Here is a 57,671-nt window from a genome sequence, read left to right as displayed (position 1 = left end):
TTCGTTTTTACAGCAATTTGTTGGCTATTTATACAGAGCTGAGCTTATGTAATGTGGTTGTCCCACATAAATAAGCGAAACGCACTATAAATTGTCAACAAATACTGTTCTCAGGATTGTTATGCTCTTCGTTAGGCAAGATTTGCTTAGAATCACTAAGCTACACCTTACTAGCCCTGATCAAAACGTGCTAGATTGAACAAAATTCGAACGGCAAAGATCAACAGCCCCTAGCTAAATCAATTAGAAATGCAAACTCTCTCGCAATATCTTCAAAGTGCTTAAAGCGCCCTGACTTACCACCGTGCCCAGCTTCCATATCGGTATATAATAACAATTGATTATCATCAGTCTTTAATTCACGTAATTTAGCAACCCACTTAGCAGGCTCCCAATATTGAACCTGTGAATCATGTAGACCTGTTGTTACTAACATGTTTGGATAAGCTTGTTTTGACACTTGATCATACGGGCTATAGCTGAGTATATAATGATAATATTCTGGATCATTTGGGTTACCCCATTCATCGTATTCACCAGTAGTTAATGGAATAGTGTCATCTAACATAGTCGAGACTACATCTACAAACGGCACAGCCGCGACAACGCCACGATACAGTTCAGGTGCTTGATTAACAATTGCTCCCATTAATAAACCACCAGCACTTCCACCCATTGCAAAAACGTTATCTTTTGCGCCATAGTCTTTTTCGATTAACGCTTTTGAAACATCAACAAAGTCATTAAAGGTATTTTTCTTTTGCAGTAACTTACCTTGTTCATACCAATCTCGTCCAAGTTCTTCACCACCACGAACATGCGCGACGGCATAGACAAAACCACGGTCTAACAAACTTAAGTTAGCAGAACTAAAACCAATATCTAAACTATGTCCGTATGAACCATAGGCATAAACCAGCAATGGATTGTTATGATTAAATAAAGCACGCTTATAAACTAATGAAACAGGCACTTCCACGCCATCTCTAGCAGTTACCCAAACTCGTTCACTTTGGTAATCTTGGCTATCAAAATCGCCCATGACCTTGCTTTGTTTTAATAACGTTGTTTCACCGCTATCAAGGTCTAACTCATAGACACTTGAAGGTGTCGTAAATGAAGTATATTGGTAACGAAACTTAGTGCTATTTGACTGCGGATTATAATGACTAAACACAGTATAAACAGGATCATTAAAAGTCAGCTCTCGTGACTCACCCGTTTTAAAATGAATTTGGCGTAACACAGGTAAGCCTAATGAACGCTCTTCTACCACTAACCAATCATCCATTAGTTCATAACCTTCAAGCAGTACCTTTTCTCTTGCAGGGACTAATGTTTGCCATTCACTTGGTGCAACTACTTTAAACGTTTCGATATTAGATTCGAATGTATGTAACGCAAAGTTTTTACCGCTGTAGTTACTGCGAATAAAGAATTTATCTTGAAAATGATCAACGCTGTATTCGTGATCTCTTTGTCTTGGTAAAAAGCAGGTAAAGTTTTGTTGCGGTTGGTTTGCATCTAAAATCAGACACTCAGAGGTCATCGTACTATCAGCACAAATAACTAAATACTCTTCTGAACGTGTTTTATATAAATTAAGGTAGAAAGTATCATCTAATTCTTCATAAATAAGTTGATCATTACTCGGTGAGTCGCCTAATGTATGGCGATATACTTGGTAAGGTAGTAATGTTTGTTGATCTTGTTTGACATAAAATAGCGTCTTATTATCGTTCGCCCACACCACATCAGTGACATCTTCAATCGTTTCATCGAACAAGGTATTCGTCGCTAAGTCTTTAAAACGTAATGTGTATTGACGACGACTAACGGTATCTTCAGTAAACGCTAATAACATTGAATTGGGTGACAGGCTTAAATCACCTAATTGATAATAGGCAAAGCCTTCCGCTCGTTGATTACAATCAAAAAATATTTCTTCATCAGCTTCTTGAGAACCTTTGCGACGAGAATAAATACTGTAATCTTTACCTTCATCATAACGCGATGTGTACCAAAAACCTTTCTTAAAATAAGGCACAGACTCTAGCTCTGGTTCTTGTCTTGCCACCATTTCATCGTATAACGATTGCTGAAGTTCAGATAAAGGTGCCATCATCTGTTCAGTGTAAGTGTTCTCTTCTTCTAAATAGGCCAATACCTTTGGATCTTTTCTATCATCGTCTCGCAGCCAAAAATAGTTGTCTTCACGTTGGTGACCATGAGTTTCATGTACATGAAGTTGAATATCAGCAGTAGGCTTAACAATATCGACTTTATTGGTCATATTTTCTCTCTTTTAGGAAGTTCAGAACATTTAAATTTTATGCGGATAAGTGGATTGCTTACATTACTCTCAGAGAAGCAAAACGATGAGCAACAATACCGCGGACAAAGTATGAAAGCTACAAGATAAAGTATTAGCAAGATAAGTTAATAGATTTAGTGAAAAAGAATACGTGAAGAAATATGAAAAAACGTTTAATAGTGCAACATTACACTATTAAACGAAACGTTAATGGAAACTAAAAAGTAAAAATAAAGACTAAAATAGCATTTAAAGTAGCCAGCCATTTGCAACAGCAAGGTCTGTTTGTTGCACTACGTATTGCCATAGTTTAGGCGCCATTTTTTCTAAATAGTTATTACGAGTAAGTACTTGAGATTGGCTAATTTTATGTTTAGCCCAACTACCGCCTTGATTATTCATGTTTTGCACTAGCGGCAAAATTCTATCCATACCTTTAGCAAACTGTGCATCATTTGTTTTTGCTTCTTCAAACTCAAACCATAGCGCTTTATAGTATTCATGTTGAGCGGCTGGTAATAGACCAAATAAACGTTGGGCCGCTTTTTCTTCTTTTAAAGCTTGTTGCTCATGATCTTGTGACTCGGCAAAAGCAAATAAATCACCCGCGTCAATTTCAATAATATCGTGAATCAATAACATTTTAACGACGCGACTAATATCAATAGGTTGCTCTGCGTAATCTTGTAATAACTGTGCCGTTAATGTGATGTGCCAGCTATGCTCTGCACTATTCTCATATCTATCTTTATCTTCTTTAACGGTTGTTTGACGATAAACGGCTTTTAGTTTGTCGATTTCAATAATAAAAGCTAATTGTTGTTCTAAATCGGTCATGAATTTATTCCTTATGTTCAATACTTTTTAAAGCTTTATTCAACATTCTACATAATGCTTTTTAATAAACCTATTTTCATACATTCAATAAGTTACAAGGTTTTATTAAGCATAACGCTGTTAAACGAAAAGCGACACCAAAAAGAATCAGCTCATCATAGTGGTGATAGTAGCCATCGATTAATGCCCAGTAGAAGACGATTGTGTTGCTGTCTCTGCACTAGAAGTTTTTATGAAAGGCCCTTTGCTAAACCAAACAATGCCGATCAATACAAAAAATAAAATCCCTAACATATAAAAATAATCATTAAGCGACATCATATAAGATTGGGATGTCACCACGCTATTAACTGAGGCAAGATTTGTCTGCGTGGCCCCTCCCATTTTATCTAAATATTCCACTGCGCCAGGGTTATAAATACTGATATGTTCACTCAAGTTTGCATGGTGAAAATCTGCGCGGCGATTCCATATCCAAGTCGTTAACGAAGAAGCAAAACTAGATCCTAATACGCGTAAGAAAGTAGTTAAACCTGATGCATCAGCCACTTTATCGTGATGTAAATTAGATAAGAAAATAGTGGTCAATGGCATAAACATAAATGCGATACCAATCCCCATGAATAACTGTACTTCAGCAACGGAAGCAAAGTCGACAAAAGTATTAAAATTCGCACGAAGGAAACAAGAAATACCTATTACAACAAAAGAGATACTGGCCAAAATTCGCATATCCATTTTGTGCGCATATTTACCAATTAATGGCGCTAATATTAACGGTAATATCCCCATTGGTGCTGAAGCAAGTCCCGCCCAAATGGCCGTGTAGCCCATGTAGATTTGTAACCACTGCGGCAAAATAACATTGATAGCAAAAAAGGCTGCATAACTAAATACAAGTGCAATCGTGCCAAAAGTGTAATTGCGATCTTTAAACAGATATAGATTCACAATAGGATTTTTTTCAGTTAATTCCCAAATAACAAAGGAAATTAATGCAACCACAGAAATACAAGTCATGATCACTATCTGAGGTGACTCAAACCAATCCGCATTATTACCAAGATCCAATACTATTTGTAACAAACCAACGCCTAATACAAGCAAAGCGATACCAATAAAATCAATTGGCATCTTAGCTATCGTATCAATGCGTCCTTTCAATTGTTGCCATACAGCGACACAACAAAAAATACCAATAGGGATATTAATAAAAAATATCCAAGGCCAAGAATAATTATCAGTGATCCAACCACCCGTTATCGGTCCAACAATGGGCGCGACCACAGTGACCATTGAAATTAACGCTAATGCGGCACCTCGTTTTACAGAAGGAAAAATAGCTAACAACAAAGTCTGACACATTGGAAACATCGGCCCAGCAAAGAAACCTTGTAATGCCCGAAAGAAGATCAACTCAGGCATGCTGGTTGCGATACCGCATAAAAAAGAGGTTAAGGTAAATAATGAAACAGAAATAATAAACAGCCTTAGCTGCCCAATACGGCGGGAAAGCCAGCCTGTTAATGGCAATGCTATTGCATTACATACTGCAAATGACGTAATAATCCACGTACTTTGTTCAGAGCTGACGCCCAAGCTGCCGGCAATCGTTGGTAAAGCGACATTCGCAATCGTACTATCGAGTACTTGCATAAATGTCGCTAACGCTAAAGCAATAACCGCTAATGTTAAACTTGGCGGCTTATAGGTTTGATCCTGCATAACCGCCTCTAGTTTTCATCAGAAAGAGTAACACCGACATTATCGTGTAGGATCTTTGCCACTAACTTATCTGCTTCTTCTAATGATTTTTGATAAACATTAGTATCAAGACGCGCTTCTTGTTGAACATTTTGAGCTAGTACACTACCACTTGTATCTTCAATATCTACTGTAGCAACCATAGAAAGACCAATTCTTAATGGGTATTCTTTTTGATTATCTTCTTCTAGATGAATTTTAACGGGTAAACGTTGAACTATTTTGATCCAGTTGCCACTCGCATTTTGCGCAGGTAACAATGAAAATGCGCTTCCGGTACCAATACCAAGGCTTTCTATCTCACCTTTATACTCTACTTCATCCCCATAAAGGTCTGAAATTAAGATTACCTTTTGCCCGATACGCATATCTTTCATCTGGCTTTCTTTAAAATTCGCATCTACCCAAACATCATGCAACGGCACAATAACCATTAACTGGCTGCTTGGTTGTACTTGAGTCCCTAATTGCACAGCTCTTTTAGCAACATAACCACTCACTGGCGCAACTATGTCTGTTCGCGTATTATCAAGGTAGCTTTTACGCACACCTGCCACAGCCCACTTTATCGCAGGATGATTTTCTATTACCGTATTATCAACCAAGGCAAGCGTCATTTTAAAGGCTTCTTGAGATGCTAAATAAGCACTATTTGTTGTATCCACTAAATCTTGATAATGGGTTAAATCTTCTTTTGAAATGGCACCTGATTTAGCAATATTTTGACGACGTTTATAATCATTAACGGCTTGTCGATATGCAACTTTACTCGATTGCATTTTTGCTTTTGCATTATCTGCTGTCGCATATAAACTACGTACTTGTCGTACTGCAATGCCTAATTTAGCTTCGGCTTCCTGTAACGCTATTTGCGTATCACTTGAATCTAAAGTGACAATGACTTGGCCTTTCTCAACGTAGTCACCTTGATCAGGTAACACAGAGACAACGGTTCCGGAAATTTGTGGAGAGAGAACCACTAAATCACCATTTACATAAGCATCATCAGTTGCTTCTGAGTATTTTGCATAGACTTCATAATAGGCAAACCAGCCGACACCAATAACCACCAGCGTTATAAATAATATAATAAAAGAAGTTTTGCGTTTGCTTTTAGCAGTATTAGAAGCGGTGTTAGTTGTATTAGTAGCTGTATTTCCCATGATCGACTTACTCATCATATTATTTATAGGTTAGGATTAGATTGAACGTGAAGAAAGTTAAGGTAATAAACGCGTTAATAAAGCACTAAGCTGCTCTACTTCTTTAACAGAAAGATCGCCGACCAGCAGGGGCCCAACATCATTGTCCATGGTATCCATACATTGTTTTAATAAAGACTCACCTGTTGATGTTAAGTTTAATAACACACTGCGCTTATCTTCTGGATTAGGTTGTTTTTCTATCAACATTTTTTTAACCAAGCGCTCAACCATCCGCGTCATTGAGCCTGCGTTAATGCTCAGGTAATTACATATTTCAACAGGAGAATTCATATCGTAATAATGAATAGCCGCTAATACTTTAAATTGTGCGGATGACATCCCCAAAGGAGCGAGATATTGATTTAGTAACCGCTCTTTTTGAAGATGAGCTAAACCAATTAATTTTGCTAAGGGGATCCCTAATGACTCTGTATTTAAATTATGCATTATTTATCTCACTTACTTGCCTAGGCAACTAACAACAAAAAAGATATTACTGCCTAGGCAAGTAAGTTGTCAATTGATAAAAAGTTATATTGAAAAAACGACACATTCAACAATGAAGCAACAATGAAAAAATAAGCGTAAATACAATAAGAGGGATTTTTAGAGCATGTTTAAAGAGAGTCTATTCAGTTCACCGTTTGCTAAATTTTACATCTTGAATGGTAACAGGCTGATAATTTACCTTAATTTATCTAAAATAGAAGTAAGGTATCTCCATAATATTTTTGTTTGTAATAAACCTGATATTTGCAATAAGTCGATAAGAAGAGAGTAGTGTTATAAATTTAGAGCACTTACAAAAATACTCCTAAGACTTATAATCAAAGAAGTATTTTTATTTAGCTAATCTCTGTTTCTTAATAAATAAATGGCGCTGGATAAGCAAAGTGATAGGTCACCACAACTCATGCAAGTTCTTAAGATTGAAATGATTGTAAGCAGAAGAACAAGTATTCACTTTGACGTGACTCAATAGAGGTAACATTCATTGAAGGAAATGAGGTTAGATAACATTAACTAAATTTCTAACGCTAATTGCTGTAAGTAACTTTCTATAAATTGAGTGCGTTGCAGTGCAATCTTTTTACCTACTTCGGTATTCATAGAAGCAGCTAGTTTTAATAGCTTTTTATAGAAGTGGTCTATCGTAAACCTCTGATCATCCACTTCTCGATCTACCGCAAAAGCATCTTCAGGCGAGTACAAAGGTCGCTGTAGTTGGCTGCTAACTTGAATACAACGGGCAATACCAATCGCACCTAATGCATCTAACCTATCAGCATCCTGTACAATTTGAGCTTCAAGCGTATCTGCCATTAGCCCACCACTGACACTGTGTGCAGAAATGGCATGATGAATGGGCAATAAATACTGCTCTGGATAGTCAATACTGCGCAAAAAAATAATCGCCTTATCGGCCGCATGTAAAGAGCTTAATGAACGTAATGCATGGTTTTTAGGGTAACTCAAACAATCATGTAACCAAGCAGCAGGTAACACAACATTTAACTCGGCTTGCTCTTCAATAGCAATTTCAAAGGCTAGTTTTACAACTCGTTTAACATGTAATAGATCATGTGCTAAATCGGTTTTCATATTCGCTACAATAAATTCTTCACATTGCTGCTGATATTGACTAAACATTTGAAACCTTAATTTATGAGATTTACCATTATAACAGTAAGCTATTTTATGGATGAAAATAGCCAGAGTGACTTATAACAATCTGGCTTTGTATCACTACCACGTAACATACTCCCAGAGTTTGCACTGATCAAGTCCATCTAAAATAATTAGATATAAAAAAAGCCAGGTACATACCTAGCCAGTTTTTAATTTCACTTCAGCTCTAAAATATTAGCATATTATTTAGAGCTCTATTATGAAGATCTATTACAAAATAACATTGTAAAATACTGTTTTAAATGAAATTTAAAATTCAGCATTAAAGAACAGTAATAACATCTTCAGCAGGTAAACGTGCTTTTTGTAAGCCGTAGTTATAATCTTCGCCATCTTTATGGTAACCAATCGCTAATGCAACATCACAAACATAACCATCTAATTCATTTTTAAAGGTTTCACCGATTAATTCTGAATCGACTCCTTCCATAGGCGTTGAATCAATACCTAAACGAGCGAGAACATGTAAAGCATTACCAAATGCGATATAAGTTTGTAATTTTGTCCAATGACCATTGAAACCATTTTCATCTGTATTTGATTCAGCAAAACCATAAGCTCCATTTAACATGTCGTTATATCTTTCTGCAGGTAAATGACCAGAAGAAACTTCTACATCAACCACTTTTTTATAATCATCTTTAGTAAAATGAGGGTTATGAGCAAATAAAATGACATGTGATGCTTCTGTTGCATGGTGTTGGTTAAATTGATGTTTATTGGCAAAAGTACCACGGAAGCGTTCTTTTGCTTGATCACTTTCAAGTACAATAAATTTCCAAGGCTGAGCGTTAATAGACGAAGCAGATAAACGAATGGCTTCTTTAAGCACATCCATATCTTCTGCTGAAATACGTTTAGATGAATCATATTTTTTAGCGGTGTAACGACTGTTAAGATCTTTGATTATTTGATGAGACATGACTTTTCCAAATTTAAATTAATGATAAAGAATACTGCTTATGGAGAGATCATAAAGATAACAGCGATGAAGAAAAAGGAACACTAAATCCAATCATTATGGTTCAATAAGTCCATAATTATTTCATTAAAAATAAACACATCATTAAGCTTATTGTTTAGATCATCAATTTAGGTTATTAATTTAAGTTATCAATAAGACTATTAGTTATGATCTAAATAAGGAGATAAATTAGTCTGTAAATAAGAGAAGAAATTACACCGTTTTTATTACGGTCCCGTCAAATTATATGAAAGCATCGACATAACCTAACTACATCAATGCTTTTATTCTGAGGCACTTTAATTAATATTTGGAGTACTTTAGTTAATAAAAAATTATTGCGTTCAATGAAGCTATTAATCTAATAACTTATCTTACTTATTAACGGCTTAATCGTGCATTCGCGCCTTTTTGCATTGCATTACGAATTTCTGATTCAGTAACTAAGTTTAAATCACCACTGATAGATAATTTTAAAACACTCGCAGCAATAGCAAATTCTATTGTTTCCTGTGGTTCAAGTTTATTTACAAGCCCGTGTAATAGACCCGCTCCAAAAGCATCACCTGCGGCTACGCCTTCCATTACATTTACATTATGTACAGGTGTGTCATAGAACTTGTCATTTTGGTATAAAATTGCCATCCAATCACTTTGTTCCACAGAGTTAATATCACGTAGAACACTCGCTACTGTTTTACAATTTGGATAACGTTTCGTGATCTCTTTCATCCCTTCTCGGAAATCTTCTATTTGGCAGATTCCATTAGACAGATCACCATCAAAAGCTTTAATCCCTAACATGGCTTCAAAGTCTTCATCATTCGCAACACAGACATCAACAAATGGCATTAACTCATGCATAACGACTTGAGCTTGTGCTGGTTTCCACATTTTGCCACGATAATTCAAATCACAGACCACGGTAATACTGTTCGCTTTACAATAATCCAATGCACTTTTTAATGCTGTTTCTAACTCTTTTGAAATCGCTGGCGTAATACCTGAAAAATAGAAAACCCCTACATCTTTTAATAAAATAGACCAATCAAATTCATCGCTAGTTGCAGTTGCAATAGAACTACCTGCTCGGTCATAAACTACTCCAGTACCTCTAACACCATTACCTTTTTCAAAGAAATACATGCCTAATCTTGGTCCACCACGTAAAGCTAGACTGGTATCAACGCCAAACTTTCTTAATGTGCCAACAGCGGCCTCACCCAATGGGTTTTCAGGAAACTTAGATAAGTAAGCAGCATCGTGACCTAATAACGCCAGAGAAACCGCAACATTAGCTTCAGCTCCGCCATAAGCGGCCTCAAAGGTATTTGTTTGTAAGATGCGTTCGAATGCTAACGGTTTTAGACGTAACATCATTTCGCCAAATGTTAATATTTTCATTAGTTTCTCCTCTAGTGATTAATAAATTCAATAAAATGACTGAGTTCTTTTTCTTATTCGAGCTTTTATTGAAATGTGTTGATTAAGCTTGTTTTCTATTAATTGTATTTACTCGGTGCTACTTTACCTACAACAAACCTAATTTGTAGTATTTTAGCATAATTAGAAAAAGTTAACTTGAGTAAAATCAATACAGCTAATTTTTCACTATTAAAGTTAATCCCATTATTAAATAAGATGAGTCATTAGGTTGTGAACCGAAAATTATATTTTTAACTATTTAATACACAAGGTAAATATAAAATAAAGAGTGCTTAAATAGATTATTTTATCGTTATTTATTGGTAGAAATATATTATATTTTTTCAAAAAAATTAAAAAAAAGAAGCTAAAAACGAATACTTCACAAGCTAACGCATTATAAAAAATAAAATAATAAATCATACAAATTAAAGTATTAAATGTAGTGAGAGATATAGAGGTAGAAGTAGAGGTAGGTATTAAATATAAGAAGTTGTTTGGAATTTAAAGAAAGTATTAAATAAACGGCCATAAAAATCAGTTAAATATTTTACATTCAATGAGAAATCAAAAACTATTTAACAAATTCTGCATAGATTTCTAAATCTATCTGATCGCCAACGATAGGTATATAACTGTCCATGCCAAAATCAGAACGTTTAATTTGTCCCACTGCACTAAACCCAAGAGTGTAGTTACCTGTTAGCCAATTATCTGCACCACCATGAAAAGTTGCTTTAAACGTGACAGGTTTTGTTACCCCTCTTAATGTTAAGTCTCCCGTAAAATTAAAAACGGTATCAGATACCGGTGTCACGGTATGACTTACAAAAAATGCTTGTGGATATTGTGTGCTGCTAAACCAAGTATCACTTTGTAATGTTTCACTTAAAGCATCATTATTAATATCAACGGAGTTAATGTCTACTACTGCTTTCAAAGATGCAGCTACCATGTTCTTGGGGTCAAAATTAAGTTGGGCATCAAATATGTTAAAGCGCCCCACATAAGTTGATAACCCTAAATGCTGAACTTTAAAAAGTAATGCAGCATGTTGAGGATCAAGCTGATACTCACCAGCTTGTAATTCAACTAACTCAGATTTTACATTCGGTGCTAGCCAGCTAACGCAACCAGATACAAATAACATGGTTAAAAGTACTAACAGAGTATGTTTAACAATACGTTTATTTTTCATTAAAATCCTAGAACCTAAATGTTGAATGATATTTATTGGTTACAGTAACAGCTTGGTTTTCTGGGACAAACAGCACCTCTAACACAAATAAGTTGCGCTTCTTGCTCAATACCACGCGCTATCCAGTTAATATTAAGAATACGCGCAACACTATTCAGTATTTTCTTAATTTTGGGAGGGATCTTACTCGATCCACCATTATCGACGCATAATCTTTGTAACTCATCCACTAACGTAACAGAGTCGTGCCCTTGAGCATCAATAGCAGAGTTTAACTCAATACCTGTACACAATACGTGACTGGCATCATTAAGATCTTTTACCTTAATAGATTCACAACAATAAATTTTAGCAACGCCATTTTCCGTTAAAATAGAAAACTGTGCCGCCGTCCCCTCAGCTTGTTTTTCTAACATTCTAAAAACAGACCAATGCTTACAAGGGTCATGCGCAATGGTCATATTTCCCCATGGCAATGGAATACCGTTCCCTCTGTATACTGCTCTTAATTTACCTTGCCCATAAGCATCAAAATAGTGCCAATGTGGGTAAGCAGAAACCGCGGTCATACGTCGCATCACCACGGCTTCTGATACTTCTATTTTTTTACAAATATCAATTTCATAACCATGCTGATCAAGCAATTGGCGAAACGGCACTTTAGGGCAAAGTAAAGCAGCCGCAAAAAAACTACATTCAAAATCACGCCATGCATGCAAAATATCTTGTGCGTCTAATTGGCTAGAAGACGTAGTTTTATTATGTTGGCTATCGTATTGAGCACGCTCTCCTGCCACCATAATGCTTTTTTCACCATCACTATTGTGTAAAACATTATGTCCAATATGTACTGCCAGCTCATATTTAAGTCGTGTGGTATTTTTTTTGAGTATCTTATTTAAGTAAACCGTACGAGGTGGTTTAAAAAAAGAGGTGACCATTTTATTGCTGTTATTACTATCATATTCACTATCAGGTAAACGCGTAAACCAACTTATTTTCAAACCACGGGCTTCAGTAATTTCAATTAAATCTTCAACATGAAGTGGCATTTTTTTTAAACCGACCTCTTCTGCAGCTCGCTCTAAATCAGGAAAATGATTTTGATGGTGTTCTTGATGCGCACGAATGAGTAGATGTGCGAATTGGCGACCTGTTGTCCCAGTTTGCGATAACATTTCTGGAATAGCAATTTGTAAAATTTCATTTGAAAATAAAAAACTAGGTTCGAGCGCCATCCCTCGAATACCACCTCGATTACCTTTAGTAGGAATAATGTCTTGTACTTCAGCGGCGTCATCTAAAAACCATTCGGGTTGCTTTTGAAATACAGTCGCAATCACTTCTAGCATCTCTTCTCTAGGGACTCGCTTACCACGTTCGATCATCGACAAGTAAGAAACAGAAGGTGCATATTCTGCATCTAACTTAATACATCTCGATGATAAATCATCCAAGGTTAAGCCATTACGTTTGCGTAAATTGCGTATTTTTGTGCCTAAGTAATGAGATTGCCTTGCCAAGCTCTTTTTTATTTTCATTTTGTAAAATTTACTCTGTGTAATTTTCTTTGTGAAATTATATGAATTATTTCTTTATAGTAACAACAACTGATTAACAAGTGAGCAACAAAAGTTCAATAAATGTGCGCTCAAAGGTTATTCAATACCTACTTTAAAGTTAATTGATAATATCAAGGAGACGAAATATGAATTTACCTCTAGAGAAGCAATGCCTGACTAATCCTGAATTTTATCAGTTTATTAATGATGAAGTTTTACCGAACACCTCACTTAATAGCGTTCATTTTTGGGCTGATTTAAATTGTTTAATTAATGATTTTTCACATCAAAATACCGCCCTATTAAATACACGTCGTCAGATGCAGCAGAAAATTGACCAATGGCATCGTGAAAATACGTTGGCTAACAATATTAGCCCAGAACACTCTAAAAAAGCTTATCAAGCGTTTTTACAAAGTATCGGTTACCTGACTCCGATGGTCGATGACTTCATTATTGAAACTGAAAATGTCGATGCTGAAATATCAACAATGGCAGGTCCACAACTGGTGGTGCCTGTGAGTAATGCACGCTTTGCATTAAATGCAGCCAATGCTCGTTGGGGAAGTTTATACGATGCTTTTTATGGAACAGATGTTATTGCGAATAACGATGAGTTAGCCCATAAAGAAGGATTTAACCCACAGCGTGGTCAAGCCGTTATTAATAAAGCAAAAGATTTTTTAGATGAGCAATTCCCATTAACAACGGGTTCTCATCATGAAGTAACAAGCTACTTAGTTTATTACCAGCATATACTGGCTTTTTTATCTGATGGGACTGAATCAGGTTTAAAAAATCCATGTCAATTTGTTGCCTTTGATGGCTCTAAAACATCTCCGAATTACTTATTACTCAAAAACAATGGATTACATATTGGGTTGCATATTGACCGCACAGGTAAAATTGGTGCAAACGATAAAGCAGGCCTTGATGATATTCAAATGGAATCTGCACTCACCACTATTATGGATTTTGAAGATTCTGTTTCAACGGTTGATAGTAGCGACAAAGTGGCCGCATACCGCAATTGGTTAGGTCTAATGCAAGGAACGCTTGAGGCGACATTTACCAAAGACAATCAACCAGTAACACGTAAATTAAATTACGATCGTAACTTCACCGCTAAATCTGGTGAAAGCTACCGAGTACCAGGTCGCTCAGTGTTATTAGTTCGCAATGTTGGGCACCTAATGGGTACCGATTTAATACAAGATGAAAGTGGCAATAATGCGCCAGAAGGCATTATTGATGGTGTGATTACGGCATTAATTGCTAGTATCGATCTTCAAAAAGGTGAGAACGATAACTTTAGAAATAGCCGTACAGGCAGTATTTATATTGTTAAACCTAAACTGCATGGCCCTGAAGAAGTGCGGTTCACCTGCGAACTATTTAGTCGCATAGAACTGATGCTTAACCTCCCAGAGAACACTATCAAGCTAGGTATTATGGATGAAGAGCGCCGTACTACGTTAAACCTAAAACAATGTATTCATGAAGCAAAATCGCGCGTGGTATTCATCAATACCGGGTTCTTAGACAGAACGGGCGATGAAATCCACACCAGTATGTTAGCTGGCGCATTTTATGCAAAATCAGCAATTAAACTGGAACCTTGGATTAGTGCTTACGAAAACAACAATGTTGAAATTGGGCTGCGTTGTGGTTTTTCAGGCAAAGCACAAATCGGCAAAGGGATGTGGGCCATGCCAGATGAAATGAATCAAATGATGAAAGATAAAATAGCACACCCTAAATCTGGCGCTAATACCGCTTGGGTGCCTTCGCCGACTGCAGCGACATTACATGCTTTACATTATCACCAAGTTGATGTGTTTGAAGAGCAGAAAACTATCATTAACCGACCACCAGCAAGCATAACAGACATACTTACTCCACCAGTGATGCCTGAAGGTATGACATTAACAGAAGCACAGATTTCAAATGAGCTTAACAATAATGTGCAAGGTATTTTAGGTTACGTTGTGCGCTGGATAGAGATGGGAATTGGCTGTTCGAAAGTACCCGATATTAATGATATTGGTTTAATGGAAGATCGCGCAACCTTGCGTATTTCCAGTCAACATATTAGCAACTGGTTAATGCATAACGTATGTACGACACAACAAGTCACCAGCGTTATGGAAAACATGGCTCAAATTGTTGATAAACAAAACCAAGGTGTATCAGGCTATCGCAACATGAGCCCTAACACCGACGACAGCCTTGCCTTTCAAGCAGCAAAAGCACTTATTTTTGAAGGGGATAAACAGCCAAACGGTTACACCGAACCATTACTACACGAGTACCGTGCTTTAGCAAAACAAGCATTAATTAACTAATTAACTAATTAACTAATAACAAGGCAGCGAGAAACAAAATAAGCATTAGCTACCAACAAGGCTGAAACTAGCAAATCAACGATTTTAATCTAGGCACTTTTATTCACTGTAAATTAACAATTACTTATTGATAACACATGATAATTTGAGAGGTCACTATGATGAATTACAAAGCTGAAATGAATAACGCACACCAATTTATAAACCAACAAGGTTCAACTTGGAATGCGATTAATCCAGAATATATTGCTCGTATGCGCTTACAAAACCGTTTCAAAACGGGGTTAGATATTGCAAACTACACCGCTAAAATTATGCGTGATGATATGCAATCTTATGATCAGAATAGCGATAATTACACACAATCGCTTGGCTGCTGGCATGGTTTTATTGGCCAACAAAAAATGATCTCTATTAAGAAGCACTTCACCACCACCAAAGGGACTTACCTTTACTTATCTGGTTGGATGGTTGCCGCCATGCGCTCTGAGTTTGGCCCCTTACCAGACCAATCAATGCATGAAAAAACCTCAGTGCCAATGTTAATAGAAGAATTGTACACATTCTTAAAACAAGCCGATGCACGCGAATTAAATCATTTATTTAATGATTTAGACGAAGCACAAAGCAGCGGAGATCAAGTTGCAGAAAGAGCAGTACAAAAGCAAATTGACGAATTTGAAACACATGTTGTCCCTATCATTGCCGATATCGATGCAGGCTTTGGTAATGAAGAAGCCACTTACCTATTAGCTAAAAAAATGATTGAAGCTGGCGCTTGTTGTATTCAAATTGAAAACCAAGTGTCTGATGCTAAACAATGTGGCCATCAAGACGGTAAAGTAACCGTGCCGCATGAAGACTTTTTAGCCAAAATAAATGCAGTACGTTACGCCTTTATGGAACTCGGTGTTGAAGAAGGCATTATCGTTGCTCGAACCGATTCATTAGGTGCAGGTTTAACACAAAAAATCCCTGTATCTCAATATCCAGGCGATTTAGCTGAGCAATACAACGCTTACATTGACGGTGAAAAAATCAATTCGTTAGCTGATTTAAAATCGGGCGATATGGTATTAAGCCGCGCAGGTGAATTGATTAAACCAAACCGCCTTCCTAATGGATTAGTACGTTTTAAACCGAATACAGGTGAAGACCGTGTAGTGCTTGATTGTATTACCTCATTGCAACATGGTGCAGATTTACTGTGGATTGAAACAGAAACACCGAATGTACAGCACATTGCTAATATGGTGAATCGTATTCGAGAAGTGGTACCGAATGCCAAATTAGTTTACAACAATAGCCCATCATTTAACTGGACTTTAAATTTCCGTCAACAAGTGTTTGATGCGTGGGAAAAAGAAGGAAAAGACGTTAGTGCTTACCAACGTAGTGGTCTAATGAGTATTAAATACGATATTACCGAACTAGCGATTGCTGCCGATTTGAAAATACAAAATTTCCAAAAAGAAGCCTCTAAACATGCGGGTATTTTCCATCACTTAATAACCTTGCCAACTTACCATACGGCAGCGTTATCAACGGATAATCTCGCTAAAGAATACTTCGGGGAACGTGCTATGTTGGCTTATGTTGAAAATGTGCAACGCCAAGAGATAAGACAATCACTAGATTCTGTAAAACATCAAGATATGTCAGGCTCAAATATTGGTGACGATCACAAAGAGTATTTCTCTGGTGATCAAGCTCTAAAAGCCTCTGGTGAAAATAATACAATGAGCCAGTTCTCTTAGACCTAGGTTTCTTTTTAAAGCGAGTAAGCGTTAGCTTTAATAAAGGAAAAATCAACACATAAAATATAGCAAGCATCGATATAATCAAATTCACTCAAGAAATTGATTATTTCTTTGCTTGTTCTCACTATTAAATACCTTGATAACAATTTCCAATTCTACAATTCTACAATTCTACAATTCTAGAAGGTTAAATTATCTCTGTACCCGACAAGAAAAGTTTGATTTTAGCAAAGTGATACAACAGCACTACTACCACTCATTTCTGAGTTAAATTATCTCTCAATTCCCCTTTAAACTAGGCAAAACTAACGACACTATATAATTAAAAGATATAACGAAAAAGTATGAATTAAAAAATATAATCTTATGACTTTAAATATAATTCCGCTTTTATTAACCAGAATTAAGATTAAATAAAAACTTAAGTGAAACTTAAGGCTTTCTTCAGTCAATCTTAAGAATTTCATCATATTATATCCATCATAAAATACACGTCTATGGTGAAAAGAACGATGATGAATATAATTTCTAACCAAAAAATACAGACAATAACATTATCTATCGTTGTCCCTGTGCATAATGAGGAAGATGGACTCCAGACATTACATAAAAAGTTATCGCATGTCTTAGGAAAAATAAACTGCGAATGTGAAATTATTTATGTGGATGATGGTAGCGTTGATCAAAGTGTAATGACCATTAAAAGCCTTCCTATGTTAGGCACTCCCCACTCATTAATAAAGCTAAGTAGAAATTTTGGTAAAGAAGCTGCGATGACTGCCGGACTTAAAGCAACTAAAGGACGTGCAGCTATTATTATTGATGCTGATTTACAAGATCCCCCTGAGCTTATTGTAGATATGGTTAAAAAATGGGAAGAAGGATTTGATGTTGTGAACCTTCAGAGAAGATCGCGTAATGGTGAGACTTGGTTTAAAGAAAAGTCCGCAGCTGTATTTTATAAACTACTTAATAAACTATCTGAAAATCCTATACCCGAAAATGTAGGTGATTTTAGGCTTATTAGTCGAAGAGTCATTGATGAGATAAACCAATTAACAGAAAAAAATATTTATATGAAAGGCTTATTCGTATGGCCAGGCTTTAAACAAACTATTATTCAGTTTGATAGAGAAGCGAGGTTCATTGGAGACTCAAAATGGCCATACAGTAAATTATTTGGCCTAGCGGTTGATGGGATAACATCATTTAGTACAAAACCATTACAAATAGCGACTTACCTAGGTGCTTTGATTGCTTCATCAGCCTTCATTTATGGTCTATTAATCATTGCAAAAACACTTATATTTGGAGAAACCGTTGATGGCTTTCCTACCATCATGCTAGCAATTCTTGCTTTAGGGGGCTTTCAATTAATGAGCATAGGTTTAATTGGTGCTTACGTTGGTCGAATTTATACCGAAGTCAAAAATCGCCCTCGTTACATTATTGAGGAAAAATTTGAATCTACAAGCACTCTAAAAAATAATTTAGTTGTTATTACTAACCCTAAATTTAAACATCGCGTTGAAAAATAATGATGACTAAACAAGTAAAAACTATCTGGTTTATATTAATTGCAACCGCATTAATAAGACTAATTACACTTGCACTATATCCTTTAATGGACACGACCGAAGCAAGATATGGTGAGATGGCAAGAATAATGGTTGAAACGGGAAACTGGCTAACACCACAGTTTGATTATGGGGTTCCATTTTGGGGAAAGCCCCCCTTATTCACTTGGATGAGCAGTCTTGGCATAGAAGTTTTTGGCCTTAATGAGTTCGCAGTTAGATTTCCACATTGGCTAGCAGGCGTTGCTGTCATTTTAGTTGTTGCCCGCTTTGCGAATAAACATAACGTTAACGCTTTAATTGCTTCGTTAGTTATTGCAACCAGTGCTGTTTTTAGCATTTCAGCTGGTGCCGTTATGACCGATATGGCGTTGACCTTATCAATGGCAATCGCAATGATTGGTTTTTATCAATGTTGGCATGGCTCGACAAAGGCTGGTTTACTTGGCTTTTTTGGTATCGCTTTAGGGCTATTAGCGAAAGGACCTTTAATTATTGTCTTAATTGGTTTAAGCCTAGTTCCATGGATTATTTTAAATTATGGAGTTAAGAATGGAATCGCCCTTTTTATAAAAAGAGTCCCTATTTTAAAGGGTATTGTGATTATTTCTGTGATTGCTTTACCTTGGTATTTAATGGCAGAAAATGCAACACCGGGCTTTTTAAATTACTTTATTGTAGGCGAACATTTCCAACGTTTTATGGTAAGTGGCTGGGAAGGTGATTTATATGGTAAAGCACATAATGAAGTCAAAGGAATGATATGGTTATTCTGGATTTACGCAGCGGCTCCTTGGTCGATTATTTTGCCTATATTAGCTTGGAGATCACGAAAAGAGAAACAAGATACAATAAAACGGAATTCAGACCTTAAGTCATACCTCTTTTTTTGGATGATTTCCCCAATGATACTATTTACTTTGTCAGGTAATATATTACCTGCCTACGTATTACCCGGTATTCCAGCATTAGGTTTGCTAGTTTCATTATTAACCTTTAAAAAATTTATTAAATGGGTATCTATTTCAGCTTCGCTCATCCCAATATTACTTATTGCAGCTCTTATTTTCATTCAGTTTGGTAAAACTGAACAGAAAAGTGATAAAGACATGATGAAGCACGTAAATTTAAATAATCCAATATATTATCTAAATAAAAAATCCTTTTCAGGCCAGTTTTATAGCCAAGGTAAAGTAAAAGTATTCAATAAGATAAATGAAGAAGTACTAAAAGAGATGCCAATACAACTTATTGCAACCGACAAAGAAATTGCTCAATTTAAAGAAGACAAGAATATTAGTTGTAACTTGGTATTTTCATCTAAAAACAAACGGTCCTTATATCATTGCAGGACAGCGAGTTAATGAATGGCCGAATAATTAAGTTTGCCGTCATTGGTAGTATCGGGTTTATTGTAGACTTACTGATATTCATGCTTTGTGCATACGTATTTAACTTATCACCTTATCAATCTAGAGTTATTGCTTTTATTTGTGCTTTAGCCTGTACTTGGTTTGGGAATAGATACTATACATTTACTGATTTAAAATCATCATCCTATGCACGAGAAGGTTTTAAGTTTACGTTATCTGCAGGTATTTCAGTTATTCCAAATTTTGCCATGTTCCACATAGTATTAAATGTATTAGGAAAGGACTTTTACCAAGGAGCGTTGGCTCTCACAGCAGGCGTTTTAGCTGGAGCAATCACAAATTACTTTTTAAGTAGTCGGTGGGTTTTTATTAAAAGTTCCTAATAGAAAGTCTCTGTTGAGGCGTAAGAAAAAAGGTGAAAGCAACATATTGATTTTTCAAATAGTTATTATCATTACAAAATTAATAACAAAGGATAAAATATAGCGTTATAACTAATGGCATTCATTTTTAATCGATTGATATTTAGTTTAGACAAAGAGATAGAGGTTAAATTTTTATATCTCCTTGTCATTAAATAACCTAAATTATTAATAAAAAATGATGTCACACCACTATTTTCAAGAATATCAACGATAAAATAACAATGTCGAGCAATACTGTTTTATAATTTTAAAGTTAACTATATTGATATACCAAGACCAATCATATGAATTGATGCTTTCGGCATCATCAGAATTGTACTTATTACTTGAATTCAAGAGTTAAACAAGATTTATCTATAAAAATATTATCATCACCTACATTAATAATGTAATTGTATTAATCTCCCTACGAAATATAATTACCCCAACAATAACATCGCATTAGTGGCTTCAATCAAATGATGCTTCGTGTTTTTTTCAACCGATGCATGACCTGAGGCTTCGCTGGTAATCAAGGTTGAATTGGGTAGTTTTTGATGTAATTGCCAAGCGTTATCAAATGGGCAAACAATATCGAATCGACCATGTACGATAGTCGTTGGAATATCTTTAATTTTATCTGTATTCGCTAAGATTTGATTCTCAGATAAGAAGCAATTATTGATCATAAAGTGTGCCTCATGACGAGCCATTGTCCACGCTTGATGATCTCCAGTTGCGGCATCAACAAAATCTTGATTCGGTATTAACGTACAACAACGAATTTCCCAAACACTCCATGCTTTAGCAACTCTCATTGCTAGTTCTTTATCGTCACCGACCATAATATCGTAAGCCGCTTGTACTGAAGCTTGCTCTTTCCCATTTGGCAATACATCAAGATACTCTTGCCAAAAGTCTGGGTAAATTCGCGTTGCACCACCACCAGAGAAAGTCCAGTCAGTGTCTTGCGGTCGACCTAAGAAAATGCCACGTAAAACTAAACTCTTTACTTTTTTTGGGTGAGCTTGTGCATAAACAAGTGCTAACGTCGTTCCCCACGAACCACCAAAAACATGCCAACGATCAATCCCTAATTTTTCTATAATTTTCTCAATATCGTTAACCAATAAATTAGTTTCATTATTATCTAAACACCCATGAGGTAAAGAACGACCACAACCACGTTGGTCAAATAAAATGATACGGTATTTTTCAGGATCAAAAAATCGTCTGTCATTTTTAGAACAACCTCCACCTGGACCGCCATGAATAAACAGCATCGCTTGACCATCTGGGTTACCACACTCTTCTACATAGATTTGATGCTGATTATCTACATTAATTAAAAAATGATTATATGGCTCTATTTCAGGGTAAAACTCATTCATCGCGTTTGCTCGTTATATTAGGTTGATAAGACTGGCGTACCTATATTTTAAGGTAATTGTACTTTAAGGTAATTGCATTCTAAGGTCATTGTATTTTAAGTGAATTGTCTTTTAAGGAAATTGTATTCTAAAATAATGGTAACTTAATCTGTTGGTTATAGCTTGTGGCTCAGCTTTACAACGCGTTAAAAAGTGATTTGAACCTGATGATATACACTCACGTTAGAAATTTAAATTTGATTAAGATCGAGAGCCATCTCAGTTAAAAAATCTAGTTCAGCTATTTTTTGAAAGCCATGACGTTGATATAAAGCAATAGCAGGATTATCAGAGAATACTTTTAATTTAATAAAACGATCACCGCGTGATTTACCTAACTCAATAGCGTAATGTAAACAATGACTCCCCACTCCTTTCCCTTGATATGATGATTTTATTTGTAAATCTCGGATGTAACAATTTTGATCATTAAATGAAAACCGTAAAATACCAACACACTCAGAGTTATAATAAACCTCTAAGTTTTTAAATATTTTCCAGTGACGATCAAAAAATTCAGAATCCCAAATAATATCTTTTGCTGCATAGTAGGCTTTCATATTTTCTTGAATAAGCAAAGATGAAAACTTTTTCGACTCTGCTTTTCTATATTCAACTTTCATTTTATTTTCCTTTTAACCGCTAAACAAAAGACAGATCTCCATTACTTTGTTCACTTTACTTGCAAGAAACACCTCTTTTTAGTTAATATATATAAAGTCACAAAAAAAGATATTATTTGTAACTTTATTGTATAAAAACTAATTAAATATAATTTACTTAAATATTAATGGCATATCAAAATATCTTTAAAATTTGAAAGAATATCGCCTTTACAGGATCTCACTAACTCAACGTCTTTTAGTTTATATAGTTATAAACATAAAAATTAAGATTTGATAATTTAGATACATCACAATGACATGAAAACTAATATAAGGTGAAAGAGTGTGAATAAATACAATCAAAAAATTTCCTCTATTAACAATGCCTTAAGTACTCGTTATGTCATCATCATTCTCGTAGTTGCTTTGGTTATCTCTTTTTTCTCTTACACTTTCATATTGAATAAAACACGTACAGATATCATTGCAAGCGCGACAAATGAAAGCAATTTAGTGATTAACCTCAGTAAAGGATTTGTTAAAGCTTATTCTGATTTTGAGGATCAATACGCCAATGGCTTATTACCAAGTCGTGCAATTTATCGCTCTCATGCACTCGAACTTGCTAACTTAAGCTCCTTATTTGAGGGCTCTTTACATTCAGAAGTGGTTGGTTTTCCTGGTAAGTCGATAAATAAAGGGCCAACTGACGATAAAATGAGACGTCAAATGCTATTACTTCAAACTAGCTCTAATCAAAATATGAACCTCACTTCGATCATAAAAAATGACAGGTCAGTAGTCAGAACCGTCGCGCCTTTCTATGCAACTGAGCAAGCTTGTGTGGATTGTCATAACAGTATTCAGCATTTAACTGAACCTGAAAAATGGCAAATTGGTGACCTTATGGGAGCACAAATAGTAGAAAAAAATATCAAACCTCAACTCACAACATCAAAGCGAGAAACTTTTATGATTAGTCTATTAATTTTTTGCGCAGCAATTACCGTCTCACTCTTTTTTATTCTTATTTTTCAAAAAATGTTACTAATAAAAGAATCTAATAAACAAAAAAACACCGATACAATGCCAGGTTGTATCAATAGATCTTAAGTTAACCCTCGAAGACAATACTTTTATTTTGGAATAACTAACTGTTTTGATAAATGTTGTTTCATAAATCGATTGGCGTTCCATATATCTGCTAAGTTAGCCCCCGTGGTTGGATGTACATGAGCATAGGGAAATGGGCCAAATTCAGGTGTAATGGTGAAAGTATTTTCTTCACGTGTAAATGCATTATTAATCACCTTTTGCCAACACTGAGTGTGGTTAATAAGGTGTTCTTGCCAACGAGGATCTTGGGGATTAGTTACCTGAGGCCCTTCTTCAAAGCCCACTCGACCATGAATATGATGTACAGATTTAAATAATTTATCTAACCTTTCTTGTTGATCTATCAAATTGGACTCATGCACCACCATCCAATGGCTTATATCTAGATTCAATTTTAATTCAGGTAAGACATCTATAATTTGCTCTGTACCAAAGGTACTAAAAGTAGGCCTGAAACGATGTGTTTCATGAGTAATAGTAATGCCATGCTTTTGTTCTAGTTCAAGCGCCTCATTAAATAAAATAAGGTTATCTTCTAAACTAAAAATATCACGTCCTGTATGGCAATTTATTAACTTAGGAGAAAATAATAGTGCGCGATCCACTTGCTTAATAAGACTCGCTAAATGTTCTTGTACATTTTTTCCATCGGTTGCAATCCCCGTTATGATATCTAACCTTCTCTGTGCATGCGCTTTAAGCGTCGCATCAAGGTCAATATCGTAGAAAGGCAAAAACAATTCTGTTCCTTGATATCCTTCGTGTTGAATAGCGGCTAAGTGATAGTTTAATTCACTGGCATTTGTACACTGTACTTCCCAAAGTGATTTATGAAAATTAAGCTTCATATTGAGTCTCTATTGTTAGTATTGATAGCTTTATGGTTTTAGCTGTTCATCTCAATTACTTTCACTCCCTGCGACTACAAGTAATTAAGTTAAAATAAGTAGAGACAGAATACCGTTGTTATTCCATTATTTAATATTCCTATTTGGAAAAATGAATATTCGATTTATTCAATATTAGAAATATTTTGTTAACGTTATATTTGTTAAATAAAAGTAAAAAGACTACGCCGTATTTACATTAACGACCATTTGAATTTTTCAGCAAGGACGATGCCCATGTTATCAGCGGATCAAATAAAACATTATAATGAGCAAGGCTTCATCGTAATGGATGAAGCTATTCCTTTATATGAAATAGAAGCCATAAAAAAACGCGCTAATAAAATGGTTGAGCAATGGGCAGAAGATAGTCCAAATCATGTATTTACCACTAATGATAATGATCGCAGTGATGATTCCTATTTTTTAAATTCTGCTGAACAAATAAAATGTTTCTTTGAAGAAGAAGCCTTTAATGCTCAAGGTGAATTAGTTCAAGATCGCGCTTTATGCATCAATAAAATTGGCCACGCATTACACGAACTTGACCCTGTATTTAGTGCTTTTAGTCACCAGAAGTTATTAGGTAATATCCTGTCCGATATTGGCATGGTAACGCCACAAATTCGTCAGTCTATGTATATTTTTAAACAACCAAATATAGGTGGCGTGGTTAATTGGCATCAAGATGCAAGCTTCTTTTTTACAACACCTCAGAGCGTTGTTACTTTATGGTTTGCTGTAGAAGATGCGACATTGGAGAATGGTTGCCTTTGGGTTGAGCCTGCAGGCCATTTAGGGCCACTAAGAGAACGTTTTAACTTAGAAGGGAAACAAACGACTATGGTTAATTTAGATGGTATGCCTTGGCCAACAGAAAAAAGTGGAAAAAGTGTGGAGGTAAAGGCTGGTAGCTTAATTGTATTTCAAGGACGATTACCTCATTACAGCGCACCTAATCGCTCATCAAAATCACGCCAAGCATTCACACTACATGTTACTGATGGTGAATGTAAATACGCAGCAGAAAATTGGCTACAAGCTAAAACGTTACCTTTACGAGGTTTTAATCGTTAGCCAGTCCTTAATACTTAACCGGACGTTGAAGCTTAACTTTCCTCAACTGACAGCAGTAAAGAAAATAAAGTTAGGCTTTAAATAGATTTAATAACTGTGTCCGTAACCAACGATTAGCGTGATTCGTTTCACTACGTTGATGCCAAATAAGTGAATAAACCACAGGATCCGATGGACAAGGTAAATTGAGTTTCACTAATTGCTTAGAGTTTAAAACTGAGTCAGCCCAATTTTTAGTCGTCGTGAATACTAAATCAGAATGGCAACATAAACTGGTCGCGGCATTAAAATCAGGAGCTTGTACTATCACATCCCTTTGAAAACCTAGTTTAGATAACGATTGATCAAACATAGGTAACCCCAGTTCATTATCTTTAACATGGATATGTTTACTATTTAAATAGGCTTGCTGATCCCATTTTTTTTGCAATAAAGGATTTTTATCTCGTACTAAACAAACTAGTTCATCCCTGTATAACTCGTCGATATTAAGCTGATTATTTAAATTAATTTGTTGGCCAACATCATGCGGAATAATCACAAAATCTAATCGCCCTTGGTTTAATTGTTCAATGCTAATATTGTCTTTAAACCAAGTGTTAATTCTCATATTAGGCGCTTCATCTAATACTTGTTGCATTACTTTTGATAATACAAATTCAAAAGCACTTTCTTGCATTGAAATATTAAAACAGCCCTTATATTCTTTAAGGTTAAATTCTAATGGGGAGAATATTTCATTAATAGCATTTACTGCTACATTCAATTTTGGCTCTAGCTCTTGGGCTAATGGCGTCGGTATTAAACCATGAGAAATTCGATGAAATAAAGGGTCACCAAAGATATGCCTTAGCTGCGACAAATTTTTGCTAATAGTCGACTGACTTAAGTTTAACCTTATCGCAGCAGATGAAGCATTACGTTCCTGTAATAGCACTTGCAATGTGACTAATAAATTAATATTGATGCGGGTTAATTGAGAAATTTCCATATTCTATTTACCTACTTAATCGCTTTTCATACAAAAACGTCATCACACCAAAAAATGTTATCAGAAACAAATAAAACTTTATATTTGCCTTCATTATTAATTACCATACAAGTAATAAAGGTTTAACGACTACTTATCCTTTCCCGTGGTCATATTATTGATAGCGACGGATAAAATAACACCCAGTAATACAACACCTAATGTTGATAATGCACGCCACACTAAACCAGTGTCGCCAATATATCCCCAAATACCCAACACAGATACTGTCGTGCCAAGCAGAATACAAATCAAGCCAATAGTTAACGCTATTTTATTTACGTTCATACACACCTTATATTTTTATCTTTGAATATTAATTTTCCACACTGTTATTTTAAATGTGGAATATCATCAGTATATGCGATACGTGACAATGAACAGCAATACTTTAATTATTTTTATTTGAAGAAATCTAAAATAATGAAAAAAAAAACTTAAAATACAACAACCTATAGATTTATTATCAAAAAGCATATTATACCTTTCATCATGATCGCCTGATATCGATTAACTCTTTCTTGGCTATTATTGTTATGCCTCCCTGCTCACAAATAAATAAAACACAATCTCTATTTAGATTTTTAAACATTATTAAATTCAAAAGCATGATGCATAGCATTATTCATAATTTTAATAGGGATAGGATAGGTTATAACTTAGTTCCTCCATCCACTCATTAAAGAGATCTTTTATGAAACAACCCAATGCTTTTCAGCCGTTTTTGTTTTCAAGTTTTCAAAAGAAACATAGTCTTACATTAGGTGATTTAAAATGGAAAGCATTTGAAGTTCATGACTTTCTAGGTGATGCTGAAGATTGGGGGATGGTTATTGAAAATATGCTAGCCGAGAAAAACCCAGCGCTTCTGACTAAACTATCTCTAGGCACTGACCATGACATGTTTTGTATTAGTAGTGATGATAGGGATGCTTTACACGAAATAGCAGAAATAGTGTTTGAGTTTTACGATAATGAGGCACTGCTAGATGCTTGCATTGAACGCTACGCACAATATGATTTTGTGCCGAATCAGCCGATTCCTTGTCAATAATGTTTCCACTCAATTTTTTCCCCTTATACCAATGGAATTAAATAAGTGTTCAGGGATTGCGCAGGAAAAATTAACACTAATAAGGCGTGAGTTGTAGGAGATAGTTGTTCTCACTTCAAAACTCACAACGCAGTTAGAGGTAATTTTAACCAGCAAGAATGATCACCTTATTAATTCTTTTGGTATTAGTAATATATTAGCAAGTTGATCAAAGCCTACACACATTTATCCTATTTGGTGCTGTCGCCTGTTTTGTCACTCGTCTTTTAGACCAAGTTAATTCCGCGTAAAAACTTACCGCTGATTTAAATGATGAGACTAAGAGGTTAAATCTGAAAAGGCTAAAAGATGAAAATTATACCGTTACTGTTTCAGCAAAAAGCTTAACAGCAACGGTATGAATAATACGTTTTAACTACACCTCTTTATCTAATCAAGCATCATAGGTGGTAGATGACACATTACCGCCATGACCAGTCCAATCATTATGGAAAAACTCTCCCTCTGGCGTATCGATTCGTTCAAAAGTATGCGCGCCGAAATAATCACGTTGTGCTTGAATCATATTGGCAGGTAAACGAGCAGTGGTATAACCATCGAGGAACGTTAATGATGACGTCATACAAGGCATTGGTAGACCTATTTGTAACGACTTCGAAGTAACGTCTCTCCACGCTGGTGAACAACGCTGTAAGATCGTTTTAAAGTAAGAATCTAATCCTAAAAAGGTTAACTCTGGCTCTGCGACGAAAGCATCACGAATATTGCCTAAAAATGCACTGCGTATAATACAACCACCACGCCACATTAAAGCAACATTACCGTAATTGAGCTCCCAGTTGTTATCTTCTGATGCTTGTTTCATTAACATAAACCCTTGTGCATAAGAGATTATTTTACTGGCTAATAGTGCATCACGTAATGCCTCTATCCATTGTTCTTTGTTCTCTGTAATAGGTGTAATTGATTTATTAAATAAATTGCTCGCATCCACTCGTTGTTGTTTAAGAGAAGAAAGGTAACGTGTAAATACAGACTCTGTAATTAAGGTCAGTGGAATACCAAGATCCAATGCATTAATCCCTGTCCATTTACCGGTTCCTTTTTGGCCTGCGGTATCCATTATTTTTTCAACAAGTGGTTGGCCATCAGTATCTTTGAAGGCAAGTATATCGATAGTAATTTCTACTAAATAACTATTGAGTTCCGTTTCATTCCATTTTTTAAAAGTCGCTTCCATCTCTTCATGAGACATTAATAACGCTTCTTTCATAAAGTGATAAGCTTCGCTGATAAGCTGCATATCACCATATTCAATACCGTTGTGGATCATTTTGACAAAGTGGCCCGATCCTGCATTACCGACCCAATCACAACAAGGATCACCTTGATCTGTTTTTGCAGAAATGCCTTGAAAAATAGGTTTGATATGTGGCCATGCTTTTACATCTCCACCAGGCATAATAGACGGCCCAAAACGTGCCCCCTCCTCGCCACCTGAGACACCAGCCCCCACAAAATGAAGGCCTAATTGACTCAACTTTTCAACGCGACGGTTACTATCAACATAATTAGAGTTACCTCCATCAATGATGATATCGCCTTTATCGAGTAAAGGAATGAGCGCATCAATAAAGTGATCAACGACCTCCCCGGCACGCACCATCAACATAATTTTTCGAGGGGCTGCGAGTAAACTCACCATCTCTTCAAGAGAATGGGCACCAACAATATCAGTGTCTTTAGCAGTCGTTTCTAAAAATTGATCAACTTTAGAGACGGTACGATTATAAGCAACGACTTTAAAGCCATGATCATTCATATTTAAAATCAGGTTTTGTCCCATCACGGCTAGGCCTATGACTGCGATATCAGCATTCATTATTTCTTTCCTTTTGGTAATCGTGTTGAAGATTCTGGATCTAAATAAAATTGAGTTATCCCTGTTTTAGCTGAAATATGGGCGGCAGGATAAAGATCACGACTGTTATTCTGAGTATTTATTTTATAAATAATATCCGCTTTACTTGCTCCCATGACTAAATAGGTAATGCGTTTACTGTGCTCAATTAAATGCGCTGTTTTTGAAATACGTAACTGTCCACTTTGCGGCTGTGTTGCAAGAAAGGTTAAGTTAGTCTCTTCATAATTAGTTTGCCCAGGGAAAATAGACGCGGTATGACCGTCTCCTCCCATGCCCAATATAATCCAGTCAAATTGTGGAAGCCCATCGTAAACAGGCACACTTAATTGAATTTCCTGCGCATAACGAATGGCTTCTTGCTCTGGTGGGGTTTCACCACGAATACGATGAATATTATCAGCAGGAATAGTAATATGATCGAATAAACGTTGTTTACATTGTCCATAGTTACTTTCTGGATCTTCTGCCGCTACACAACGTTCGTCTCCCCACCAAAAGTGTAACTGTTGCCAATTTATGGTGGTGGAAAAGTGAGAGTTCGCTAAATAATCAAACAAAAGATTAGGCGTTGAACCACCCGATAAAGAGATATGAATAGGCTGTTCGCTTTCACTTAATCGCAGTAATTCATTAGCAAGTTGTTCAAGTAAAGATTGAGTTGAATCGAAAATAATATTATTCATATTATAGCTCGCAGTAATCAGTGTCGGTTAAATTCTTACAAGGAGAACGCCAAGTTTGCCCATTTTTAAATAAGGCCTCTGCTTCAATCGGTCCCCATGTTCCCGCGGCATAGCCATAAAGATCAAACTTATTTTTTTTATAATCAAGAATCGGTTGTACAAACTCCCAACAAGCACGAACAGCATCACTTCTAGAAAAGAGTGTCGCATCGCCCTTTAACACATCTAATAATAAACGTTCATAGGCAGATAACAGTGCGGAGTTTTTTAAATTACTATAATGAAAATCCATTGCCACCGGTTCTGTTTCAAAACCTGCTCCTGGCTTTTTTAAACCAAAACTTAATAATGTACCTTCATCAGGTTGAATACGCATAATCAGTTTATTATCAGGTGGATTATCAGAAAAAACAGGATGAGGTGTTTTCTTAAAATTGATCACAACTTCAGTCACGCGTGTTGGCATACGCTTGGCGGTACGTACATAAAACGGCACACCGTCCCAGCGCCAATTTTTGATGAACATTTTAAGTGCAATATAGGTTTCTGTACGAGAATCCTCAGGTACCCCGTTTTCTTCACGATAACTTAATAAACATTCATCACCTACATGGGATTTTGTATATTGTCCTAATACTAAGTTATGTTTTAGATCATCCTCGTTTAATGGTTTTAGGCATTGCAACACTTTAACCACTTCATCACGCATTGAGTCGGCATTGATGACTGCAGGCGGTTCCATAGCGACCATCGCAATCACTTGCAATAAATGATTTTGTATCATATCGCGCATCGCGCCGGCATTATCATAATAACCACCGCGAGAACCGATGCCTAAGTCTTCAGCGCCTGTCACTTCAATATAATCAATGTATTTTGAATTCCACAGCGGTTCAAAAATACTATTAGCGAAGCGCAGCACTAACATATTTTGCACCGTTTCTTTACCGAGGTAATGGTCAATTCGATAAATTTGATCCTCTGTAAAGTCCTGATACAAGATTTTATCAAGCGCAATAGCCGACTCAAGGTCATAACCAAAAGGTTTTTCAATAACCAATCGCTTCCAGCCATCATCTTCAACATTCAACCCTTGAGCAGCAAGATTTTGAGGAATAACAGAATATAAGCTAGGTGGAGTCGCAAGATAAAATAGCGTATTACTGTCTATTTTCAATTCTGTTTCGATGGACTGAATTCGCTGCTTAAGTGCCGTATATTCATCTTTATTTTCGGGATCCATGACTTGATAAAATAAATGCTCACAAAACTTATCTAATGACTCAAGATCTACATTATCGTCTGAAGCGAGATCTTTTATTAATTTATCACGGAAACTTTGGTCGTCATAAGTACTGCGACTAACACCTAAAATAGCAAATGAAGAAGATAATTTTTGATGTGAATATAATTTATAAAGCGCGGGAATTAGCATGCGTTGTGTGAGATCACCAGAGGCGCCAAAAATCACAATGCAGTTATTTTCAAGAGTTAACATTAATCTATCCTTCAATGAGAGAGGCGAAAAAGATTAAAAAGTGACTTAGATTGAGGGAAAAACACTCATAACCATAGACCACAGTAATTTACATTTACTACGGATTCAATAGATTATTTGTATTTCAAAAACTGATTTATTAAATTCAGTGATGTATTAATTTTAAAGTTAATCGATGTATGTTTATTTGCTTAGATAATTGGTGGGTGCTGTTACTATTGCTAATGGTAGTCAGAGTTAACTTAGTTTGATAATTTAATTAAATAGATTTTTAATTTCGAAGAAACCATTAGTTAAAAGTAAAAATTAATTAAAAATAAAAATTAGCTTAGGAGATGTTGTTCCATTAACTCAATCACCAGTTGAGCAGACAACTCTCCGAGTTTATATTGATCAATAAATACAAAATCTTCCGTCCCTGCTTTCCCCGTTCCGACTCCTACAATCTCAGGATTAGCATCCAAGATAATAAACATTAACCTTTGTTTAAGTTTAATATTCTCGACAGTGACTGCATTCGACGCTTGTAAGCTTTGCTCTAACAACCCGACCGTAGTAGAGAGTTGCTGATGCTTTTCTATTAATTGGTCATTTACACTCGCCACTAACGTTAACAGCCGTTCGATATTTTTATTCATTCATTATTCCTGACGTGAAAATGGTAATGTTGATCAACCAATTTTTATAATCCTATGCGAACAACAGAAAGTTTTTTTTCAAAAAAATCAGTTATCAACAATAGGAATAAAAGAAGCAATTTATTTAATCAGTAAAGCTTTCAATGTATCAACACGCTTTTTATTTGCACCTAAGTCGCTGCGGCCAACTCGTGAAGCAGAGCGAAAATGCAATAAGTTATCATCACTCACTCTTAACTCTAAGTCATCAACAAAACCAAAAATGCCAGACGTAAAAGTAGCTGCAATATAATCTGTTTCAATACGTACTATTTCGCCACCCAGAGATTCTACAGCTGCTTTGGCTTTACCTAAAAATTCATTTTTATCACCACTAAAAGCCAACGGTTCAATAGTACTTTTATCCCCCTCAATACTTTCACTGATCACACAGTTTTCTGCGCTGACACAAGGTTGTAAATGTCCTGCTTGTATTCCTGGTGCTTGGCCTTTTTTAGAGACTAACCCTAATACAAAAAAAGCGATGACGATTAAAATAATAATTGCGGCTAAGATATAAAAGAATTTTTGCATTTTTTAGTCCCGTTAATTTAGTCTAGTTAATAAAGTGTTGAAAAATTCTAGCATGACAAAGTGAGCTAAGTGCCAGTACTTTTCGGTTAACATCTTGTTGATTAAAGTTTTGATGATAACTTGTAATTACAATTTTTAATTACAAAAACAATGCTTTTCATATAATCAGTAATATGCCATTGGCTTATAAAAAGATCATAATATGATGCTTCTCATTTAGCCATTCATTGTTTTAAGTTACTTATTCAATAAATGATTGACGGTTAAGCTCTTCACTTATGCTTCTATCTCCGACGACTCCATCTGTTGTAACACTTCGAGCGCTTTTGGGAATTGTTGAATATTAAATAATTTATCCCTTATCTGCCAAAACCGCCCCACTTTGTTAGCGATCACTATTTCTGGAGGCTGCAAACGATGTTCATTATTAATTACCTTGGTTACTGAACTGTCAGTGAAAGGTCTAAAGCGATCAATTAAATGTGGTTGAATAAAACGTTGTAGAAATTGTGCTTTTTGCTTGGCGGTGGTCAATTGCCAAAATTCACTAATTTGTCCTTGGCCACCACTATAAGTTACCTTTAATTGATTCTTACCGTGTTTATTTTTAGTCGCCTCAAGTTGCATATCATCACAACGAATAATCATTGCATCTTTTAACTTTAATGCTTCACGCAGTTTTTTATCTGGGTCTACTAATACGGCTTCACAATGACCACAAACACGCGCTGCAATATCATTATCCATTCCACACTGGTCGCAAAATTTAGCCCGAAAACGATAGTTACAATGCACGCGTTCTTCAAATTTATTACCGTCATCATCTTCGGTGATTTTTAATGAGTACCCTTGGCATTTACGACCATAATGTTCAATCACAAAACCAGCAGGATCTAATTTCCCCCAAAAGTTATTATTAAACTGACAAGCCGGACAAGGGATAGTCACTATTTCACTGCCACTTTCAGGCTTTTCCTGACCAACTTCAGGCTCGTATAAATCGTAGCAGTTCCCTGCAAACTCCATGACTAAACAATCTTTTTTGCCTTCAGCCAAGCGCAACCCTCGCCCTACTATTTGTTGATATAAGCTGATAGATTCAGTTGGACGTAAAATAGCAATTAAATCAACATGTGGCGCATCAAACCCTGTAGTTAATACGGAAACATTGACGAGATACTTTATTTTTTTATTTTTAAAATCTTGGATAATTTGATCACGATCTTTACCTGCCGTATCGCCAATAATTAATGCAGCACTTTCATCTTGCAGATAACCTAATATTTCTTGAGCATGTTTTACCGTAGAAGCGAAGATCATCACCCCTTGTCTTTTTTCTGCGTGATGAATAACCGACTTAATAATTTCAGGTGTCGCACGACCAGACTTCTCAATCACTTTATTTAAATCAGCCTCTCGATAACTCCCCGTATTAGCTGGACTTATTTGAGAAAAATCATAACTTAAAACCGCCATATCCATGACTTTAGGCTCAGTTAAAAAGTGCTCATCTAACAAAAATCGAATCGGTAAATCAAAAATACAATCTCGGAAAAAACGTGGTTCTTCACTGCGAACTTGTCCACGGGTGTGATATTGATATATCCACCCTAAGCCCAGACGATAAGGGGTTGCAGTTAACCCTAAAACTTTTAAATTTGGATTGATAGACTGTAAGTGTTTAATCACTTTTTGATAACTTGAGTCACCTTGCATCGGGACACGGTGACATTCATCTATCACCAGTAAGGAAAAAGCATCATCAAAAAGCTCAAGGTTATTTACAATGGATTGTACTGAAGCAAATACAACTTGTTCAGACGTTTCTTTACGCCCTAACCCTGCGGAAAATATAGACGCTTCAACGCCATAGCTTTCATATTTAGCGTGGTTTTGTTCCACTAGTTCTTTAACGTGAGCAAGTACTAACACACGTCCTTTCGCTATCCTAGCAAGCTCTGCAATAATCAAACTCTTGCCTGCACCTGTTGATAAAGCTAATACGGCAGGTGTACTAAATCGACGGAAATAATGCAGAGTCGCATTAACGGCATCTTGTTGATAGGGACGAAGTGTAAACATAAAGAAGTACGCTTTTGATTGCTGATAACTGATTGTTGATAGCTAACGATTAATATTAACGACTAACTACCTAATAAGAAGAAAGTAGCTTAACATTTTTTAGATAAGTTTTAACCGCCCTTTATTTATACTCAAAGTATAAAAAAGGGCGGCGAAAACTCAACTAAAAAGCGAATTAAAACCCAATAAAACCATTATTCCCGACGAATAATGACTTGTGCTTCCATAATGACATCTTGTTGTAACTCCGATTCAATACTGTCTTTGATCGCATCAAGTTTTTCACTGGTTAAGGTTTCAGGCGTCACTAATTTGACAGAGATTTCAACTGGCTCTAATGCTCTTGCGTACACTTCTCTGATCACGACCTCCCCTATTCTTTTACCTTCAAGCTGTTGCATTATTTTCGCTTCTTCAGATAAACGTAAAAAACTAAACACCAACGGGATAGAAACAAGTGTCACACCAATAAAAGCAATCATCAGGCCTTTTTTAGCGCGAGTGAAAGGAGCAAATCCTAAAGCAAGAAAGGTCAATGCTGCAGCAAAGACAATACCTGCCAAGTTAGTTAGGAATAATAATAAAGCGCCCCAAGCGACGTGCGAATCTAACCAGCCAATACCAATACCTGTTACTGCTAATGGTGGCACAAGCGCTACGGCGATCGCAACACCCGCTAAGCTTTTAGCTGCATCAACACGCGCGTGCGCATAAGCACCAGCAATACCAGAAATAACCGCAACCCCTAAGTCTAATAAACTTGGACTTAACCGAGCCGCAATTTCAGGGGTGACAATTTCCATCGGGATAATAAAACTCGCAACAGATGAAAAACCTAAAGAGACTAATATTCCTATGCCTAAGGTTGTTGCACTCGCAGTAAGCAATGAAGGGTCTTGTCGTGCGAGTGCCATCGAAAGTGAAATAATAGGCCCCATTAGAGGCGCTAAGATCATCGCACCGATAATCACAGGGGCAGAGCTTGCAAAGAGCCCTACGCTTGCGAGTAAGGTTGATAATGCCATTAAGGTTAGGAATGCAGATGATGTTGTCGCGTTATCTCTGAGTAATTGATACAGGTCTTTAAACTCATCTGTTGCAGCATGCGCAATAAAGGCTAACGGTTTAGTGGCTAATTCATTCACCGCTTCACCAGATGGTAGACCTTTAATTTTGAGTTGTTCTTTTTGTGCACTAGAAGTATCTATAATCGGTAAAGATTCTCCCACTAATAAGGTTAATACATGACTTTCTGTTTGAATGGATAACGACTCAGATTGTTCTTCTTGTCCATCAATTTGATAATGTAAAACGTCACCATTAGTGAACTCTATACTTTTTGTTTTAATTAACCCCAGGAAGCTAGGTAGTGAATAATAACGACCTAATGTAGAGATAGTAATAAATCGTAATAGTTCCATAATACTACGTGGTGCAATCAGCATTACGTGGCACATACCGTCATTAATATGGCTATTAGGCAGAATGTGTTTAGATAACCAAGAGTCATGAACATGAGCAGTAATAACAACACCTAGCGCAGCAGTCGTAAAACTACTTTCATTCTCAGTATTAAAAGTAACTTGTTTAGGACAAGCATGTCGAATTTTACCAAGATTTTTCCATCCTAGTTTAAGTCTTTCAATAAAACCTAAGCTTTTAGCACTTGGCAATAAGTTAAAGCTTTCTCCAAAAACCAATTCAGAAAGTAAAATTTTACCGTTACAACGTACAACATCAACTTGTGCGGGTTGGCTTTTTTCGGCTTCTTGAATCGCTTTCTTTAAATTACTTTGTGCACAAAATCCACGTTTAGCATAGATCGATTCAGGATGAGGCAAAATAGCAAGTTGCCAGCCACCATCGATAGCGGCTTGAATAACTGCAGGTGCTTGTTGATCATTTACATAGGCGTAAACACGACTATCTTTATTAAACTGTACAGGTTCATTTTCCCAGGCTCTTGGTAAAATAGTTTCTTCAAAAAACGCTAATACGTTATCTGTTAATTGATCTTTTTGTGCAATATCAAAAAGTAGGAAACTATCGGCCATAATACATTCTCACTGAAGAAATTTATAAAAATACAGTATGCGTATAGGTGAGAGGTAGTGCAATAAGTAACTGTTAGTTATGAAGGGTAATAATGAATAGTGGTAGTGAAGAGTTTATATTTAAAGTGAAATGATCATTAAAATCATTTCACTTTTTTGATTAAGCTGATGACAATTATCGTACTTTTAGTCTTGTAACTGCTTTTCTACATCTGCCACAATACTGGCTGGGTCACCTATATATTGTGCATGATTTAATAGAACTGCATTATCATTATGTACTAGTAATAAAGCAGGAAAAGAAACCGTTCCCATGAATCCTTGTAAATCATTAATATCAGATAAAACATAAAGAGCGTCTTTGCTTAACTCTTCTTTAAATACTTTATTTGGTATTGATAGTTTTAGGTCATCTGCCAGTTCAGTAAAATCTATTTTTTTACCTAAAGAATTACCTTCTACAAAATGAGCATGTTGCAGTGCTTGTAATACAGGTAATAATTTATCTGATTGTTTAGTTGAGATCCAAGCTAATAAGTTTGCACTGATAACACTATTCTTAGGACTATCGGCGAAACGAACGTATTCCTGTGAAAAAGGAACATCACTTTCTTTTTCAACTGATTTAATCGTATTAAAACCAACACTGTTACCACCATCATAATTAGCGCAGTGCCAAGCATGAACTTCCATTTCAGGAAAAGCGTCATCTAAAGCAACCACTAATGGTGTTGCAGCATAACTCCATGGGCAATGAGAGTCGTAAATAAAATATAATTCTGAGCTCATAAAATCTACCTTTTCAACGCCTAAGCGTCGAGTTCTAAATTAATTTGGGTGCAACCTTTAATACATTGCACGCCACTTTCGCCTTCACTTAATACCGTTAACGTTAACGCTTGTTGGCATTGGTCGCAAAGTACTTTTTTTCCCTTCGCAAGACGTTTAATAACATTACGCTGTTGATTAAAAGATTCAGCAGCAGTTTTATTTATTTGAGAAAAATCTATTTTAGTCATCTTAGCGGTGCCAATCTGTTTTAGTTTCAATTTAACTTAACGTTAACTTATAAATTGGAGACTTATAAATTAGTTGATTATAGGTCCATTCTTTATAAATTCATTCTTTAAAGATCTAGGTTCGCTAACCGCTTTGGTGCAACCAAACCATCATCATTCATTTGCCCAACACCAATAAACGTACGTTGCTCGCCAACGGTAATTCTAACAATTGTATTGTCTGGTGCACCAAATACTTGTACCGGTTGACCGTGTAATACATAAGCACCCATTTCATCGGAAATATTTACTTCGGGATAGTTTTTAACCGCCGTATCCATCTCTAATAATAATGGATCTAATAAGTCATAAGGGCTAACGTCTTCTTCTTTTGCTTTTTCTATTAATGCTTCTAAGGTTTCAATAGTGACCATACGTTCGTAAGGGTAATCAGCAACCTGTGTACGACGTAACATTGAAACATGTGCACCACACCCTAATAATTCGCCTAAATCATCAACAATAGTACGAATATAAGTCCCTTTACTAACATGAATATCTAAATCAATTTCATTGTCTTCAAAACGTAATTGCTTGATTTCATAAACAGTAATAGGACGTGCAGGACGATCAATCGTAATCCCTTCACGTGCATATTTATATAGAGGCTTACCTTCAAATTTCAAGGCTGAATACATAGAAGGAACTTGTTCAATTTCGCCACGGAACGTATCAAGGGCAATATCAAGTTGTGCTTGAGTGACTGAAACAGGCTTTTCACAAACTACATCACCTTGAGAATCACTGGTATCAGTTCTTACACCTAAGGTAGCTGTGACGGTATAGCGTTTGTCTGAGTCTAATAGAAATTGAGAGAACTTAGTCGCTTCACCTAAACAAACAGGTAACATACCTGTTGCCAATGGATCTAAGGCACCGGTATGACCTGCTTTTTGAGCAAAGAAAATTCGTTTTACACGTTGTAAAGCATGGTTGGAACTGATGTCCGTAGGTTTATCTAATAATACGATGCCATTGATCGGGCGACCCTTTCCACGTTTTGCCATTACTTCGCTTCCTCTTCTTCTGTTGCTTCTAGCGCTTCTTCTTCGCGGCCAGCTTCTTTTAATTTAACTTTGTCATTTTTTACTGCGCCACTCACTAGCTCTGAAATACGTAAGCCTTCAGTCAGTGTTTCATCAAAGCAAAAACGTACTTCAGGAACGATACGTAGCTTCATTGCTTTACCCAGTAAACGACGGACGTAACCAGCAGCAGCATTTAAGCCTTTTAATGATTCATCGTTTGTTTGTTCACCAACAGTAAAAAAGGTCACATATACCGTTGCATAAGCAAGGTCACGTGTAATGTCAACGCCAGAAATGGTAACCATTCCAATGCGTGGATCTTTAACTTCTTGTTGTAAGATTCGAGCAAGTTCTTTTTGTACTTGCTGAGAAACTCGAGAAGCACGGCTATATTCTTTTGCCATTTGTAACTCCTAATCAACGCAAATTAAGCGTTGTTTTAAATGAGAATGGAGGCATAAGCCCCCATTCTTAATAGTTATTAAGATTTAAAATTAAAGAGTACGTTTTACTTCAATAATTTCAAATACTTCTATTTGGTCACCTACGCGAACATCGTTGTAGTTCTTAACGCCGATACCACACTCAACACCGTTACGAACTTCAGTTGCGTCATCTTTAAAGCGACGTAGAGACTCAAGCACACCTTCGTAAATAACCACGTTTTCACGTAGAACACGAATTGGGTTGTTACGTTTAATAATACCTTCAGTCACCATACAACCAGCGATTGCGCCGATCTTAGGAGATTTGAAGACTTCACGTACATCAGCAATACCTGTGATTTCTTGTTTGAATTCAGGTGCTAATAAACCACTCATTGCAGCACGAACTTCATCAATTAGATCATAGATGATGCTGTAGTAACGTAATTCAACCGCTTCGTTATCAATTAACTTACGTGCTGTTGCATCTGCACGAACGTTAAAGCCGATTACGATTGCGCCAGAAGCTGATGCTAATGAAGCGTCAGTTTCAGTAATACCACCAACACCACGACCGATGATGTTAACTTTAACTTCATCTGTAGATAGTTTGTTTAGTGACTCACAAATTGCTTCTAATGAACCTTGAACATCAGCTTTAAGTACTAAGTTAAGTTCAGATACATCGCCTGATTCCATGTTAGAGAACATGTTTTCAAGTTTCGCTTTTTGTTGACGAGCAAGTTTAATATCACGGAATTTACCTTGACGGTATAATGCAACTTCACGTGCTTTCTTTTCATCTTTAACAACAGTCGCTTCATCACCCGCTTGTGGTACACCTGATAAGCCCAATACTTCAACAGGGATAGATGGACCAGCAGATTCAATCGCTTTACCGTTTTCGTCACGCATTGCACGAACACGTCCGTACTCAAGACCACAAAGAACGATATCGCCTTGCTTAAGTTCACCTTGTTGAACAAGAATAGAAGCAACTGGACCACGACCTTTATCAAGACGAGATTCAATAACAACACCTGATGCAGGACCTGTTGAAACGGCTTCTAAATCTAACATTTCAGCTTGTAGTAAGATGCTATCTAATAACGCATCGACACCAGTACCTACTTTTGCAGATACGAATGAGAAGATGTTTTCACCGCCCCATTCTTCTGAAATAACATCGTGCTGTGAAAGTTCAGTTTTAACACGGTCAAAATCTGCACCTTCTTTATCGATTTTATTCACAGCAACCATTAGTGGAACACCAGCAGCTTTAGCATGTTGAATCGCTTCGATTGTTTGTGGCATAACACCATCATCAGCAGCAACAACTAGGACAACGATATCCGTTGCTTTAGCACCACGAGAACGCATCGATGTAAATGCAGCATGTCCTGGAGTATCTAGGAATGAAATCATGCCCTTATCAGTTTCTACATGGTAAGCACCGATATGCTGAGTAATACCACCGGCTTCACCGTCAGCAACTTTTGCACGACGAATGTAATCTAGTAGTGATGTTTTACCGTGGTCAACGTGACCCATGATAGTTACAACAGGTGCACGAGATGTTTTAGCACCACCTTGCTGTGCTTCAGCCATTAAAGACTCTTCTAACTCATTTTCTTTCGTTAGAATTACTTTGTGGCCCATTTCTTCAGCAACAATAGAGGCTGTTTCTTGGTCGATAACTTGGTTGATAGTTGCCATAGCACCCATCTTCATCATCGCTTTGATCACTTCAGTTGCTTTAACTGCCATTTTATTAGCTAGTTCTGCAACTGAAATTGTTTCACCAATTTTAACATCACGTTCAACTTTAGCAGCTGGTTTTTCAAATGCTTGTTGTAATGCATGTGGTGTTGCAGTTGAACCTTTTTTACCACGACGGTTATTACCGCGACGGTTATAAACTGTTTCAAGTGGTTTAGCCGCAGGTGCTTTTTTCTTTTTCTTACGGTGTGTTGGACCTTCCGCTTTTGTATCAACTGCATCTTCTGCTGCTCGTGCTTCTGTTGATGTAGTTACATGGTAATCTGCACCTTCAGCTGCTTTGCGGTCAGCTTCTTCTTTTGCCCAACGAGCCGCATTTTCTTCTGCTAATTTCTTAGCAAGTTCAGCTTGTTCAACTGCGTCTTTTTCAGCTTTAGCTAATGCTTCTGTTTCTGCTTTTTTCAACAAATCAGCTTGTTCTTTTTCTAGTCGAAGTTGTTCTTCTGTTTTAACAGATTTAGTAGACGCTTGTTTTTTGCTTATTAGCGACTGCTGCTAATTTTGCTTTTTCTTCAGCTTCTTTCTTAGCCGCTAACTTTTCAGCTAATACTTTTTCAGCTTGTGCTTTTTTAGCATCTAACTCTGCTTGAATTTTAGCTTCTTCTACTTCTTTTAATGCTTGTTCAGCCGCTTTTTCTGCTTGAATCTCTTCATCAGAACGTTTAACAAAAGTACGTTTTTTACGTACTTCAACATTAACAGCGTTTGATTGACCTTTAATATTTAACGTTGTTTTTGTTTTACGTTGTAAAGTCATTTTTTGCTTTTGCTCGCCACCATGTTGCTTTTGCAAATAAGTAGTTAGCTTTTCTTTTTCTTCAACGCTTACTTTGTCGCTAGCTTTTTTAGTAATACCTGCAGCAGCAAACTGCTGAACTAACACATCTTCAGATTTGTTTAAGTCTTTAGCGAGGTCTTTTAATAGAATTTCTGACATTATTTATTTCTCCATACTGACGCTATTACGCATCTTCACTAAACCAGCAGATGTTACGAGCAGCCATAATTAATTCCGCTGCTTTTTCTGCATCTAGTTTTTCATCAATCTCTAGTAGATCATCAACAGCTTGTTCTGCTAAGTCTTCTAATGTAATCACACCTTTACTTGCTAATACAAATGCAAGGTGTGCCTCTAAGCCTTCAAGTGCCAAGAGATCGTCAGCAGGTTTTGCACCTTCAAGACTTTCTTCTTCAGCAAGCGCTTTTGTTGCTAGTACATCTTTAGCACGAGTACGTAGCTCTTCAACCATGTCTTCGTCAAAACCATCAATCGCTAATAACTCTTCAGCAGGAACGTAGGCAATCTCTTCTAAAGAGCTAAAACCTTCTTCCACTAACACACCAGCAAAGTCTTCATCAACTTCTAATGCTGACGTAAATAACGAAATAACGCCATCTGCTTCAGCTTGATGTTTAGTTTTTAATTCAGCTACTGTCATTACATTTAATACCCAACCAGTTAGTTGAGATGCTAAACGAATATTTTGACCGTTACGACCAATTGCTTGTGCTAAATTTTCATCTTCTACAGCAATATCCATGCTGTGCGAATCTTCATCAACAACAATTGAAGCGACTTCAGCAGGTGCCATCGCATTAATTGCAAATTGTGCTGGATTCTCATCCCACAGGATAATATCAACACGCTCTCCGCCTAATTCATTTGAAACGGCTTGCACACGTGCACCACGCATACCAACACAAGCACCGATAGGATCGATACGTTGGTCATTTGATTTCACTGCGATTTTAGCACGTGAACCAGGATCGCGGGCTGCGCCCATTAAGTCAATCATCTCTTCAGCGATTTCAGGCACTTCTAAGCGAAATAACTCAACTAAGACTTCAGGTTGTGTACGTGTCATGAACAATTGTGCGCCACGAGCTTCAGGACGTACAGCAAATAATAAACCGCGTAAACGATCGCCTGGACGGAAGTTTTCACGAGGCAACATCTCATCACGGAAAATAACCGCTTCAGCATTGTTACCTAAGTCTAATAAAATGCTATCACGTGTCATACGTTTAACAACACCAGTGATTAACTCACCTTCTTTTTCTGCATATTGAGCAACAACTTGCGCACGCTCAGCTTCACGTACTTTTTGTACGATAACTTGTTTTGCAGTTTGTGTTGTAATTCGGTCAAAAGTAACTGAATCAATTTCGTCTTCAATATATTCACCGACTTGAATTTCAGGGGTGTCATATTGTGCAGCTTCAAATGTCATCTCTTTTGAAGGGTTTTCCATTTCTGCTTCACTTTCTAATACTAACCAACGACGGAAAGTATCAAAATTACCCGTTTCACGGTCGATATCAACACGTACTTCAATTTCTAATTCGTATTTCTTTTTAGTTGCAATAGCCAGTGCACTTTCTAATGCTTCAAAAATCGCTTCTCTTGGTAAGCCTTTTTCATTTGAAACAGCTTCAACAACCAATAAAATTTCTTTATTATTCATTTTTAACGCCTTAATTAATCAAATTTTGGAACTATGTTCGCTTTCTGGATATTACTCAGCGCAAAGCGCTCTTCTTTACCCTCAACAGAAACGGAAATAATCTCACCGTCTACACTACTAATAACACCTTTCCATCTGCGGCGATTTTGAATCGGCATACGCAGTTGTATTTTCACTTCTTCACCTAAAAACGCGGCATATTGTGCAGCGTTAAATAGTGGTCTTTCCATACCTGGAGACGATACTTCAAGTGTGTACTCGTTAGTGATTGGATCTTCAACATCCATAATAGCACTGACTTGACGACTCACTGCTGCACAGTCATCAACCAAAATACCTTCTTCTTGGTCAATATAAACACGCAATGTTGAATGTTTACCCGCACGTACGTATTCAACTCCAACTAATTCATAGCCAAGGTCTTCCACACTTGGCGCTAACATTTCAGTTAGACGCTCTTCTAAACTTGCCAAATCTATCCCCTTTCAGAAACAAAAAAAGGGCATATAGCCCTATTTAAATAACAACTTATGTTTATTTTTGATAAACATAAGTTGTCAGTAAAACGTATTTAAAACAAAAACCAAATACGCAAATAACAAAAAAGCCCCAATAAATTGGAGCTTCATTCGTTTTGTTTGATTAAATCAAACAGATATTGCGATAGGAAACTACAATATCGAATGTGGTAAGGAGATAATGTTTCATCTCTTAAACTTACCTATAAAGTAGTCAAAGATTACTTTATAAAACTGGTTCCGGGAGCAGGATTTAAAAACACCTACACCTTCGCGTGTTTATTGAGAACTGAACCCGACAAGCGACTAACACTTTATCAATAAACATAATGTGGTTGCGAGAGCAGAATTAAAAAACTTCCGACCTTCGCCTGTTTATTAAGAGCTGAGCCCGACGAGCTAAAAGCCCTATTAACAAACATAATGTGGTTGCGAGAGCAGGATTTGAACCTACGACCTTCGGGTTATGAGCCCGACGAGCTACCAGACTGCTCCATCTCGCGACTGTACTGTTGTGTTTAAATGTTAAATTTCACTAAAAATCAACACTCAAACTAAAATATTAAACTAAGTGCGACGCACTTGTTGCGAGAGCAGGATTTGAACCTACGACCTTCGCCTTTTATCTACAAGAAGGAGCCCGACGATTTACTTTACCAGACTGCTCCATCTCGCAACTGTACTGTTGTGTTTAAATATTTAAATTAAACTTGCAATAAACATCTAAACTAAATCTTTTCTAAGTGTAATAAACAATATTGAGGCTATATATCTATTGTAACATTACACTTAAAACGGCTTTTTAATTGCTCTAATAACTGCAGCATTATAGCTAAAGTGTGATCTGAGCGCAATCAAAAAACCTAAATTGGTGCGGATAGAGAGACTTGAACTCTCACGGCCTAAGCCACAGCCCCCTCAAGGCTGCGTGTCTACCAATTCCACCATATCCGCTTTTTAAAATATTACTCTGGGATTTGAGTTGAGGTATCAACTTCTACTGGTACTTCAGTAGTTTGTTCAATCGCTAAGTTTGAGAAATCTTCATTTACTGACACTTTATGCGTAGAAAGGTTACCTAGCACTAAACTCAGCACAAAAAATGCTAATGCTAAAATACCAGTAGTACGTGTCATGAAGTTACCAGAACCACCTGCACCAAATACTGTGTTAGAAGCGCCTGAGCCAAATGATGCTCCCATACCAGCTCCTTTACCTTGTTGGATTAAAACAAAACCAACTAAAATAATTGAAACAATTAAATAAACAACTAACAGTATCTCATACATATTTATATACCTAATTTATCTTGTTAAAACTTCATTTGCTCCCACAAAGAAGCGGACGAATACTACCCAATGCCAGTGCGGATCACAAGTGAATATTAAGACAATTTAGCCGCATTAACAGCTTCTTTACAAAACAGTATAAAAAACCATCAACTACTGCGTTATTTTACCTTAATATTCATTGTTTCACTCTAAAGCATTGATTCTATTTTTTACTTTAGACGACTAATTATACTTTAACTTTGCTGGCTAAAGATTTAGCGTAAGCAATTACTTTTTCTTCACTTTCATCTGCTTCAACCATTACTCGGAAAACAGGTTCTGTGCCTGATTTTCTTAATAATACACGGCCACGATCGCCTAGCAATGTTTCGATTCGAGCTAATTCAGCTAATACATCTTCATCTTGTAGCGGATCTATCTCATTATTATAGCGAATGCTTTCAAGTATCTGCGGGTATTTACGCATGCCTTGACGTAAGTCATGTAAATTCATACGACTTCCTTGCATTGCACTCATCACTTGCAAACCAGAAACAATGCCATCTCCCGTTGCTAAATGATCAGCACATATAACATGTCCTGAATTCTCAGCACCAATACTCCAACCATTTTTCTTCATTAGCTCCATTACATGGCGATCACCTACATCGGAACGATCAAATGGGATACCTAATGTTTTTAATGCTTGCTCTAATCCAAGATTAGACATTTTAGTACCAACCGCGCCACCGTTTAGTGTGCCTTTGCGTAATTTATCACGAGCAATGATATATAAAAGTTCATCACCATCAAGTACATAACCAGTATGATCAACCATCATTACTCGGTCACCATCACCATCAAAAGCAATACCAAAATCAGCTTTTTCTTCAATAACACGTGCCGCAATGGCATCCATACTGGTTGCACCACAGTTTAAGTTGATGTTGACGCCGTTAGGCTCTACGCCCATTGCTATTACTTCAGCACCTAATTCACTAATAACAGAAGGTGCAATGTGATAAGTCGCTCCATTAGCACAATCAACGACTATTTTTAGTCCACTTAAGTCATATTGTGATGGAAAAGTACTTTTACAGAATTCAATGTAACGGCCAGCTGCATCGTTAACACGATAAGCTTTACCCATCTCACTACTATCAACACATTTTAGTTCTTTATCTATTTCAGCTTCAATTTCTAATTCTACTTTCTCAGATAGTTTAATACCTTCATCGGAAAAGAATTTAATACCATTATCATAGTATGGATTATGCGAGGCACTGATAACAATCCCTGCCGTAGCTCGAAATGTATGTGTAAGGTAAGCAATTGCTGGAGTAGGCATTGGCCCCATTAATACAGGAATAATACCTGCAGAGGTTAACCCTGCTTGTAAAGCGGCTTCAAGCATGTAACCAGAAATACGAGGATCTTTACCAATTAATACCTTTTTATTACCTGACTTGGCTAATACACGACCTGCAGCCCAACCAAGCTTTAATGCAAACTCAGGAGTAATTAGAGATTCACCTACTTTGCCGCGAATACCATCGGTACCAAAATACTTTTTATTCATAATAAAAATCTTACCATCGTCAGAGATACCTTTTATTATTTAAAGGTATTTATTTGCTGTAATACTTTCATGACATCTACAGTTTCTGCGACATCATGAACACGAATTATTTTTGAACCTTGCTGCATCGCAATCATTGCGCCAGCTAGGCTTCCTGCTAAACGGTCATTTATATCACGATTTAGTAATTGACCAAACATTGATTTGCGAGAAACTCCGGTTAACACAGGAAAACCTAACGATATAAATTGTTGCGTTGCATTTAACAAATCAAAATTATGTTGTAATGATTTTCCAAACCCAAAACCTAAGTCGATAATAATATTCTCAGCTTTAAGACCCGCGTTAATACAGTCATCACTACGTTCAATTAAAAAACGTCTTACTTCAGCTACTACATCATTATAATTAGGTGCTGTTTGCATGCTTCTAGGTTGCCCTTGCATGTGCATCAAACACACAGGCACATTTGCTTCAATGGCAGCCTTTAAAGCGCCTTCTTCACGTAATGCTCTCACGTCATTAATAATATCAGCGCCTGCATTAACGGCTTCTGTCATCACGACTGCTTTACTAGTATCAATTGAAATCCAACAATCCAATTCATTTTTAATACGTTCAATAATAGGTATAACTCTATCAAGTTCCTCATTCAAGATAACATCGTTTGCACCGGGCCTTGTAGATTCACCACCAATATCAATAATAGTAGCACCTTGATTAACCATTTCTTGTGCATGTATGAAAGCACTATCTAACTGTGCATATTCACCACCATCAGAAAATGAATCAGGCGTGACATTGAGTATTCCCATTATGTGAGGTCGGTCGAGATTAAGTTTTTTATTATGGCTAGTTAAGATCATTACTTCACGCTTTTAGTGGTATTAGATGGGAGAAAATAAAGTGATAAAAAAACCTAAGCAAGCTTAGGTTTTTTGTATTCAGTTAAAACAATTTAATTAATATTAATTATCGCTTTAATTACTTATCGCTTTTATCTTCTTCAGTTGTAGTTGGTGCTTTTGTTTCTGTCTCATCAACTTCAACATCACTAGCGACTTCTTCTTTACTTTCAACAACAGTCTTCTCTGAAGATTTTTCAGTATCGACCTTATCAGCTTCAGCTTCTTCTGTTGATGATATAGTCGCTTTAACTATTTCAGACTCTTTATCATCTACCCAATCACTAGGAGGACGAACAGTAACCCGAGCCATTAAATCATCGACTTGTAACGCATCAATTGTTTCGTATTTCATTAATGCTTCTTTCATTGCATGCAAAATATCGATGTTATCTGTTAATAACTTATAAGCACGTTTGTAGTTAGTATCAATGAAAACTTTTACTTCATCATCAATGATTTTACCCGTTTCATGAGAAACTACATTAGAACGTAAACTACCTTGCTCACCAGTTAATAAAATAGGACCTAACTTTTCAGAGAAACCCCATTCAGTAACCATTGCACGAGCAATAGCAGAAGCTTGCTTGATATCTTGCGAAGCCCCTGTTGATACTTTTTGTGTACCATAAATAAGCTCTTCAGCAATACGGCCACCATAAGCAACTGAAATACTACTTTCCAACTCATCTTTATTTTGTGAGATTTGATCGCCTTCAGGTAAGAATTGAGTCACACCTAACGCACGTCCGCGTGGAATAATCGTTACTTTATGGATTGGGTGATGTTGAGGCACTAACTTAGCCACAATTGCATGTCCCGCTTCATGGTAAGCAGTCGATTCTTTATCTTTAACCGTCATCACTAGACTACGGCGCTCAGATCCCATTAATATTTTGTCACGTGCTTGCTCAAAATCTTCTTTTGATACGGTACGTTTATTGCCACGTGCAGCAAACAATGCAGCTTCATTAACTAAGTTAGCTAAGTCAGCACCAGAGAAACCTGGCGTACCACGTGCTAATACCATTGCTTTAACGTCGTCTTCCAGTGGAATCTTACGCATGTGCACTTTTAGTATCTGTTCACGTCCACGTACATCTGGTAAACCAACAACAACTTGACGGTCAAAACGGCCAGGACGTAACAATGCAGCATCTAGTACATCTGGACGGTTAGTCGCAGCAATAACGATGATACCCTCATTACCTTCAAAACCATCCATTTCAACTAACATTTGGTTTAATGTTTGTTCACGTTCATCGTTACCGCCACCCATACCGGCGCCACGAGCACGACCTACGGCATCGATTTCATCGATAAAGATGATACAAGGCGCTGATTTTTTAGCTTGTTCAAACATATCACGAACACGAGAAGCACCAACACCAACAAACATTTCAACAAAGTCAGAACCTGAAATTGAGAAGAATGGGACTTTAGCTTCACCAGCAATCGCTTTAGCGAGTAGTGTTTTACCCGTACCAGGAGGACCAACCAATAAAATACCCGTTGGAATTCGACCACCTAATTTTTGGAATTTACTTGAATCTTTTAAATATTCAACTAATTCAACAACATCTTCTTTTGCTTCATCACAACCAGCAACATCAGCAAACGTTGTTTTAATTTGGTCTTCACTCATCAATTTGGCTTTACTCTTACCAAATGACATAGCGCCGCCTTTTCCGCCGCCTTGCATATTACGCATGAAAAAGATCCAAACACCGATTAATAACAGCATTGGGAACCATGACACAAAAATAGACGCTAAGAAGCTTGTTTCTTCAGGTGGTGTGCCTTCAACTTTTACGTCGTTTTTAATAAGGTAATTTACCAAGTCTAAATCAGGCGCAGGGATATAGGTAACAAACGGAGTTTGATTACTTTTTAAACCTTTAATTTCTTGGCCATTAATTTGTACTTGTTGAATCAGTCCTTGGCTTACTTCTTTATTAAAACTGGTGTAGTCGATTTGTGATTTATTGGTATCGTCTGATCCAAAGCCTTGGAATAAAGACATTAAGACTACTGCGATGACTAACCACAATATCAGGTTTTTTGCCATATCGTTCAAGATGTAAACCTCATGTTAAAAATTAAAAGAATATAATGATAAAGCAGATTACTACAGTTTAAAACCAGTCGCCACTAAATAAACCTCTCGAGATCTCGCTCTTGAAGAATCGGGTTTTCTAGTTTTAACTGATTTGAATAATTTTCGTACCTCATTGATAAATGACTCGTATTCAGCTCCCATAAAGACTTTAACAATAAAGCTACCGTCTTTAACAAGCACATCACGACACATATCTAATGCCAACTCAACTAAATACATTGACTTAGGTTGATCAATACCAGTATTTCCGCTCATATTGGGCGCCATATCTGATAAAACAACATCAACTTTGTTATCACCAATACGTTGAAGCAATGCATTAAGGACCACCTCTTCTCGGAAGTCACCTTGTAAAAAATCAACACCAGCAATCGAATCCATTGGTAAAATGTCACAAGCAATTACTTTGCCTTTCAACCCTACCTTCTCAACTGCCCATTGCGACCAACTTCCAGGCGCAGCGCCTAAATCGACTACCGTCATGCCTGAGCGTATTAGTTTATCTTTACCGTTTATTTCATCTAATTTAAAAACAGCACGAGATCGTAACCCTTGTTTGTTTGCTTCTTTCACATAGAAATCGTTTACATGCTCATGCATCCACCGTTTAGAACTGCCTGATGCACTTTTTTTAAGACGATTTGTACTGTCTGGTTTTGCCACAATGACTTCCTTAGTGAGCGAATATTAGGATAAATAATAATCTAAATAGTAAAGGTTAATATTTAAGGGTAGAATGAACTGTTTTCAACCCTTAATGAAAGATATTTGCATGAAATTATCAAACAAACAGAAACAATTTTTAAAAGGTTTAGCTCATCCCTTAAAACCAGTTGTATTACTGGGACAAAATGGCTTAACCGAAGGCGTATTAGCTGAGATAGAAAACGCTATTAGTCACCATGAATTAATTAAAGTAAAAATTGCGACCGATGATCGTGACACTAAACAACTTATCATTGATGCAATTGTACGTGAAACTGAAGCGTTAGCGATTGCAAAAATTGGACATATTGTTGTTTTATATCGTCCAAGTGAAGCTAAAAAAATAGAATTACCACGTAAATAATTTTACGTTTTAATCTTATTTTTTTACCAATAAAAAGCCCAGTTTATCTGGGCTTTTTATTGCCCTATTTTATTTTGACAGGTTATACCGCGAAAATAACTTAAGGGATGAATCAAATTAACAAACATATTCTACTTTAATGATATCGTAATCAATCACACCGCCCGGTGTTGTAATTGAAATTTCATCATCTAATTTCTTCCCAATCAAACCACGAGCAATCGGTGAGTTAATTGAAATAAGATTGTTTTTAATATCAGATTCATCATCGCCTACAATTTGGTAGCTTACTTCTTCATCTGTTTCAGCATTAACAATTGTTACCGTTGAACCAAAGATTACTTTACCGTTATTTGCAATTTTGCTGACATCGATAATTTGTGCATTTGATAATTTTGCTTCGATATCTTGAATTCGACCTTCACAAAATCCTTGCTGTTCACGGGCGGCATGGTATTCAGCATTTTCTTTTAAATCGCCATGTTCACGAGCTTCTGCAATAGCATGTACAATCTCAGGACGCTTTACTGTTTTTAACTGCTCTAATTCAGCACGTAAAATACCAGCGCCTTTTGCTGTCATTGGATATTGAGTCATTAACCATCACCTTATTCTGGAAACAATGTTTCACTAACTGTATTTACAAAAGCGCCTATTTTACGCTACTTACTTACATTAGTCATTGATTATAGAAAAAATGCTTTTTGTATTTGAATAAATTTGTTGTGCGACAACTGTTGAGGATTCTTTTCTTATTTCACATAGCGATTCAAAAATAATTTTTAAATTTAAAGGTGAATTATGAGAGGTTGATTGCTGATAAATAGGCATATCGGGGGCATCAGTTTCTAATACGATACTTGTTAATGGTAATTTACTTAAAGCATTGCGTGTTTTATTTGCGCTCGGGTACGTAATAACACCGCCAATACCCAATTTAAAACCTAATTTAATAAATTCATTGGCAATTTCTTCACTTCCTGAAAAGGCATGATAAACCCCACCGTGACTAAATTTGGTTTCTTTTAGTAATTGTAAAACCCGAGACTGGGTTTTAACCACATGCAAAATAACAGGTAAATTCAGGCATTCCGCTATAGCTAATTGTGCTAAAAACACTCTTTCCTGTGTCGCTAGCTCAGTATCAATTAATTTATCCAGACCAATTTCACCTAATGCAACACATCGGTTATTTGATTGTTTAAGGGAGTTAATTAATAACTCTTTCAGTTGCACTAAGTGATTATCTTCAAAGTCAGCTAAAAAATGAGGATGGATCCCTAAAGCAAAATAAAGTGTTTGTTTGTATTCTTTTACAACCGTCTTTTTTTCGACAAGGTCTATGATTTCAGGCCAACGTTTAGCATCGGTTCCTGGAATAATCAGCTTATTGATATTTGTATCACTAAGCGCTGAAAGTAAGTTATCGTGATCTGCTTTGAAGCAATCAAAATTAAAATGACAATGACTATCAATAAACATACATAACCTCTTACTAAAACTAATAAAGTTGAATTTACAGAGCGAGACTAAAGTGGTTATAGAACCATGATGAATCTAAACATTATTAACGAAACTAGTTAATGATGTTTAGACTAAATAACAGCTATAAAAAAAGCGCCCGTAGACGCTTTAATATCCATTTATATATGTCTTTTAATTAGACAAAACGGTTGTTAATTACCAAACAATCACTCTTAATGTTCACGAGTTTTACGGAAACGAACATCAGGGTAACGTTCAATAGCTAAGTTTAAATTAACCATAGTAGGGGCAACATACGTTAAGTTATTACTGCCATCTAATGCTAGGTTATCAAAGGCTTTTTTCTCAAACTCTGCCATTTTGATAGGGTTTTCACAATCAACCCATAAAGCGGTAGCAACACTAATACCTTCATAAATTGCATCTACTTTATATTCAGATTTCAAACGTTGTACAACCACTTCAAACTGAAGTACACCAACCGCTCCAACGATTAAATCATTGCTACGTAATGGACGGAAGACCTGTACCGCACCCTCTTCAGATAGTTGCATTAATCCTTTCAACAATTGTTTTTGTTTTAGAGGATCTTTCAAACGAATACGACGGAACATTTCTGGTGCAAAGTTAGGAATACCTGTGAATTTAAGATCTTCACCGGTAGTAAAGGTGTCACCTATCTGAATGGTACCATGGTTATGTAAACCGATAATATCGCCAGAAAATGACTCTTCAGAAGCAGTACGATCACCGGCCATAAAGGTGACCGCATCGGAAATACTAACCAATTTACCAGTACGAACATGATGCATCTTCATGCCTTTTTCATACTTACCAGAACACACTCGCATAAAGGCAATACGGTCACGATGTTTTGGGTCCATATTCGCTTGAATTTTAAAGATGAAACCAGAGAATGTTTCTTCCGTTGGTTCAACAACACGTTGCACTGTTGCTCTTGGTAGTGGTTTTGGTGCCCATTCAACTAAACCATCTAATACATGGTCAACACCAAAGTTACCTAACGCGGTCCCAAAATAAACCGGCGTCAATTCACCCGCTAAAAACAACTCTTGGTCAAATTCATTAGAAGCCCCTAACACTAGCTCCATTTCTTCACGTAAATCATCAGCGTGATTGGGCAGTGCTTTATCGACTTCTGGATTATCTAACCCTTTGATGATACGAACATCTTGAATGGTATGCCCTTGACCTGATTCGTATAAAATCACTTCATCACGCAAGAGATGATAAACACCTTTAAATTCTTTACCCATGCCGATTGGCCAAGTAATTGGTGCACAAGCAATGTTCAGTACGTCTTCCACTTCATCCATCAAATCTACTGGATCACGTGTATCACGGTCACATTTGTTCATGAAGGTAATAATAGGAGTATCACGTAAACGTGTTACTTCCATTAATTTAATAGTACGTTGCTCTACACCTTTTGCAGCATCAATAACCATTAAACATGAGTCAACGGCCGTTAACGTACGGTAAGTATCTTCCGAGAAGTCTTCATGTCCAGGTGTATCTAACAGATTCACTAAACCATGTTTATATGGAAATTGCATTACAGAAGTGGTGATAGAAATACCACGATCTTTTTCCATTTCCATCCAGTCAGATTTTGCATGTTGACCAGATTTTTTACCTTTTACAGTACCGGCTTTTTGTAATGCGTTCCCGAATAAAAGTACTTTTTCAGTGATTGTTGTTTTACCCGCATCAGGATGAGATATGATTGCGAATGTACGTCTAGAGTTGACTGCTTCTAGGAATTTAGCGTCTGCCATATTTAGTTTTCTCTTTATATGTACACAAATATGCACACAATAGTTTTTCTACGAAATGAGTGATTTATAAATTTGGCAGAACTATAGCAAATTGAGTTAATTAATTCATTTCCTATTATAAACTTCTGCCTCAATAGCATTTAAATAAGCATTGTCATTTAAAAGCTCAGCCTTTACTAGCTGGCACTGGCTAATGCAAGTTTTACCGCAAAACCAACAAAGCCAATACCAACACTCCCCCCAGAAACAGCACTTACTTTTTTACGTTTTCTAAAACTTTCGGCTAATGTTGAACCAGCATAAATTAATACAGCTAGATAAATTAAACTAAATGTTTGAATAGTTAATGCCAGAATCAAAAATGGGATCGCAGGTTGAGGGTAGCTTGGGTCAACAAACTGAGCAAAGAAGGAAAGGAAAAATAAAATCGCTTTTGGATTTAATAAACTAACAAGTAATGCTTTTCGAAAAGCTTGTATGCCAGTAGTCTTTTTTATTTTTATGACTGATTGTAAATTTTTATCGTCTAACTGACGCCATGACTTTATCGCACCTGTAATTAAATTATAACCAATGTAAATCAAATAACCTGCACCAGCATATTTTATAAACATAAAAATCGCTGGGTAAGTTGTAAGAATAGTCACAGCGCCTAAAGCCGTTGCTAAAATCAATAATGAATCACCAATTAAAACTGCAGCAACAGCTGCCCATCCAACGCGACGACCTTGCTGTGCTGAAAGTGCTAATACATATAATGAATTAGGCCCAGGTAATAGGATAACGAATAAAGCACCGATAAAATAAGTGACATAATTAATAACACCAAAAGCTTCCATAATATCTCTGTTTTATTTATTTAAGATAAGTGTTTATATAAAATAAGTATTTGTTAAATATGCATTAAAAATTCAAGTTAACCTATTAATTTCAAACTTTTCAAACTTTTCTTTATAGGTTAAAGCTTTTTATTCTTTAGACGCTAAAGTGTCGACAAAATTAACATACATATTTAATCAACTAAGTCGTCATTGCTATCAAATCCATTAAGCCAAACATAAACCATGGTTTTAATCGGTTTGCCTGTAAAGCCCATTTCAGTAGTATCAGGCCTAGCTAAGCAAGAAGTATAATTTACAGCACCAACACGCGCTAACAATTTATCTTCAATAATGGCACAACATATGTGCCCCGAGAGTAAAAAACCTAAATATCCGAACACTTTATTTACGGTAAATTAAGATCATGTCGTTCAATAAAGTGCTTATAAAGTCTCTCTTTCAACCCTCTATCAAATGCCATAATGCTATTTATCTACTTAACCTTTAAATAAACATCTGGTTGATGTAGTTCCATGAAAAGCTCTGGAGAGTTTAAAGGTGTAAAACCAAATTGTTGATAAAGACCATGCGCATCACTAGTCGCAAGCAACATTCTTCTTAGCCCTTGCAAATCAGGATATTCTATAATCGTTTTCACTAACCATTTACTTATCCCCTTGCCTCTATGTTTTTCTAAAACAAACACATCAGCTAAATAGGCAGAGGTAGCGTAATCAGTGATCATGCGAGCAAAAGCAACTTGCTCTCCTGTATTCGTAAACACACCAAAACATAATGAATTATTGACCGCTTTTTCCATCACTTGCAACGGTATACCTTTGGCCCAATAGGAACTCGAAAGGTAACCGTGTATTACAGATAAATCCATTTCTTTTGGATTTGAACTAATGCTATAGCCGGAAACCATAATAAATCCTTAACAATTAAAAGCTGATACAACATAATCTAAACGTTCAAATAATCATCGTAAAGCTTTACTAAGTTAGTTTTTAGAATCAATTATCTCGTTAGCTAAGCACCTACGGGATACTTATTAAACTTCATTGCTATTTATTAGTATTAATTTATAAAATCGCACTTTTTTAGCGCTAAAACTTTATCTATTCCTATTTAGCATCAATGCTATATTGTAAAAAACTATATTGTAAAAATGATATTTTAAAACATTAGATTCTCTAAAAATTTACTTAAATACAAGGCTAACAACATACTATGTTATTGGAAGGCATTGAAACGTTATTGGCACTTAGCCATGAAAAAACCATGAGTAAAGTGGGCAGTCAGCTTTATATTAGCCAATCAGCGGTCAGTAAACGCATTGCCTTATTAGAAAAGAAACTAGGGAAAAAGCTTATTGTCCCCGATGGACGCCATGTCCGTTTAACCCCTGCTGCAAATGAGCTAATCGCAACTATTGGCCCGACTTTTCAAGAACTGCAAGGTCAAATTTATGAGCAACATGCATTATTAGATAACACCATAATTTCCCTTAATTGTTCAGAAACCTTAGTGGCGGGCTACCTTTCAACTATGATGGGGGAGTATTTCAAACATGACAATGCCATCAGAATCAGTACCGATCATACGCCCAGAATAATTGAAAAAGTACAATCAGGTAAAGCGACTATCGGCTTTTGTGCTGGGCATTTACCTCCTCATCATGGTCTAAAAGCTATTTTTCTTTGGAAAGAACCTTTTGTGTTGGTTAGTCAATTCCCCTTACAAACATTACCCAATCAAGTATTAACTAATGATTTATCAAACCCAGCTAATCGATACCAACTAGATATTCTATCTCAACTGGGCATTGAACCTTTAATGGAAATGGATTCTTACACAGCCTCAGCACAACTAGCTCTGGGCGGAATAGCTCCTGCTTTAGTACCGCTTTCAATTGTTAAAGCGTTAAAGATAGAAACACAATATTGCTTTAGTTTTGCACAGTTACAGCCCTTATTTCGCCCGGTACATTTATGTTTACGTCCTAACACTTACCATAACGAACGCGTTAAAAAATTGCTTGTAGCCATTGAGAATGCTGTTCCCAAAGCAGTTTAATAGCCATCGTCATCGACATAACGATCACTAAAGGCCGAATAATTTTTTGGCCTTTGCCTAACACGACTCTAGCGCCCATTCGAGCACCAATAAAACCACCAACAGCCATTGTTAACCCTAGCTCCCAAATGGGTAACCCAGCGAAAATAAAAAAAGTTAGCGCTGCAATATTTGAAGTGAAATTTAATACTTTAGTGCGTGCA

Annotated in this window: 50 protein-coding genes, 3 tRNA genes and 1 pseudogene (1 of these 54 cut by a window edge); 10 read left to right on the top strand and 44 right to left on the bottom strand. The window is 36.4% G+C overall.

Translation table 11 applies throughout. The features are described from left to right. Positions 1 to 220 precede the first annotated feature (220 nt). From GQR59_RS03575 to GQR59_RS03530, 10 genes are all read right to left on the bottom strand, one after another. Positions 221 to 2,293 carry a S9 family peptidase gene (locus tag GQR59_RS03575; RefSeq protein WP_160060733.1) on the bottom strand — a complete coding sequence of 691 codons (2,073 nt, stop codon included), beginning with the start codon at positions 2,291 to 2,293 and terminating at the stop codon, positions 221 to 223. 270 nt (positions 2,294 to 2,563) lie between these two features. Next, positions 2,564 to 3,151, bottom strand: coding sequence for an HD domain-containing protein (locus GQR59_RS03570; protein WP_160060732.1), 588 nt, complete (start codon positions 3,149 to 3,151; stop codon positions 2,564 to 2,566). Between the two features lie 180 nt (positions 3,152 to 3,331). After that, positions 3,332 to 4,876: a DHA2 family efflux MFS transporter permease subunit gene (locus GQR59_RS03565; RefSeq protein ID WP_160060731.1), complete on the bottom strand. Its 1,545-nt coding sequence runs from the start codon at positions 4,874 to 4,876 to the stop codon at positions 3,332 to 3,334. An 8-nt stretch (positions 4,877 to 4,884) separates the two neighbouring features. After that, positions 4,885 to 6,078, bottom strand: a complete 1,194-nt coding sequence (locus GQR59_RS03560; protein ID WP_160060730.1) for an efflux RND transporter periplasmic adaptor subunit — start codon at positions 6,076 to 6,078, stop codon at positions 4,885 to 4,887. Positions 6,079 to 6,135: 57 nt separating this feature from the next. Beyond that, positions 6,136 to 6,567: a MarR family transcriptional regulator gene (locus tag GQR59_RS03555; protein ID WP_160060729.1), complete on the bottom strand. Its 432-nt coding sequence runs from the start codon at positions 6,565 to 6,567 to the stop codon at positions 6,136 to 6,138. A gap of 576 nt (positions 6,568 to 7,143) precedes the next feature. After that, entirely contained in the window at positions 7,144 to 7,770 is a 627-nt protein-coding gene (locus tag GQR59_RS03550) for an HD domain-containing protein (protein WP_160060728.1), read from the bottom strand. A 301-nt stretch (positions 7,771 to 8,071) separates the two neighbouring features. Continuing rightward, the gene (locus tag GQR59_RS03545; protein ID WP_160060727.1) at positions 8,072 to 8,731 is read right to left on the bottom strand and encodes a nitroreductase family protein; all 660 of its coding nucleotides are present in this window, start codon (positions 8,729 to 8,731) and stop codon (positions 8,072 to 8,074) included. A gap of 423 nt (positions 8,732 to 9,154) precedes the next feature. Then, on the bottom strand, positions 9,155 to 10,177 hold the full coding sequence (locus GQR59_RS03540) for a sugar kinase (RefSeq protein ID WP_160060726.1): 1,023 nt from the start codon (positions 10,175 to 10,177) through the stop codon (positions 9,155 to 9,157). A gap of 595 nt (positions 10,178 to 10,772) precedes the next feature. Further along, a complete protein-coding gene (locus GQR59_RS03535; RefSeq protein ID WP_025565110.1) occupies positions 10,773 to 11,396 on the bottom strand; it encodes a YceI family protein in 624 nt (207 codons plus the stop codon). A 32-nt stretch (positions 11,397 to 11,428) separates the two neighbouring features. Beyond that, complete coding sequence (locus GQR59_RS03530; protein ID WP_160060725.1) at positions 11,429 to 12,937, bottom strand: DUF3612 domain-containing protein; 1,509 nt, start codon at positions 12,935 to 12,937, stop codon at positions 11,429 to 11,431. A gap of 167 nt (positions 12,938 to 13,104) precedes the next feature. Between GQR59_RS03530 and GQR59_RS03525 the strand changes: the two genes are divergently transcribed. From GQR59_RS03525 to GQR59_RS03505, 5 genes are all read left to right on the top strand, one after another. Then, complete coding sequence (locus GQR59_RS03525) at positions 13,105 to 15,303, top strand: malate synthase G (protein ID WP_160060724.1); 2,199 nt, start codon at positions 13,105 to 13,107, stop codon at positions 15,301 to 15,303. 158 nt (positions 15,304 to 15,461) lie between these two features. Then, positions 15,462 to 17,060 (top strand): isocitrate lyase, encoded by a 1,599-nt coding sequence (locus GQR59_RS03520; protein ID WP_160060723.1) that lies wholly within the window; start codon positions 15,462 to 15,464, stop codon positions 17,058 to 17,060. 515 nt (positions 17,061 to 17,575) lie between these two features. Then, positions 17,576 to 18,601, top strand: coding sequence for a glycosyltransferase family 2 protein (locus tag GQR59_RS03515; protein WP_236546637.1), 1,026 nt, complete (start codon positions 17,576 to 17,578; stop codon positions 18,599 to 18,601). Continuing rightward, positions 18,601 to 20,004: an ArnT family glycosyltransferase gene (locus tag GQR59_RS03510; protein ID WP_236546636.1), complete on the top strand. Its 1,404-nt coding sequence runs from the start codon at positions 18,601 to 18,603 to the stop codon at positions 20,002 to 20,004. Before GQR59_RS03515 ends, GQR59_RS03510 begins: the two co-directional genes overlap by 1 nt. After that, entirely contained in the window at positions 20,004 to 20,396 is a 393-nt protein-coding gene (locus GQR59_RS03505; protein ID WP_025565104.1) for a GtrA family protein, read from the top strand. The genes GQR59_RS03510 and GQR59_RS03505 overlap by 1 nt, the downstream gene beginning before the upstream one ends. Positions 20,397 to 20,857: 461 nt before the next feature. Here GQR59_RS03505 and pip read toward each other — a convergent pair whose 3' ends face one another. Continuing rightward, the gene (pip, locus tag GQR59_RS03500; protein ID WP_160060722.1) at positions 20,858 to 21,808 is read right to left on the bottom strand and encodes a prolyl aminopeptidase; all 951 of its coding nucleotides are present in this window, start codon (positions 21,806 to 21,808) and stop codon (positions 20,858 to 20,860) included. A gap of 230 nt (positions 21,809 to 22,038) precedes the next feature. Beyond that, entirely contained in the window at positions 22,039 to 22,470 is a 432-nt protein-coding gene (locus GQR59_RS03495) for a GNAT family N-acetyltransferase (protein ID WP_160060721.1), read from the bottom strand. Positions 22,471 to 22,797: 327 nt separating this feature from the next. On the opposite strand from GQR59_RS03495, the gene GQR59_RS03490 reads away from it, so the two are divergent. After that, positions 22,798 to 23,565, top strand: coding sequence for a c-type heme family protein (locus GQR59_RS03490; protein ID WP_160060720.1), 768 nt, complete (start codon positions 22,798 to 22,800; stop codon positions 23,563 to 23,565). Positions 23,566 to 23,588: 23 nt separating this feature from the next. On the opposite strand, the gene GQR59_RS03485 is transcribed toward GQR59_RS03490, so the two are convergent. Next, entirely contained in the window at positions 23,589 to 24,416 is an 828-nt protein-coding gene (locus GQR59_RS03485) for a sugar phosphate isomerase/epimerase family protein (protein WP_160060719.1), read from the bottom strand. A gap of 276 nt (positions 24,417 to 24,692) precedes the next feature. On the opposite strand from GQR59_RS03485, the gene GQR59_RS03480 reads away from it, so the two are divergent. Beyond that, on the top strand, positions 24,693 to 25,532 hold the full coding sequence (locus GQR59_RS03480) for a phytanoyl-CoA dioxygenase family protein (protein WP_025565098.1): 840 nt from the start codon (positions 24,693 to 24,695) through the stop codon (positions 25,530 to 25,532). A gap of 70 nt (positions 25,533 to 25,602) precedes the next feature. Here GQR59_RS03480 and GQR59_RS03475 read toward each other — a convergent pair whose 3' ends face one another. Both GQR59_RS03475 and GQR59_RS03470 read right to left on the bottom strand, forming a co-directional pair. Continuing rightward, positions 25,603 to 26,523: a LysR family transcriptional regulator gene (locus GQR59_RS03475; RefSeq protein WP_025565097.1), complete on the bottom strand. Its 921-nt coding sequence runs from the start codon at positions 26,521 to 26,523 to the stop codon at positions 25,603 to 25,605. Between the two features lie 129 nt (positions 26,524 to 26,652). Beyond that, positions 26,653 to 26,850 carry a hypothetical protein gene (locus tag GQR59_RS03470; protein ID WP_025565096.1) on the bottom strand — a complete coding sequence of 66 codons (198 nt, stop codon included), beginning with the start codon at positions 26,848 to 26,850 and terminating at the stop codon, positions 26,653 to 26,655. 406 nt (positions 26,851 to 27,256) lie between these two features. Between GQR59_RS03470 and GQR59_RS03465 the strand changes: the two genes are divergently transcribed. Then, entirely contained in the window at positions 27,257 to 27,616 is a 360-nt protein-coding gene (locus GQR59_RS03465; protein ID WP_025564786.1) for an Imm51 family immunity protein, read from the top strand. A gap of 433 nt (positions 27,617 to 28,049) precedes the next feature. On the opposite strand, the gene gnd is transcribed toward GQR59_RS03465, so the two are convergent. The 22 genes and pseudogenes from gnd to rlmE all read right to left on the bottom strand — a co-directional run bounded on the left by gnd (position 28,050) and on the right by rlmE (position 50,878). Next, positions 28,050 to 29,498 (bottom strand): decarboxylating NADP(+)-dependent phosphogluconate dehydrogenase, encoded by a 1,449-nt coding sequence (gene gnd / locus GQR59_RS03460; RefSeq protein WP_160060718.1) that lies wholly within the window; start codon positions 29,496 to 29,498, stop codon positions 28,050 to 28,052. Then, a complete protein-coding gene (gene pgl, locus GQR59_RS03455; RefSeq protein WP_160060717.1) occupies positions 29,498 to 30,223 on the bottom strand; it encodes a 6-phosphogluconolactonase in 726 nt (241 codons plus the stop codon). Before pgl ends, gnd begins: the two co-directional genes overlap by 1 nt. A 1-nt stretch (position 30,224) precedes the next feature. Then, positions 30,225 to 31,721: a glucose-6-phosphate dehydrogenase gene (gene zwf / locus GQR59_RS03450; RefSeq protein WP_160060716.1), complete on the bottom strand. Its 1,497-nt coding sequence runs from the start codon at positions 31,719 to 31,721 to the stop codon at positions 30,225 to 30,227. A gap of 323 nt (positions 31,722 to 32,044) precedes the next feature. Then, the gene (locus tag GQR59_RS03445) at positions 32,045 to 32,359 is read right to left on the bottom strand and encodes a hypothetical protein (protein ID WP_025564737.1); all 315 of its coding nucleotides are present in this window, start codon (positions 32,357 to 32,359) and stop codon (positions 32,045 to 32,047) included. 120 nt (positions 32,360 to 32,479) lie between these two features. Next, on the bottom strand, positions 32,480 to 32,932 hold the full coding sequence (locus GQR59_RS03440) for a DUF1499 domain-containing protein (RefSeq protein WP_025564736.1): 453 nt from the start codon (positions 32,930 to 32,932) through the stop codon (positions 32,480 to 32,482). Positions 32,933 to 33,208: 276 nt separating this feature from the next. Next, positions 33,209 to 35,014, bottom strand: coding sequence for a DEAD/DEAH box helicase (locus tag GQR59_RS03435; protein WP_025564735.1), 1,806 nt, complete (start codon positions 35,012 to 35,014; stop codon positions 33,209 to 33,211). 194 nt (positions 35,015 to 35,208) lie between these two features. Beyond that, entirely contained in the window at positions 35,209 to 37,068 is a 1,860-nt protein-coding gene (locus GQR59_RS03430) for a TIGR00341 family protein (protein WP_160060715.1), read from the bottom strand. 186 nt (positions 37,069 to 37,254) lie between these two features. After that, complete coding sequence (locus tag GQR59_RS03425; protein WP_160060714.1) at positions 37,255 to 37,857, bottom strand: protein-disulfide isomerase; 603 nt, start codon at positions 37,855 to 37,857, stop codon at positions 37,255 to 37,257. 20 nt (positions 37,858 to 37,877) lie between these two features. After that, positions 37,878 to 38,087 carry a hypothetical protein gene (locus GQR59_RS03420; protein WP_160060713.1) on the bottom strand — a complete coding sequence of 70 codons (210 nt, stop codon included), beginning with the start codon at positions 38,085 to 38,087 and terminating at the stop codon, positions 37,878 to 37,880. A gap of 107 nt (positions 38,088 to 38,194) precedes the next feature. Beyond that, on the bottom strand, positions 38,195 to 39,133 hold the full coding sequence (truB, locus tag GQR59_RS03415) for a tRNA pseudouridine(55) synthase TruB (RefSeq protein WP_160060712.1): 939 nt from the start codon (positions 39,131 to 39,133) through the stop codon (positions 38,195 to 38,197). Next, positions 39,133 to 39,558, bottom strand: a complete 426-nt coding sequence (gene rbfA / locus GQR59_RS03410; RefSeq protein WP_137297579.1) for a 30S ribosome-binding factor RbfA — start codon at positions 39,556 to 39,558, stop codon at positions 39,133 to 39,135. Before rbfA ends, truB begins: the two co-directional genes overlap by 1 nt. A gap of 90 nt (positions 39,559 to 39,648) precedes the next feature. Further along, positions 39,649 to 42,295 (bottom strand): annotated as a pseudogene (gene infB, locus GQR59_RS03405) (translation initiation factor IF-2). 25 nt (positions 42,296 to 42,320) lie between these two features. Then, complete coding sequence (gene nusA, locus GQR59_RS03400) at positions 42,321 to 43,823, bottom strand: transcription termination factor NusA (protein ID WP_160060711.1); 1,503 nt, start codon at positions 43,821 to 43,823, stop codon at positions 42,321 to 42,323. Positions 43,824 to 43,837: 14 nt separating this feature from the next. After that, positions 43,838 to 44,296 (bottom strand): ribosome maturation factor RimP, encoded by a 459-nt coding sequence (gene rimP, locus GQR59_RS03395; protein ID WP_160060710.1) that lies wholly within the window; start codon positions 44,294 to 44,296, stop codon positions 43,838 to 43,840. Between the two features lie 471 nt (positions 44,297 to 44,767). Then, a tRNA-Met gene (locus GQR59_RS03390) sits at positions 44,768 to 44,844 on the bottom strand. Between the two features lie 82 nt (positions 44,845 to 44,926). After that, positions 44,927 to 45,017, bottom strand: a tRNA-OTHER gene (locus tag GQR59_RS03385). A gap of 193 nt (positions 45,018 to 45,210) precedes the next feature. Beyond that, positions 45,211 to 45,295: transfer RNA gene (locus GQR59_RS03380), tRNA-Leu, on the bottom strand. Between the two features lie 11 nt (positions 45,296 to 45,306). Next, complete coding sequence (gene secG, locus GQR59_RS03375; protein WP_160060709.1) at positions 45,307 to 45,630, bottom strand: preprotein translocase subunit SecG; 324 nt, start codon at positions 45,628 to 45,630, stop codon at positions 45,307 to 45,309. A 229-nt stretch (positions 45,631 to 45,859) separates the two neighbouring features. Further along, a complete protein-coding gene (gene glmM / locus GQR59_RS03370; protein ID WP_160060708.1) occupies positions 45,860 to 47,191 on the bottom strand; it encodes a phosphoglucosamine mutase in 1,332 nt (443 codons plus the stop codon). Between the two features lie 35 nt (positions 47,192 to 47,226). Next, positions 47,227 to 48,057 carry a dihydropteroate synthase gene (folP, locus tag GQR59_RS03365; protein ID WP_160060707.1) on the bottom strand — a complete coding sequence of 277 codons (831 nt, stop codon included), beginning with the start codon at positions 48,055 to 48,057 and terminating at the stop codon, positions 47,227 to 47,229. 118 nt (positions 48,058 to 48,175) lie between these two features. Next, a complete protein-coding gene (gene ftsH / locus GQR59_RS03360) occupies positions 48,176 to 50,173 on the bottom strand; it encodes an ATP-dependent zinc metalloprotease FtsH (RefSeq protein WP_236546635.1) in 1,998 nt (665 codons plus the stop codon). 51 nt (positions 50,174 to 50,224) lie between these two features. Beyond that, positions 50,225 to 50,878 carry a 23S rRNA (uridine(2552)-2'-O)-methyltransferase RlmE gene (rlmE, locus tag GQR59_RS03355; protein ID WP_160060706.1) on the bottom strand — a complete coding sequence of 218 codons (654 nt, stop codon included), beginning with the start codon at positions 50,876 to 50,878 and terminating at the stop codon, positions 50,225 to 50,227. A 109-nt stretch (positions 50,879 to 50,987) separates the two neighbouring features. Here rlmE and yhbY point away from each other — a divergent pair, with 109 nt between their 5' ends. Beyond that, entirely contained in the window at positions 50,988 to 51,284 is a 297-nt protein-coding gene (gene yhbY, locus GQR59_RS03350; RefSeq protein WP_160060705.1) for a ribosome assembly RNA-binding protein YhbY, read from the top strand. A 117-nt stretch (positions 51,285 to 51,401) separates the two neighbouring features. On the opposite strand, the gene greA is transcribed toward yhbY, so the two are convergent. From greA to GQR59_RS03320, 6 genes are all read right to left on the bottom strand, one after another. After that, positions 51,402 to 51,881, bottom strand: a complete 480-nt coding sequence (gene greA, locus GQR59_RS03345) for a transcription elongation factor GreA (protein ID WP_160060704.1) — start codon at positions 51,879 to 51,881, stop codon at positions 51,402 to 51,404. 78 nt (positions 51,882 to 51,959) lie between these two features. Further along, the gene (locus tag GQR59_RS03340) at positions 51,960 to 52,766 is read right to left on the bottom strand and encodes a TatD family hydrolase (RefSeq protein WP_160060703.1); all 807 of its coding nucleotides are present in this window, start codon (positions 52,764 to 52,766) and stop codon (positions 51,960 to 51,962) included. Positions 52,767 to 52,981: 215 nt separating this feature from the next. Then, positions 52,982 to 54,568 (bottom strand): peptide chain release factor 3, encoded by a 1,587-nt coding sequence (gene prfC, locus GQR59_RS03335; protein ID WP_160060702.1) that lies wholly within the window; start codon positions 54,566 to 54,568, stop codon positions 52,982 to 52,984. Positions 54,569 to 54,744: 176 nt separating this feature from the next. Next, a complete protein-coding gene (gene leuE / locus GQR59_RS03330; protein ID WP_160060701.1) occupies positions 54,745 to 55,407 on the bottom strand; it encodes a leucine efflux protein LeuE in 663 nt (220 codons plus the stop codon). A gap of 173 nt (positions 55,408 to 55,580) precedes the next feature. Then, positions 55,581 to 55,790 (bottom strand): hypothetical protein, encoded by a 210-nt coding sequence (locus tag GQR59_RS18595; protein ID WP_236546634.1) that lies wholly within the window; start codon positions 55,788 to 55,790, stop codon positions 55,581 to 55,583. Between the two features lie 92 nt (positions 55,791 to 55,882). Beyond that, positions 55,883 to 56,317, bottom strand: a complete 435-nt coding sequence (locus tag GQR59_RS03320; protein WP_160060700.1) for a GNAT family N-acetyltransferase — start codon at positions 56,315 to 56,317, stop codon at positions 55,883 to 55,885. A gap of 305 nt (positions 56,318 to 56,622) precedes the next feature. On the opposite strand from GQR59_RS03320, the gene GQR59_RS03315 reads away from it, so the two are divergent. Next, positions 56,623 to 57,468, top strand: coding sequence for a LysR family transcriptional regulator (locus tag GQR59_RS03315; RefSeq protein WP_160060699.1), 846 nt, complete (start codon positions 56,623 to 56,625; stop codon positions 57,466 to 57,468). Here the strand turns inward: GQR59_RS03315 and GQR59_RS03310 are convergent. Then, positions 57,419 to 57,671: the 3' end of a TSUP family transporter gene (locus GQR59_RS03310; RefSeq protein ID WP_160060698.1), read on the bottom strand. It continues 530 nt past the right edge of the window; the window shows 253 of its 783 coding nt (coding positions 531–783); its start codon lies off the right edge, out of view — the gene reads right to left on this strand; the stop codon is at positions 57,419 to 57,421. The genes GQR59_RS03315 and GQR59_RS03310 overlap by 50 nt on opposite strands.

Origin of the sequence: Psychromonas sp. L1A2, assembly GCF_009828855.1 — a bacterium.
Taxonomy (GTDB): Bacteria; Pseudomonadota; Gammaproteobacteria; order Enterobacterales; family Psychromonadaceae; genus Psychromonas.
The sequence above is the reverse complement of the archived record's forward strand: the minus strand, read 5'-3'. Positions and strand labels throughout refer to the sequence as shown.

Bases quoted from the DNA above. Each gene is read 5' to 3' on its own strand.
- GQR59_RS03520 (WP_160060723.1), top strand. From the start codon at position 15,462: ATGATGAATTACAAAGCTGAAATGAATAACGCACACCAATTTATAAAC.
- nusA (WP_160060711.1), bottom strand. From the start codon at position 43,823: ATGAATAATAAAGAAATTTTATTGGTTGTTGAAGCTGTTTCAAATGAA.
- GQR59_RS03420 (WP_160060713.1), bottom strand. From the start codon at position 38,087: ATGACTAAAATAGATTTTTCTCAAATAAATAAAACTGCTGCTGAATCT.
- zwf (WP_160060716.1), bottom strand. From the start codon at position 31,721: ATGTTAACTCTTGAAAATAACTGCATTGTGATTTTTGGCGCCTCTGGT.
- GQR59_RS03340 (WP_160060703.1), bottom strand. From the start codon at position 52,766: ATGTTTATTGATAGTCATTGTCATTTTAATTTTGATTGCTTCAAAGCA.
- gnd (WP_160060718.1), bottom strand. From the start codon at position 29,498: ATGAATGCTGATATCGCAGTCATAGGCCTAGCCGTGATGGGACAAAAC.
- GQR59_RS03435 (WP_025564735.1), bottom strand. From the start codon at position 35,014: ATGTTTACACTTCGTCCCTATCAACAAGATGCCGTTAATGCGACTCTG.
- GQR59_RS03425 (WP_160060714.1), bottom strand. From the start codon at position 37,857: ATGAGCTCAGAATTATATTTTATTTACGACTCTCATTGCCCATGGAGT.
- GQR59_RS03485 (WP_160060719.1), bottom strand. From the start codon at position 24,416: ATGAAGCTTAATTTTCATAAATCACTTTGGGAAGTACAGTGTACAAAT.
- GQR59_RS03465 (WP_025564786.1), top strand. From the start codon at position 27,257: ATGAAACAACCCAATGCTTTTCAGCCGTTTTTGTTTTCAAGTTTTCAA.
- GQR59_RS03440 (WP_025564736.1), bottom strand. From the start codon at position 32,932: ATGCAAAAATTCTTTTATATCTTAGCCGCAATTATTATTTTAATCGTC.
- GQR59_RS03445 (WP_025564737.1), bottom strand. From the start codon at position 32,359: ATGAATAAAAATATCGAACGGCTGTTAACGTTAGTGGCGAGTGTAAAT.
- GQR59_RS03315 (WP_160060699.1), top strand. From the start codon at position 56,623: ATGTTATTGGAAGGCATTGAAACGTTATTGGCACTTAGCCATGAAAAA.
- GQR59_RS03525 (WP_160060724.1), top strand. From the start codon at position 13,105: ATGAATTTACCTCTAGAGAAGCAATGCCTGACTAATCCTGAATTTTAT.
- secG (WP_160060709.1), bottom strand. From the start codon at position 45,630: ATGTATGAGATACTGTTAGTTGTTTATTTAATTGTTTCAATTATTTTA.
- glmM (WP_160060708.1), bottom strand. From the start codon at position 47,191: ATGAATAAAAAGTATTTTGGTACCGATGGTATTCGCGGCAAAGTAGGT.
- truB (WP_160060712.1), bottom strand. From the start codon at position 39,133: ATGGCAAAACGTGGAAAGGGTCGCCCGATCAATGGCATCGTATTATTA.
- GQR59_RS03535 (WP_025565110.1), bottom strand. From the start codon at position 11,396: ATGAAAAATAAACGTATTGTTAAACATACTCTGTTAGTACTTTTAACC.
- leuE (WP_160060701.1), bottom strand. From the start codon at position 55,407: ATGGAAGCTTTTGGTGTTATTAATTATGTCACTTATTTTATCGGTGCT.
- GQR59_RS03430 (WP_160060715.1), bottom strand. From the start codon at position 37,068: ATGGCCGATAGTTTCCTACTTTTTGATATTGCACAAAAAGATCAATTA.
- GQR59_RS03320 (WP_160060700.1), bottom strand. From the start codon at position 56,317: ATGGTTTCCGGCTATAGCATTAGTTCAAATCCAAAAGAAATGGATTTA.
- GQR59_RS03565 (WP_160060731.1), bottom strand. From the start codon at position 4,876: ATGCAGGATCAAACCTATAAGCCGCCAAGTTTAACATTAGCGGTTATT.
- GQR59_RS03575 (WP_160060733.1), bottom strand. From the start codon at position 2,293: ATGACCAATAAAGTCGATATTGTTAAGCCTACTGCTGATATTCAACTT.
- greA (WP_160060704.1), bottom strand. From the start codon at position 51,881: ATGACTCAATATCCAATGACAGCAAAAGGCGCTGGTATTTTACGTGCT.
- GQR59_RS03545 (WP_160060727.1), bottom strand. From the start codon at position 8,731: ATGTCTCATCAAATAATCAAAGATCTTAACAGTCGTTACACCGCTAAA.
- GQR59_RS03540 (WP_160060726.1), bottom strand. From the start codon at position 10,177: ATGAAAATATTAACATTTGGCGAAATGATGTTACGTCTAAAACCGTTA.
- yhbY (WP_160060705.1), top strand. From the start codon at position 50,988: ATGAAATTATCAAACAAACAGAAACAATTTTTAAAAGGTTTAGCTCAT.
- GQR59_RS03560 (WP_160060730.1), bottom strand. From the start codon at position 6,078: ATGGGAAATACAGCTACTAATACAACTAACACCGCTTCTAATACTGCT.
- GQR59_RS03570 (WP_160060732.1), bottom strand. From the start codon at position 3,151: ATGACCGATTTAGAACAACAATTAGCTTTTATTATTGAAATCGACAAA.
- GQR59_RS03550 (WP_160060728.1), bottom strand. From the start codon at position 7,770: ATGTTTAGTCAATATCAGCAGCAATGTGAAGAATTTATTGTAGCGAAT.
- GQR59_RS03555 (WP_160060729.1), bottom strand. From the start codon at position 6,567: ATGCATAATTTAAATACAGAGTCATTAGGGATCCCCTTAGCAAAATTA.
- GQR59_RS03480 (WP_025565098.1), top strand. From the start codon at position 24,693: ATGTTATCAGCGGATCAAATAAAACATTATAATGAGCAAGGCTTCATC.
- GQR59_RS03515 (WP_236546637.1), top strand. From the start codon at position 17,576: ATGATGAATATAATTTCTAACCAAAAAATACAGACAATAACATTATCT.
- GQR59_RS03510 (WP_236546636.1), top strand. From the start codon at position 18,601: ATGATGACTAAACAAGTAAAAACTATCTGGTTTATATTAATTGCAACC.
- GQR59_RS03470 (WP_025565096.1), bottom strand. From the start codon at position 26,850: ATGAACGTAAATAAAATAGCGTTAACTATTGGCTTGATTTGTATTCTG.
- GQR59_RS03505 (WP_025565104.1), top strand. From the start codon at position 20,004: ATGAATGGCCGAATAATTAAGTTTGCCGTCATTGGTAGTATCGGGTTT.
- GQR59_RS03530 (WP_160060725.1), bottom strand. From the start codon at position 12,937: ATGAAAATAAAAAAGAGCTTGGCAAGGCAATCTCATTACTTAGGCACA.
- GQR59_RS03495 (WP_160060721.1), bottom strand. From the start codon at position 22,470: ATGAAAGTTGAATATAGAAAAGCAGAGTCGAAAAAGTTTTCATCTTTG.
- GQR59_RS03475 (WP_025565097.1), bottom strand. From the start codon at position 26,523: ATGGAAATTTCTCAATTAACCCGCATCAATATTAATTTATTAGTCACA.
- rbfA (WP_137297579.1), bottom strand. From the start codon at position 39,558: ATGGCAAAAGAATATAGCCGTGCTTCTCGAGTTTCTCAGCAAGTACAA.
- folP (WP_160060707.1), bottom strand. From the start codon at position 48,057: ATGATCTTAACTAGCCATAATAAAAAACTTAATCTCGACCGACCTCAC.
- prfC (WP_160060702.1), bottom strand. From the start codon at position 54,568: ATGGCAGACGCTAAATTCCTAGAAGCAGTCAACTCTAGACGTACATTC.
- pgl (WP_160060717.1), bottom strand. From the start codon at position 30,223: ATGAATAATATTATTTTCGATTCAACTCAATCTTTACTTGAACAACTT.
- pip (WP_160060722.1), bottom strand. From the start codon at position 21,808: ATGAATGAGTTTTACCCTGAAATAGAGCCATATAATCATTTTTTAATT.